Here is a 55,167-nt window from a genome sequence, read left to right as displayed (position 1 = left end):
GGATGGGGATCGTGACGCCGCCCGCGCGAGCGCGCTCGACGAAGCCGAGGTAGTCGTCGGCCCGCCAGAAGAGCTGAGTGATGGCGAGGTTCGCTCCGGCGATCTCCTTCGCGAGGAGCGTGTCGACGTCGTGTCCGAGGTTCCGCGACCGCGGATGCCCCGTCGGGAATGCGGCGACCGCGACGCGCTCGGGCCGGGGCCGCGCCGTGATGCGCGATGCACCGGGGTTGCCGGGGACTCCGACCTGCTCGAAGGGCTCGCGCTCCTCCTGCACCCGGTGGATGAGCTGTACGAGTTCGGCAGCGCTGCCCAGGTCGCCGATGCCCGCGTCGGGGTCGGCGTCGGCCGGCGGGTCCCCGCGCAGCGCGAGGAAGCTCGTGATGCCCGCGTCGAGGAACTCGCGCACGAGCCGGTTGGCCTCGGCGTGCGAGGATCCCACGCAGGTCAGGTGGGCCATCGGCTCGACGTGCGTGTGCTCGAGCATGTAGCGGAGCACCGTCAGCGAGCGGGCGCGCGAGCTGCCGCCGGCGCCGAACGTCACCGAGATGAACGAAGGGTCGACCTCGGCGAGCCGGTCGATCGTGCGGCCGAGGGCCAGCGCCGCGGCGTCGGTGCGCGGCGGGAAGAGTTCGAAGGAGAGCGGCAGCCTGGGCGGACAGTCGGCGCCCGATGCGTCGGTTGCGGTCGATGCCATGGTGCTCCTGCGTGGCGAGCGGCAACGGGAAGAACACGGCAGGCCGCGTTCCCCCGGCCGGAACGGCGGGTGGATGTCGCGGGCGGGTGCCGGGCTCGGCGGTCGCTCCAAGCGACCGGCTTCGGCCGGTCACTGATCGATCAGGAGCGACGATACGCGGCAGCGCGCAGCGCCGCCATGACTGTGACGCACAGTGACACGTCGGCGTCGCCGAGGCAGGCGTCGCCGAGGCAGGGGTCGCCGAAGCATCCGCAGGTCAGTCCTGCGAGCGGATGCCGCGGCTCAGCGACCCGCGGAGGCCGCCGCGAACTCCTCGAGCTGGCCGGCCAGCTCGGGCGATGCGAGCGCACGCACGCGCGTTCCCTCTTCGTCGTACTCGATCGAGAGCACTCGACCGGTCTCGTGCAGCGTCGAGACGACGTCGCCCCGGTCGTACGGCACGAGCAGGTCGATCTCGACGGCAGGATCGGGCATCATGCGCGCGATCGCCTCGAGCACCTCGGAGACGCCCTCGCCCGTTCGGGCGGAGGCGAAGATCGCACCAGGCTCGAGACCGCGCAGCACGAGGCGGTCTTCGGGAGTCACGAGGTCGGCCTTGTTGAAGACGATGAGCTCGGGGATGTCGCGCGCACCGACTTCGCCGATGACGTCGCGCACCGTGGCGATCTGCCCGGCCGGGTCGGGGTGGGCGGCGTCGACGACGTGCACGATGAGGTCGGAGTCGCCGACCTCCTCGAGCGTCGAGCGGAACGCCTCGACGAGCTGGTGCGGGAGGTTGCGCACGAAGCCGACGGTGTCGGCGATCGTGTAGATGCGCCCGTCGGCCGTCGTGTTGCGGCGCACGGTCGCGTCGAGCGTCGCGAACAGGGCGTTCTCGACGAGCACGCCTGCGCCGGTGATGCGGTTCAGGATGCTCGACTTTCCGGCGTTCGTGTAGCCCGCGATCGCGACCGACGGCACGGCGTTGCGCTTGCGATTGGCGCGCTTGGCCTCACGTGCCGGCTTCATACCCGCGATCTGCTTGCGGAGCTTCGCCATGCGCGAATGGATGCGGCGACGATCGAGCTCGATCTTCGTCTCACCGGGTCCGCGGGAGCCCATTCCGGCCCCGGCGCCGCCGACCTGGCCACCGGCCTGGCGGGACATCGACTCACCCCAGCCGCGCAGTCGCGGCAGGAGGTACTCGAGCTGCGCGAGTTCGACCTGGGCCTTGCCCTCGCGACTCTTCGCGTGCTGGCTGAAGATGTCGAGGATGACGGCGGTGCGGTCGATGACCTTGACCTTGATCGCGTCTTCGAGGGCACGCCGCTGGCTCGGCGCGAGTTCGGTGTCGGCGACGACGGTGTCGGCACCGAGCGAGGCGACGATGTGCCGCAGCTCGTCGACCTTGCCTCGACCGAGGTACGTGCTGGGATCGGGGTGCGGGCGACGCTGCAGCACGCCGTCGAGCACGCGGGCGCCCGCCGTCTCTGCGAGGGCGGCGAGCTCGCGCATGGAGTTCTCGGCCTCGTCTTGCGAGCCCTGCGAGTACACGCCGATGAGCACGACGTTCTCGAGCCGCAGCTGCCGGTACTCGACCTCGGTGACGTCTTCGAGCTCGGTGGAGAGTCCGCCGACCCGGCGGAGGCCGGCCCGCGCCTCGCGGTCGTACTGCTCGCCGTCGGTGTCGGAGGCGAACAGGTCGACCGAGTCGGGCGACATGAGCGCTTCGGCGGCGTCGGATCCGAATCGGGTCACGCCGGCCTTCGTCTCTGCACCCTTGAGGACCCGCTCGACGGCGTCGTCTGCGGCGTTCTGTTCGGCGTCATTCATCGCATTAACCCTAGTTCCCATCGCTGCGATAGGTTCCCCTGTATGGCCTCCGACCATTACTTCTCCTCTCGTCCGGGCGGCGAGGCCACTCTCCGCACCATTTCCGTGACCCTCGCCGGGCGCGAGCTGTCGCTCTCGACCTCGGGCGGCGTCTTCAGCCCCGAGCACCTCGACACCGGCACCCGCATCCTGCTCGACCGTGCCCCCGAGCCGCCGGCGAGCGGTGACCTGCTCGACCTCGGCTGCGGTTGGGGCCCGATCGCGATCTCACTGGCGCTCCGGGCTCCGGATGCCACGGTGTGGGCCGTCGACGTGAACGAACGCGCCCTCGACCTCGTGCGCCGCAACACGGCACGCCTCGGCATCACCAATGTCAACGCGGTGCTGCCGGGCGATGTTCCCGCCGACGTGCGCTTCGCCGGCATCTGGTCGAACCCGCCCATCCGCGTGGGCAAGGCCGAGCTGCACGCGCTCCTCGAGCACTGGCTCCCCCGCCTGGCCGATGATGCGAGCGCGTGGCTCGTCGTCGCGAAGCACCTCGGCGCCGAGTCGCTGCAGCGATGGATCGCCGACGAGCTCGACTTCGACGTCGACCGGGTCGCGCAGGACAAGGGCTTCCGGGTGCTCGAGGTGAGCGCCGCGGCATCCGCTCGCTGACCGTGCGGCATGCGCCCGCGAACGGCGGGTGCGGCTGCCGGCTCAGGCGAGGCTGAGGACGCCGTCGAAGACGAGCTCCGCCGGCCCCGAAAGGGCCGCGTGCTCTCCGTCGGCCGCCTGGAACAGGCGCACGCCGAGCACGCCGCCCGGCACCTGCACGCGCCAGCGGTCGGGGGCGGCTTCGCCCGCCCAGTAGCGCACCGCGAGCGCGGAGGCCACGGCCCCCGTGCCGCACGAGAGCGTCTCGCCCGAGCCGCGCTCGTGCACGCGCATGCGGATGCGGCCGACGCCGTCTTCGACGAGGGGCTCCGCAGGCACGACGAACTCGATGTTGGCGCCCGCCGCGGGTTCGGGCTCGATGACCGGCTGGTACGAGAGGTCGAGTCCGTCGAGCTCATCGTCATCGGCGAGGGCGACGACGATGTGCGGGTTGCCGACGTCGATGCCGAGACCCGGCCGGGCGACCGGCAGGCTCTTGCCGCGCACGAGCGGCTCGCCGCCGTCGAGGCGCCACGGGCCGAGGTCGGCCTCGAAGCCCGTCGCCGTGCGGCGCACGGTGCGAACGCCGGCGCGGGTGCCGATCGCGATCGAGTCGTTCACGCCGAGGTCGGCGAGCCCCTGGTCGATCAGGTAGCTCGTGAAGACGCGGATGCCGTTGCCGCACATCTCGGAGACGGTGCCGTCGGCGTTCCAGTAGTCCATGAACCAGAGGGCCTGCGGGTCTTCGGCCAGTGATGCGGCGCCCGCGTCGAGGTTCGCCGAGCGAACCGCGCGGATGACGCCGTCGGCACCCACGCCGAACCGGCGGTCGCACACCGCGGCGATCTGGGTCGGGGTGAGCTCGGACTCCCCCTCGGGGTCGCTGAAGAGCACGAAGTCGTTGCCCGTGCCCTGGCCCTTTGTGAACCGCAGATCGAATGCCATCCGATCAGTCTATGGCTGCGATCCGGCGCCCCTCGGCGAGCCGCAGATCGAATGCCATCGATCAGTTGACGGCTGCGATCCGGCGCCCTCGGCGAGCCGCAGGTCGAAAGCCATCGATCAGTCTGTCGCTGCGATCCGGGCGAGTTCGGTGCCGCGTGCGACGGCGTCATCCGCATCGATCGTGACCGCGTCGCGATAGCGCTTGAACCAGCTCACCTGCCGCCGCGCGTAGGTGCGGGTGAGCTGCTGCGTCTCGGCGATCGCCTCGGCCTGCGAGAGGCGGCCCGTGATCTCGCCGAGTGCCTGCGCGTAGCCGATGGCCTTGCGTGCGGTCACGCCCTGCTCGATGCCGGCCGGGATGAGCCCCCGCACCTCGTCGACGAGACCGTCGCGCCACATGCACTCGACCCGCTCGTCGAGGCGCTCGACGAGGGTCGCCCGATCGCTGCGGAGGTGCACGACGCCGTGAGGCCGCCACGACACGGGTTCGTCGGGCAGCCGAGCCGCCTTGGGCTCACCGGTCACCTCGATCACCTCGAGGGCGCGCACGAGCCGGCGCCCGTTCTGCGCGTCGACGCTCGCCGCCGTCTCGGGGTCGATCTCGCGGAGGCGCGCATGGAGCATGCCCGGACCCCGCTCGGCGAGTTCGGCCTCGAGTCGCGCGCGCACCGCGGCATCCGTGCCCGGAAAGCGGAAGTCGTGGATGACCGACGAGACGTACAGGCCCGAGCCGCCGACGAGCAGTGCGACGCCGTCGCGCGCGATCACGTCGTCGACCGCGGCTCGCGCTGCCGACTGGTACTCGGCGACGGATGCCTCGTCGACCACGTCGAGCACGTCGAGCAGGTGGTGCGGCACCCCGCGGCGCTCGGCGAGCGGGAGCTTCGCCGTGCCGACGTCCATGCCCCGGTAGAGCTGCATGGCGTCGGCGTTCACGACCTCGGCGACGCGGCCGACCCTGCCGAAGGCCTCGGCCAGATCGAGCGCGAACGCGGACTTGCCCGTGCCGGTCGCACCGACGATCGCGATGAGCGTCACGTCAGCGTTGGCCGTCGGACGGGTCGTAGATCGGCATCGTGCCGACGCCGGGCGCGATGAGCGGCTCGGTGCCGCGCGCACGCAGCGTGGGCAGGCCGAGCGACACCCGACCGGCAGCGGATGCCCCGGGGCCGGCGGGTACGCCGCAGCTCTCCGCCTGCGCGCGATCCCACGCGTCGCCCGCACGCGTGCGGCGGATGCGGAGCGGGGCATCGTCGAGCGAGTCGGCGATCAGGTGGAACGGCGCGGCCTGCGTGATGGTGACGGAGACGACGTCGCCCGGGCGAGGCAGTTCGGAGCCGGCCGGCACCTCGAAGTGCACGAGACGGCTGTCTTCGGCCCGGCCGCTCAAGCGGTGCGTCTCTGCATCCTTCTTGCCCTCTCCGGTGGCCACGAGCACCTCGACGGGGTGACCGATGAGGCGCTGGTTCTCCTCCCACGAGATGCGGTCCTGGAGTGCGAGGAGCCGTTCGTAGCGTTCCTGCACGACCTCCTTCGGGACCTGGTCCTCCATCGTCGCCGCCGGCGTGCCGGGGCGGATGGAGTACTGGAAGGTGAAGGCCGAGGCGAATCGGGCCGCCTCGACGACGCGGAGGGTCTCTTGGAAGTCCTCCTCGGTCTCGCCCGGGAAGCCCACGATGATGTCGGTCGAGATCGCCGCGTTCGGGATGCGCGCACGCACCCGGTCGAGGATGCCGAGGAACTTCTCGGAACGGTAGGAACGTCGCATCGCCTTGAGGATGCGGTCGGAACCCGACTGCAACGGCATGTGCAGCTGCGGCATGACGCTCGGCGTCTCGGCCATCGCGTCGATCACGTCGTCGGTGAATGCGGCAGGGTGCGGGCTCGTGAAGCGGATGCGCTCGAGGCCCTCGATCTGGCCGGCGGCTCGGAGCAGCTTGCCGAACGCCTGCCGGTCGCCGAACTCGACGCCGTAGGAGTTCACGTTCTGGCCGAGGAGGGTGATCTCCATCACGCCGTCGTCGACGAGGGCCTGCATCTCGGCGAGGATGTCGCCGGGCCGGCGGTCCTTCTCTTTACCGCGCAGCGCCGGCACGATGCAGAAGGTGCACGTGTTGTTGCAGCCGACCGAGATCGAGACCCAGCCGCTGTAGCTGGAGTCGCGCTTGGTCGGCAGCGTCGATGGGAAGACCTCGAGCGAGTCGAGGATCTCGAGCTGCGCCTCGTCGTTGTGACGCGCACGCTCGAGGAGGCTCGGGAGCGCGCCCATGTTGTGGGTGCCGAAGACGACGTCGACCCACGGCGCCTTCTCGAGGATGACGTTCTTGTCCTTCTGGGCGAGGCATCCGCCGACCGCGATCTGCATGCCCTCGTGGCGACGCTTGACCGACGCGAGGTGGCCGAGGTTGCCGTAGAGCTTGTTGTCGGCGTTCTCACGAACGGCGCACGTGTTGATGACCACGACGTCGGGCTCCGCGCCGTCCGCGGGCACATAGCCCGCGGCCTCGAGCGAGCCCGAGAGACGCTCGGAGTCGTGCACGTTCATCTGGCACCCGAAGGTGCGGACCTCGTAGGTGCGCGGCGTCGTTGCCGCTCCGGCGAGCTCGTCGCCGGTCATCTCATCGATGGAGACGTCGTGAATGGTGCTCATGATCGCACCAGTTTACGAGCCTTCGGCGGAGAGTGCCGCCGTCACCGCCTCGCGCACGACGTCGCCCGGGTAGCCCCGCCGCTGGAGGAACGCGGACAGTCGACGCTCGGCGGTCTGCCGGTCGAGGCCGCGCAGCTGACGCGCCCGCCGCTCGGCGACCGTGCGAGCATTCTCGAGCTCGGTCTCGGGATCGAGGTCTTCGACCGCTGCCCGTGCGAGTGCGTTGTCGACGCCGCGGCGCCCGAGCTCCTGCATGATCGCCCCGCTGCCCTTGCCCCGGCGCACGCCGTGACTGTGCACGAGCTGCTCGGCGAGCTTCGCGTCGTCGAGGTAGCCGAGCCGTTCGTACCGCTCGATCCACTCCTCGACCTCGATGTCGTCGAGCCCGTGCTCGACGAGCACCGCGCGCACCTCGGACACCGAGAGCGCCGAGCGCCGCAGCCGTGAGATGACGAGCCGGTCGATGCGCTCGTCGCGCTCCGCCCCGGACTCCTCGGGTTCCGACGACTCCGACTCCGCCCACGTCTCGTTGCGCGAGACGGAACGAAGGCGCCCACCACGACCGCCGTCGGCATTCGGCCGACTCCGCGATGCCGCGACGGCCGGCGCTTCGGATTCGACCTCCGGCTCGACCGTCGGCCGGCTCCGCGATGACCTGGCCGGCGGCGCCGGCGTCTCCGCCTTCGCCCACGGCAGGTACGTGACCGGGGCGAGTCGTTCTGATGATGCGTCGCTCATGTCTGACTCACCCCGGTCATGTCGTGGTTCGGAACTCAGGCGCCCTTGCGACCGAGCTTCGGTGCGATGGGCTCGACGTTCGCCGGCGCCGCAGTACCGGCCGGCTGGCCGACGTTCAGCTTGACGAGGATCTTCTGCTCGATGTCAGCAGCGATGTCGGGATTCTGCAGCAGGAAGTTGCGGGCGTTCTCTTTGCCCTGGCCGAGCTGGTCGCCGTCGTACGTGTACCACGCGCCCGACTTCTTGACGATGGCCTGGTCGACGCCGAAGTCGATGAGGCTGCCCTCACGCGAGATGCCGGTGCCGTACAGGATGTCGAACTCGGCCTGCTTGAAGGGCGGGGCCATCTTGTTCTTCACGACCTTGACGCGAGTGCGGTTGCCCACCGCCTCGGTGCCGTCTTTCATCGTCTCGATGCGACGGATATCGAGGCGCACCGAGGCGTAGAACTTCAGCGCCTTGCCGCCCGCAGTGGTCTCGGGGCTGCCGAAGAACACGCCGATCTTCTCGCGCAGCTGGTTGATGAAGATCATCGTGGTGTTGGTCTGGCTGAGACCACCCGTGAGCTTGCGGAGCGCCTGCGACATGAGTCGGGCCTGGAGGCCGACGTGGGAGTCGCCCATCTCGCCCTCGATCTCGGCACGGGGAACGAGCGCCGCGACCGAGTCGATGACGATGAGGTCGATGGAGCCGGAGCGCACGAGCATGTCGGCGATCTCGAGCGCCTGCTCACCCGTGTCGGGCTGGGAGACGAGCAGCGCGTCGATGTCGACGCCGAGCTTCTTCGCGTACTCGGGGTCGAGCGCGTGCTCGGCATCGATGAACGCGGCGATGCCGCCGTTGCGCTGCGCGTTGGCGATGGCGTGGAGGGTCAGCGTCGTCTTACCCGACGACTCGGGGCCGTAGATCTCGATGATGCGGCCGCGCGGGAGACCGCCGATGCCGAGCGCGATGTCGAGGGCGATCGAGCCGGTGGGGATGACCTCGACGGGAGCGCGCTCTTCGCTGCCGAGGCGCATGACCGAGCCCTTGCCGAACTGGCGGTCGATCTGCGCGAGGGCGGTCTCGAGTGACTTCTCGCGGTCTGCTGCTGATGCCATGGGTGGGGCTCCTTCTTGCTCGATTGCTGCTGCCTCTAGGCTGTCGTTCCACGTTGCGAGTGCTGACCGTTCGGTGCTGACCCGCGGCGTCGTGCGACAAGGCGATTGCGGTGTGTTCCGACGCATCGACCGTATGGTCGGCCACCGACATCCGTCGTCGATACGACGGGGATGTGGACAGCTGCGCTGAAGCTCCTGCTGTTGAGGAGCCTACCCCAGCTCCCGAACGCATGTTCGAAGAATCGCCCGCGTGTCGAACACGTCTTCGGACGCGACTGCGAGCCTCGATGGCGCGGCGAACCGCAGCACTACGGGTGTCTCGGCGTGCGCGTCTCGCCGGGCACCGGGCGGCCGGCGCCGTGTCGGCGCTCCTCCGGGACATCCGTCGCCTCGCAGAGCGCGAGCCAGACCTCGCGCGGGCGCACCCCGGCGGCAAGAGCCTCACGGGCGGTGCGGCCGCCGAGCGCGGTGAGCACGAGGTCGCCGACGATCGCGCCGCCGTAGCCGACGCCGAACTCCTCTGCGACCGCGGCCTGGAACTCGCTCTGCTTCACCGGATCACCTCTGGACAGACGATCGGCCGGTCCGAGGACCGGCCGATCTGCGTTGCGTGCGTGGAGTGGTCAGCGGACCATCAGGTCGGCGTCGAACTCCGCCACGAGCTCGTCGGGCAGGCTGTCGGGCACCACTGAGAGGCCCTCGAGCACTGCGATGCGGTCGCCGACCTCGTGCATGATCACCGAGATGGGCGTGTCGAGTGCGTCGGCGACGGAGGCGAGGATCTCGGAGGACGCCTCTTTCTGACCTCGCTCCACCTCGCTCAGGTAGCCGAGTGCGACGCTGGCCTTGGACGCGACCTGGCGAAGGGTACGACCCTTCTGCAGGCGGAAGTCCCTCAGCACATCGCCGATCTCCTGTCGAACCAGGACCATCGGGAACCTCCTTCTCTCTGCCTGCGGCTCCGCTGGAAGCCGGAAACGGGAGCGTCAGTCTAGCCGACTCTCCGTGCTTCCAATCTAGCGTTGCACACTGGGGCTTTCGTGTGAACCTGCCACATGTAACAGGGTGTTCACGAAGACTATTCCGCGTCCCGGCCGGAATCCCTTCGACTCCCGGATGTCTCGTGCTCCCGATCCCCCACGGCCGCGATCGCCGCCGTCGGCACGAGGGTCGGCGTCGCTTCGAGCTTCGCCTTGCGCCGCTTCAGCCAGATGCCGAGCACGATGATGACGGCGAGCGTGCTGTAGGCCACGATCGCGAACGGGCTGTGCACGAGGTAGGCGAGGTCGCCCTGGCTGATGGCCATCGACTTGCGCAGCTGCTCCTCGGCCATCGGACCGAGGATGCCGCCGACGACCATCGGCGCCACCGGGTACCCGTAGCGGCGCATGAAGAAGCCGACGAGGCCGACCGCGAGCAGCGTCACCGTGTCGAAGACGTTGAAGTGCAGCGCGTACGCGCCGAGCCCCGCGAATGCGAGGATGCCCGCATAGAGGTACGGCCGGGGAATGCGCAGCACCTTCACCCACATGCCGACGAGCGGCAGGTTCAGCACGAGCAGCATGACGTTGCCGATGTAGAGGCTCGCGATGAGCGCCCATACGAGGCCCGACTGGTTCTCGAAGAGCATCGGCCCCGGGCGGATCCCGTAGGACTGGAACGCCGAGATGATGATGGCGGCCGTCGCCGTGGTCGGGAGCCCGAGCGTGAGGAGCGGAACGAGCACGCCCGCCGCCGCCGCGTTGTTCGCGGCTTCGGGTCCTGCGACGCCCTCGATGGCGCCGCGACCGAACTCCGCCCGCGCATCGCCCTTCGCGAGCTTCCGCTCCGTCGCGTAGGAGAGGAAGGTCGCGACATCCGCCCCGCCCGCCGGGATCGTGCCGATCGGGAAGCCGATCGCGGTGCCGCGCAGCCACGGACGCCATGAGCGGGACCAGTCGCTGCGGGTCATCCAGTTGCGCCACCCCTTCGTGACCGGGATGACGCGGACGGCGCCGTGCCGGAGCCGCGACGCCACGTAGAGCGTCTCGCCGAGGGCGAAGAGGCCGACCGCGATGATCACGACGTCGATGCCGTCGGCGAGGCTCGGGATGCCGAAGGTGTAGCGCTGCTGGCCCGAGAGCACCTCGGTGCCGACGAGCCCGAGCAGGAGGCCGAGGCCGAGCGAGACGAGCCCGCGCGGCACGCTCGAGCCGAGCAGCGCGCCGACCGTCAGGAAGGCGACGACGATGAGGGCGAAGTAGTCGGCGGGCCCGAGCTGCACCGCGAGCTTCGAGATGCCGGGGGCGAGGAAGGTGAGCGCGAGGGTCGCCGCCGTTCCCGCGACGAACGATCCGATCGCCGCGGTCGCGAGGGCCGCCGCCCCTCGCCCGGCCTTCGCCATGCGGTTGCCCTCGAGCGCCGTCACGATCGACGCGGACTCCCCCGGCGTGTTCAGCAGGATCGAGGTCGTCGACCCGCCGTACATGCCGCCGTAGTAGATGCCGGCGAAGACGATGAGCGCGCCGGTGGGGTCGAGCGAGTACGTGAGCGGCAGCAGGAGCGCGACGGTCATCGCGGGGCCGATGCCCGGGAGGACGCCGACGGCGGTGCCGATGAACACGCCGAAGAGGGCGTAGAGCAGGTACTGGGGCTGCAGCGCGGTGGCGAACCCCTCGAGCAGTGCGGTGAGGCTATCCATGGAAGATCGGGATCCAGTCGAGGAGGGGGCCGGCGGGCAACGAGAGTCCGAGCCACGAGCCGAAGACGAGTTGGGTGACGATGCCGAGGCCGAACCCGATGACCACGGCCATCCACCAGCGCTTCGCGCCGAGCGACCAGGCAGCCCCGGCGAAGAGCACCGTCACCGCGAGCGGCCAGCCCGCGAACTCGATGAGCACGATCTGCGAGAGGAAGCAGACGACGAGCTTGACGACGGTGAGCCAGTCGGTCGGCGCGTCGGGGTCGACGTCCTCCCCCTCGTCGGGCACTCCACGGCGGCCGCGGGCGAGTTGCACCACGACCACGACGGATGCCGCGACGAGCAGTACCCCGACGGCGTACGGGAAGACCCGGGGCCCGAGCACGCTCGCCGAGCCCGGTGGCACGCGGATGAATCCGGCCCCGATGATCGCGTAGGCACCCAGCGCGGCGCACACCGCGGCGAAGACGTACTCGCCGATCGGCGCGCGAACGGGGGCGGCTCCCCCCGGCGCCGCAGCGCCGAGGGGAGCCTGAGCGGCGTCGGTCACGGGGCGACCAGGCCGATCGTGGTGAGCGTCTTCGTCACCTCGGTGATGTTGCCGTCGAGGAACGACTGGAACTCGGCGCCGACGAGGAACGCGTCGGCCCAACCCTTGTCGGCGAGCGTCGCGGTCCAGCCCTCCGAGTCGTGCAGTTCGGTGACGAGCGTCGTGAGCGCCTCGACCTCTGCGTCGGAGATGCCGCCGGGTGCGAGGAGGCCCCGCCAGTTCGTGAGCTGGACGTCGTAGCCCTCGTCGATGAGGGTCGGAGTGTCGGGCAGCAGTTCGACGGGCTCGGGCGAGGAGACGGCGAGCGCACGGAGTTCGCCGGCCTCGATCTGCTCGACGAACTCGCCGACGCCCGAGATGCCGGCCTGCACGGTGTTGCCGAGCAGCATCGTGACGGCCTCGCCGCCGCCCGAGTTCGGGATGTAGTTGAGGGTCGACGGGATGTCGGCGGGGTCCACTCCGGCCTCGGTCAGGAGCATGCCGGCGAGGATGTGGTCGGCGCCGCCGGCCGAACCGCCGGTGACCGAGATCGCCGCGCCCTCGTCGACGATCGCATCGACGAGGTCCTCGGTGGTCTTGTACGGCGACGAGGCCGGCACGACGAGCACGAGCGCCTCCTCGGTGAGCTTCGCGATCGGGGTCATGTCCTCGATGCGCACGTCGGAGGCGTTCGTCTCGACCGCGCCGACCATGACGAGCCCGGTGACCATGAGCGTCGCCGGGTCCTTCTCGTTGGCGAGCGACGCGAGGCCGACGGTGCCGCCGGCCCCGCCGATGTTCTGCACCGGCGCCTGCGTGACGAGGCCTTCATCGGTCAGGACCTGGGACATGGCACGGGCCGTCTGGTCCCAGCCGCCGCCGGGGTCGGCCGGGGCGATGAGGTTCACGGCGTCGAGGGATGCCGCTGCGGCATCCGTCTCGCCCGCGTCGCTGCCGGCCGGGGCCGCGCATGCGGCGAGGCCCAGCAGCGCGGCGACGCCGACGCCCGCGAACCCGACGCGGGTCGCCGTACGGGTGGTTCGAGTGAGTGCGGCCGACGTGCGCGGCCCGCTGTGAGATCGCAATGCTCCTCCTTGAGTGCCCGGGAGATCCGCGGGCGTGACGATCGATGTGCCGCCGACGCTAGGGCGGGCGCGACCGCGGCCGGAAGCCTGCGGTCGTAACGGTCGTACTGGTCGTTTCGGTCGATTCGGTCGTATTGGTCACGGTCCAGCGGCCAGGCACTGCGGCGTCGTGCGGCACACTTGACGGATGGGCCGGTCGATGACGCTTGGCATGCAGCTCCTGCTGCTGCAGATCGTCATCGTGCTCACGACCGTGGTCGGCACGGGCGTCGCCGCCGTCTGGATGCAGGAGCAGCAGCTGCGAGACGCCTACGAGGACCGCATGGTCGCCGTCGCTCAGTCGGTCGCCGGGCTCCCCGTCATCACCGAGGCCTTCGACGATCTCGACCCCGCGGCGACGATCCAGCCCGTCGCGGAGGTCGTGCGCCGCGCCTCCGATGTCACGTACATCGTCGTGGCGAACGACCTCGGCATCCGCTACTCGCACCCGAACCCCGATCGCATCGGCGAGAAGGTCTCGACCGACCCGGCGATCCCGCTCTCCGGCCAGGTCTACGTCGGCACCCAGACGGGCACGCTCGGCGAGTCGTGGCGCGTGAAGGTGCCGATCTTCGCGGCCGACGGCGAGGTCATGGGGCAGGTCTCGGTGGGCATCCTCGAGTCCGAGCTGCGCGCCGACTTCGCGGGCGGCCTCACGATGCTCCTCGTCGCGCTCGTCGCGGCCGCGGTGATCGGGGTGGTCGGTTCGGCATGGATCGGCCGCGTCATCCGTCGCCGCATCTACGGGCTCGAGCCCGACGAGATCCGGGCGCTCCTCGAGACCCGCGAGGCGATGCTGCACGGCATCCGCGAGGGGCTCGTCGCCGTCGACGACAACGGCCGGATCGTGCTGATGAACGATGCGGCCGCACGCCTCCTCGACATCGACGAACCGGCCGCGGTGCTCGGCGCGCAGGTCGACGCGGTGCTCGATCGCGAGCTCGCCGCGTTCATCGCGTCGGGCGAGGATCGCGAGACGCTCGTGCTCTCGGGTGAACGGGTGCTGCTCGTGCACGGCGACCGGGTCGGCGTCGACGGTCGCGAGATCGGCTCGATCGCGATCCTGCGCGACCGCACCGAGCTCGAGACGGTCCTCCGCGAGCTCGAGGGAGCCCAGGGTCTCGCTGAGGGCCTGCGGGCGCAGTCGCACGAGTTCGCCAACAAGCTGCACGTCGTGAGCGGACTGCTCGAGCTCGGACACGTCGAGGCCGCGATCGCGTTCATCGAGCGCGTCGGCAGCGGCGGCGCACTCTCGACGCTCGACGAGCACGACGGCATCGGCGACGTCGAGACGGCCGCGCTCGTGCTCGCCAAGCGCTCGCGGTCGCAGGAGCTCGGCATCGAACTCCGTCTCGACCCCGAATCGCACCTCGATGCGGCGGGCGACGACGCTCCGCGGACCGAGCTGCTGACCGTCGTCGGCAACCTGCTCGACAACGCGATCGAGGCGTGCGTGCTCGGGGGTCGGGTGACGCTCTCGATCCGCGACGACCTCGAGCCGGCGACCGTGGTCGTCCGCGTCGACGACGACGGCCCCGGCGTGCCCGAAGATCGCCGCGCGGCGATCTTCGAACCCGATGTGAGCGAGAAATCAGCCGCACCGGGCAAGGCACGGCGAGGCATCGGGCTCACGATCGTCACTCGCATCGCCGATCGGCTCGGCGGTTCCGCGGCCGTCACCGCCTCGCCGACGGGCGGGGCACGGTTCACGGTACGACTCCCGTGGCCCGGACCCGGCGACCGCGAGCGCGCTGCGACGATCGCGGCCGCCGACCTCGGAGCACGCGCATGAGCGATCTCCGCGTCGTCATCGTCGACGACGACTTCGCCGTGGCGCAGGTCAATCGCGCCTTCGTCGACGCACGGCCCGGCTTCACGGTCGTGGCGGAGGCCCACACGGGCGCCGAGGCGCTCGCGGCGATCGAGCTGCACCGGCCGCAGCTCGTACTGCTCGACGTCTACCTGCCCGACCTCGGCGGCATCGACGTGCTGCGGCGCCTTCGCGCCGACGACGACGACGTCGAGGTCATCGCCGTGACCGCGGCGCGCGACCTCGACACGGTCCGCCGGGCGCGGCAGCTCGGCGTGCGCCACTACCTCGTGAAGCCGTTCTCGGGTGCAGCGCTCGGCGAACGACTCGACGAGGTGCGCCGCGGCATCGTCGCCGACTCCGCGATGCCGGGTGCAGCACTCGATCAGCGTGCCGTCGACCAGATGCTCGGGGGCGCATCGACCCGACGAGCCGTGCTCCCCAAAGGCCTGTCACCGGTGAGCCTCGAGCGCGTCGCCGCGCAACTGGCCGCGTGCGAAGCGGATGCCTCGGCAGCCGAGATCGCCGAATCCCTCGGCATGTCTCGGGTCAGCGCGCGTCGCTACCTCGAGCACCTCGTGTCGCGCGGTGTCGCCGAGGTCTCGCCCCGCTACGGCAACGCTGGACGCCCCGAGCACCGGTACCGCGCGCCGCACACGCGCCCGCTCGCCTGACCGCGGGGCCGACGGAGTAGGCCGACGGACCGGGCCCGACGGCTCGGGTCGCTGCTCGACTCAGGCCCGAGGGAGCCGCGCGAGCGCCGCGTCGATCGCGGCTTGCACGGTCGCGACCCGGATCTCCGCGCGGCTGCCGCGGAGCGCGAGCTCGATCGTCTCGATCTCGGCACCGAACGCGATGCCGACGAACACCGTGCCCGGCGGCTTGCCGTCCTGATCGGTCGGCCCGGCGACCCCGGTCGTCGCGACGCCGAGTTCGGCCGCTCGTCCGTCGACCGCGAGCACGGTGCGCACGCGATCGGCCATCTGCCGGGCGACCTCGGGGTGCACGGCGCCCTCGGCGGCGAGCAGGCCGGCATCGACCCCGAGCACCGACCGCTTGACGGCGGTGTCGTACGCGACGACGCCGCCGCTGACCACGACGGATGCCCCGGGCACGCTCGTGAGCTCGGCGACCACGAGCCCGCCCGTCAGCGACTCCGCGACGGCGACCCGCAGGCCGCGCTCGGTGAGCTCGGCGATCAGCCGGGCTGCCGGGTCTTCGGTGGCAGGAGGCATCCGCTCGCTCGTCTCAGCCCGCGTCGCGCGGTGCGCGTGCGAGACGCACGGCGTCGCGCACGTAGAGCAGACCCGACCACACCGTGAGCACGACGGCCGCGGTCATGAGCACGCCGTTGACCCAGAAGATCCAGTCGCCGACGACGGTCCAGAGCGGCACGAGTGCGAACGAGATCGCGACCGCCTGCACGAGCGTCTTGAGCTTTCCGCCGGATGACGCGGGCACGACGTTGCCGCGGCGGAGCTCGACCAGGCGCCAGACGGTGATGCCGACCTCGCGCACGACGATGATCGCGGTGACCCACCAGGGCAGCTCGCCGAGGATCGAGAGGCAGACGAGCGCGCCACTCGTGAGGAGCTTGTCGGCGATCGGATCGAGGATCTTGCCGAGGTCGGTCACGAGTCCGCGCGAGCGCGCGATGTGACCGTCGATGCCGTCGGTCGCGATCGCGACGATGAACAGCGCCGCCGCCCACCACCGCAGCGCGCCGTCGGCACCCCCGTCGGCGAGCAGCATCCAGAAGAAGACGGGCGCAGCGAGGATGCGGACGACGGTGATCGCGTTCGGAAGGTTCCAGTTCGCCGATCGCGCGGGGGTGCCGGCGGAAGAGGTCATACGGTCAGACTACCGGCCGGGCGCTCGCGTGGAGCGGCCGACGTGCGCGCCGGACCGGTCGCGGCTCAGTCGCGGCCGGTGAGGCCCCAGGCGTCTTCGTCGGTGTCGCCCTCGACCTCGGGCAGGCCCTCGCTCATGCGGGCGACGGGATCGTCGTAGCGCGCGTCGGGAGCGTCGTACGCCTCGGTGGGGGCGATGCCGCCGCCGAGCGGGCCGGTCTGCGCGGGCGCCGCAGCCGGGCGCGCTGCCGGTGCCGCGGCGGGCTCCTCGCCGCGGAGTCGGGCGAGCACGCCGGGCAGCTGCTCGGCGGTCACGAGCACGTCGCGCGCCTTCGATCCCTCGGACGGGCCGACGATCTCGCGCGACTCGAGCAGGTCCATGAGGCGCCCGGCCTTCGCGAAGCCCACGCGGAGCTTGCGCTGCAGCATCGACGTCGAGCCGAACTGGGTCGACACCACGAGCTCGGCCGCCGCGAGCAGCAGCTCGAGGTCGTCGCCGATGTCGGAGTCGATCTCTTTTCGGGGGGCGGATTCCGCGACATCCTGCCGGTACTCCGGACGTGCCTGACGGGTGACGTGCTTGACGACCCGCTCGATCTCGTCTTCGCTCACCCAGGCGCCCTGCACGCGGAGCGGCTTCGACGCGCCCATGGGCAGGAAGAGCGCGTCGCCCTGGCCGATGAGCTTGTCGGCACCCGGCTGGTCGAGGATGACGCGCGAGTCGGTGACGCTCGTCACGGCGAACGCGAGCCGCGACGGCACGTTCGCCTTGATGAGGCCGGTGACGACGTCGACCGAGGGCCGCTGCGTCGCGAGCACGAGGTGGATGCCGGAGGCGCGGGCGAGCTGCGTGATGCGCACGATCGAGTCCTCGACGTCGCGCGGGGCGACCATCATGAGGTCGGCGAGCTCGTCGACGACGACGAGCAGGTACGGGTACGGCTTGAGCTTGCGCTCGGAGCCGGCCGGCAGCACGATCTCGCCGTTCACGACGGCCTTGTTGAAGTCGTCGATGTGGCGGAAGCCGAACGACGCGAGGTCGTCGTACCGCATGTCCATCTCCTTCACGACCCACGAGAGCGCCTCTGCGGCCTTCTTCGGGTTCGTGATGATCGGCGTGATGAGGTGGGGCACGCCCGCGTACGGGGCGAGCTCGACGCGCTTCGGGTCGATGAGGACCATGCGCACATCGGAGGGCTTCGCGCGCATCAGGAGCGACGTGATCATCGAGTTCACGAAGCTCGACTTGCCGGAGCCCGTCGAGCCGGCGACGAGGAGGTGCGGCATCTTCGCGAGGTTGGCGACGACGTAGCCGCCGCCGACGTCCTTGCCGACGCCGATCGTCATCGAGTGCGTCGCATTCGCGGCGTTGCCCGAGCGCAGCACGTCGCCGAGGGTCACGATCTCGCGGTCGGCGTTCGGGATCTCGATGCCGATCGCGCTCTTGCCGGGGATCGGCGAGAGGATGCGCACCTCGTTCGAGGCGACGGCGTAGGCGAGGTTCTTCGACAGCGCGGTGACGCGCTCGACCTTCACGCCGGGGCCGAGCTCGATCTCGTACTGCGTCACGGTCGGGCCGCGCGAGAAGCCGGTGACCTTCGCATCGACGCCGAACTGCTCGAGCACGCCGGTGATCTGCCGCACGACGTCGTCGTTGGCCTGCGAGCGCTTCTTGGCCGGAGCACCGGCGGCGAGCGTCGACGCCGCGGGGAGGTTGTAGGGGCGATCGGGTTCGGATGCCGCTTCCGCATCGAACTCCGACGCATCGGGTGCGTCGGTGCCCGGCAGACCCGCAGCATCTCCGGCGTCGCCCGCGACGTCGAACGCGGCGAGCACGTTCGTGGCGCCCGCGTCGTCGCCGCGGAGGCCGGTGCCGCCGCGCGGCACGTCGCCGGTGAACTGCTGCAGCGCCGACTCGGCGCGCTCGAGGTCGCCGAGCACCTCGGTGTTGTAGCTGTTCTGGCCGACGCCCTCGAGCGGCGTCTCGAAGCTGCCCGCGGCCGATCCTGCTCCGAACACCTCGGTGAGGCCTTCGACACCGGCGACCTCGAAGGCGGGGTCCTCTTCACGGTTGGAGTCGTTGCGCCGCCACCACGGCAGCATGCCGCCCTTCGGCTCCTCGTCGTCGCCGTCGCCGAGCGCGTCGATGCCGTCGAGTTCGGTCTGCACCGACTTCTTGCGCTCGCGCTTCGGCTTCGCCTCGGGCGGAGCCTCGGTCTCGTCGTGGGTCGCCCCGAAGAGCCATTCGTAGAGCTCGCGGAAGCGCGCTGGGATGCGATTCGGCGGGGTCTTCGTGATGATGAGCAGCGACAGGAGCAGCAGCACGATCACAACCGCAGCAGCACCGGCCTGGGTGATGAGCGCGATGAGGGGCGCTGCGACCAACCAGCCGAGGATGCCGCCGGCACGTGCGAGCACGGCCATGCCCTCGCGCGGCTCGGGCTGGCCGCCGAAGATGTCGCAGAGTGCCGAAACGGTCAGGAGCAGGAGGCCCAGCCCGATGCCGATGCGGGTGTTGTCGTGCACCGAGCTCGGGTGCCGGAACAGCCAGACCGCGAACAGCAGCATGACGACGGGCAGCGCGAAGGCCACGCGGCCGAACAGTCCGCCGAAGGTCCATGAGTCGAGGGTCTGGGCGACCGGCTCGTTGATGAGGAACCACTCGACGACGGCGCCGATGATCGCGAGCACCACGATGAAGAACGGCAGGCCGTCGCGGCGCTCCTCCTTCGAGAGCGTCTCGGGGCCGAGCGCGCGGGCCGCCCCGCCGGTCAGGTGCGCGAGACCCATCCAAGCCCGCACGATGAGGTTCGGGCCCTCGGGTGCGGCGGGCGCCTTCTTCGTCGCGGCGGCGCGGGTGCTCGCGGCCGGCAGCTTCTTCGTGGGCGCGGTTCGGGAACTCGAAGCACGCGAGGACGCGCCCGAGGCACGCCCGTTCGACCTGGTGCTCGTAGCCATGTCCACAAGGCTACGGCCGCGCGCCCGCACTGGGCGACAGCCGGGTGCGAGTGTTCGCGATCCGCCGTGCCATTCGCCCCCGGATTCCAGCGGAAGCGAGCCCCGGAGGTCAGCCCAGCGAACGCACCATCGTGTCGCGCCCGCCATGTGAGGCGACGACGGCGAAGCCCTCTGAGCGGTAGAGCGAGGCGGCGAAGTTGCCGTGCTCGACGCTCAGCGCGAGTCGGGCGAATCCGGCTCCGCGGGCGGTCTCGGCGAGCGCCTGCACCAGACCGCGTCCGACACCCTGCGCGCGCCAGAGCGGCCGCACGCCGATGATGAGTTCGGGCACCCCGACCGCGACGAATCCGTGGGCGGCCGCGTCGGCGGCGAACAGTCGGTACCAGGCGGCGCCGACCGGCCTGCCCTCGCCGTCGAGCGCGACGACGCCGCGGTCGGCCGGTCGCTGCCACCCCGAGATGTAGCCGCGGGATGCGGGATCGGCGAGCACCGTCGGTCGCGGTCGGGTGCCTCCCGATCGCCAGTTCGCGGCCTCGACCACCATGTCGGCGAGGAACGAACCGTCGTCGGGGGCAGCCGGCCGCATGGTGAATGCCGCCATGGCCGGATGCTACGCGCGGAGTGTTTCGGCGGTGTTTCGCGCCGCCGGCGCCCGTCGCCTCAGAACCGGATCGCGTCGATCACCTTCACCCGAACCGCACCGAGCGCCGGCAGGAGTCCGGCGAGTGCGCCGACCGCGACGGCGGCCCCGATGCCGATCAGCGCCGCCTCGATCGGGAACCCCGGCATGTCCTGCACCTCGGCCCCGCCGAGCGCCATGCCCATGAGCGGGCTGCGCACGAGGGCGATCGCGACCCCGACGCCGACGACGCCCGCGACGAAGGTGCCGACCACCGTCTCCATCAGCACCGAGAAGAACACGCGGCCCGCGGAGGCGCCGAACGACCGCCGGATGCCGATCTCGCGGATGCGTCCGCGCACTGTGACGAGTGCGATCGTGAGCAGGCCGAGCGCACCGAGCAGCAGGATGACGACCGCGACACCGACCACCATGAGCTTGATCGGCAGGAACGGGTCGCCCTCCTGGGCGGCGTAGTCGCTGCGCCATCCGTCGACGGTCGCACCCTCGCCGAGCTCGGACTGGAGTGCGCGCTTCACCGATTCCGTGAGCTGGTCGGCCGACCCGTCGGGAACCCACATCTCGTACGACGGCATGTAGGCGCCCATCATCGGATCGGCCGTCTCGGGCTGCAACGGGATGAACGAGTCGGTGAGCATGAACGCGGTCGGCTCGGTCTCCCACTCGCTCTGCGCGGGCGTCACGCCCGTGATGACGGCGATGACGCGCCCGTTGCCGACCAGCTCGACCGTGGGGTGCGTCGAGAGGGCGGGGCTTCCGAGCCGCTTCCAGAAGGCCTCGTTCACGATGACGGCCGGAGCCATGCGGTCGGCGTCGCGGTCGGTGAACCACGCGCCCTCCGCGAGTTTGATGCGGTGCATCAGCCCGTAGTCGGGATCGACAACCTGCATCGCCACCGGCACCGCGCCGTCGACGAACTGCACCGTGAGGGTCCCGTAGCCCGATCGGCTCGCGTAGTCGATCCCGTGCCGGTCGAGCGTGGTCTGCCACGCGGCGGCCACCGTCTCGGTGTCGGGCGTACTGCCCCCTGTGCTGACGTTCATCGACACGGTGGCGGGGCGACCGCCGAACCGCTCCGACATCTCCCGGCCCGCCTGTTCGGCGATGGCTCCGGCGCCGACCACGGTCGTGAGCGCGCAGACGGCGACCGCGACGCCGATGAGCGAGAGCAGCACTCGTCCGCGGTGGATGCGCAGTTCTTCGAGCGCCTCGACGATGGTGCTCACGATGCCCGTCGCGGTTCGGATCAGCCAGCCCCTCATGCGACGGCCCCGATCTCGGCAGCTGCATCGGTCTCCGCCGCAGACTCCGCCCCTGCCTCGACCACGGAACGCGCGACCCCGTCGTTCGAGTCGTCGCCCGCGGCATCCGCGGACTCGAGCCTGCCGCCCCGCAGCAGGAAGTGGCGATTCGATCGCGCCGCGATCGTCGGATCGTGCGTGATCGTCACGAGCGCCGCACCGGTCTCGGCGGCCACGGCCTCGATGAGCGCCATGACCTCGGCGCCCGTCTCGAGATCGAGGGCGCCGGTCGGTTCGTCGGCGAGGATGAGTCGGGGCTTGCGCACCAGGGCCCGGGCGATCGCCACCCGCTGCTGCTCGCCGCCCGACAACCGCTCGGGCTTCGTGGTGAGCCGTTCGCCGAGTCCGACGCGTTCGAGCATGTCGCGCGCGATGCGCTCGCGCCGCCAGAACTCACGGCCACCGGAGTACAGGAGCGGCGTCTGCACGTTCTCGAGCGCGGTGCGGCCCGGCAGCAGGTTGAACTGCTGGAAGACGAAGCCGACCTCGCTGCCCCGCAAGCGGTCGCGAGCACCGCTGCCGATGCGGCGCACGTCGTGGCCGAGGAAGGCGAGCTCGCCCTCGGTCGGCGCATCGAGCAGTCCGAGCAGGTTCAGGAGCGTCGACTTGCCCGATCCCGAGCGGCCGACGATCGAGACGCGGTCGCCCTCGGAGACCGAGAGGTCGACGCCCGACAGGATCGTGAGCGGCCGCCCGTCGGGCAGCTCGACGGTGCGGCCGACGCCGCGTGCCTCGACGAGCGTCATTGGGTGAGGGTTCCGCACATCATCATGCCGTCGGGCGACTGCACGCAGCCCTCTTGGCTCGCCTCACCCGGCGCGCCGGGCACGAACTCGAGCACCTGGTCGCCCTCGGCGACGCCCTCGACGACCTCGACCTGGGTTCCGTCGCTGAGCCCGAGTTTCACGGGTTGCGGGGCGCGTTCGCCCTCTGGCGTCACGAGCCAGACGACGCCCGTCTCCGCGCCGCCTTCGACCGCCGTGATCGGCACCACGAGCACGTCGTCGGCGCTGCCGGCCGAGATCTTCACCTGAGCCGAGAGCCCCGGGAACACGCGCACGTCGCCCGGCACCGCGCACCGAACGGTCGTGCCACCGGATGCCTCGCCGCCCGTGCCGCCCGCACCGCCCGCCGCTCCCGCGCCGGCTCCGCCCGCGCCGGCGCCCGCGCCCGCGCCCGACAGGGGCGTGGAGATCACGAGACCGCCGCAGGTGAAGGGTGCGGGCCCGCCCGCGATCGTCACGAGCGCCTCGGTCGGCGCACTTGTCAGCCGGTACTGCTGCTCGGGGCTGAGGGTCGCAGTGACGTTGAAGCTCGGCGGCGCCACCTGCCCGGTGACGTCACCGGTGGCCACCGGCTGGCCCGTGATCACGTCGAGGGAGGAGAGCACGCCTGCCGTGGGGGCGAGCACCTTCTCGAAGTGGAACGAGGGCTTCGGCGTCGTCATCGTCGGCATGCCGTCGGGCCCGACCGTCTCGGTCGGCTCCACTTCGTCTTGCACCTTGATGTCGTAGAGCTTCTGTCCGGCGGCGACCTGCTGCCCGGCCGCGGCGAAGACCTCGTCGACGGCGCCGGTACCGGTCGCCTTGACGGGCGCCGAGGCATCCGCATTGACCGTGCCCGTCAGCACCACGTCGTTCGCGATCGATCCGCGCGCGACCACGACCTGCGGCTCGGAGACGCTGCCCGTCGGCGAGAGCGTCTCGGTATCGGCCTCGGCACGATCGGGGAAGAACGCGAGCTTCGCCAGTGCGATCGCGATCACCGCCACGAGCACGATTCGAACGGTCGGGAAGATCCACTTGCGCCAGACGGCCACGGCACTCCTTGTCGGGTCGCCCGGGCGGGATGGGTCGCCGGGCATCTCCCCCACCCTAGGGAGTCGGCGACGACAGCGGAATCCTACTCAGGGAGGATTCCGGGTCATCCCCGAGACCCGCCTCCGACGCTGCGAGAAACGAGGAACGGCCCGTCCGAGGACGGGCCGTTCCACAGCGTGTGCCGAGCGCGGGCTACGCCTCGATGACGAGCGGCACCAGCATCGGCCGACGGCGCAGGCGACGGTTGACCCAGCCGCCGAGCACCCGCCGCACGATCTGCGACAGCGCGTGCGAGTCGCGCACGCCGTTGCGAGCGGCCTCGGCGAGGGCGTCGATGATCTTCGGCTTGACGTCGTCGAAGACCGAGTCGTCTTCAGCGAAACCGCGCGCGTGGATCTCGGGTCCGGTGATGACACGCCCCGTCGAGGCGTCGACCACGACGATGACCGAGATGAAGCCCTCCTCCGCGAGGATGCGGCGGTCCTTCAGATCGGCGTCGGTGATCTCGCCGACGGTCGAGCCGTCGACGTAGACGAACCCGAGGTCGAGCTGGCCGACCACGCTGAGCGCGCCGCCGCGCAGGTCGTAGACCGTGCCGTTCTCGCCGATGAAGGTGTTCTTCTCGGGGATACCGGTGTCTTGCGCGAGCTTCGCGTTCGCGAAGAGGTGCCGGTACTCGCCGTGGATCGGCAGCACGTTCTTCGGCTTCAGGATGTTGTAGCAGTAGAGCAGTTCGCCGGCGGCCGCGTGGCCCGAAACGTGCACCTTCGCGTTCGCCTTGTGCACGACGTTCGCCCCGAGCTTCGTGAGGCCGTCGATGACGCGGTAGACCGCGTTCTCGTTGCCCGGGATCAGGCTCGACGCCAGGATCACCGTGTCGCCCTCGCCGATCTCGATCTGGTGGTCGCGGTTGGCCATGCGCGAGAGCACCGCCATCGGCTCGCCCTGCGACCCCGTCGACATGTAGACGATCTCGTCGTCGGGGATGTTGCCGGCCTTCTTGTAGTCGATCAGCACGCCCTCGGGCACCTTCAGGTAGCCGAGTTCAGCGGCGATCGTCATGTTGCGCACCATGCTGCGACCGAGGAGCGCGACGCGTCGGTGATTCGCCCAGGCGGCGTCGAGCACCTGCTGCACGCGGTGCACGTGGCTCGAGAAGCTCGCGACGATGACCCGGCGCGGCGCGCGGTTGATGACCTCGTCGAGCACGGGCCCGATCGAGCGCTCGAGGGGCGTGAAGCCCGGGACATCCGCGTTCGTGGAGTCGACCATGAAGACGTCGACGCCCTCTTCGCCGAGGCGTGCGAACTCGCGCAGGTCGGTGAGGCGGCCGTCGAGCGGCAGCTGGTCCATCTTGAAGTCGCCGGTCGCCAGCACGGTGCCCGCGTCGGTCTTGATCGCCACGGCGAGTGCGTCGGGGATCGAGTGGTTGACGGCGATGAACTCGAGCCGGAACGGGCCGATCTGCTCGTGCCCGCCCTCTTTCACCGTGAGGGTGTACGGCTTGATGCGGTGCTCCTTGAGCTTCGCCTCGATGAGCGCGAGCGTGAGCTGCGAGCCGATCAGGGGGATGTCGCCCCGGAGCTTCAGCAGGTAGGGAACCGCGCCGATGTGGTCCTCGTGGCCGTGCGTGAGCACGACGCCGACGATGTCGTCGATGCGCGACTTCAGGAAGCCGAAGTCGGGCAGGATCAGGTCGACGCCGGGCTGGTGCTCTTCGGGGAAGAGCACGCCGCAGTCGACGATGAGGATCTTGCCGTCGATCTCGTAGCTGGTCATGTTGCGGCCGACCTCCCCCAGGCCGCCGATGGGGATGATGCGGAGCGTTCCGGCCTCGAGCGGGGCGGGATCGATGACGACGTCGGGCATGTGCCCTCCTTCTGTTGCGGTGTTCAGTTCGGTGCCGGCCCTGTGACCGGCGGATGTCTCGGGGCGGATGTCGGAGCGGGCGGGTGCGCGCCGCGGCATCCGCTGGTTCAGCGGGTGGTTCCGGCGACCTTCGGCAGCGCGCCGCCGGCTGCGGCGTTGCGGTCGGGGCGGAAGTTGTGGAAGTCGACGCCCGGGATGCCCTGCACGTGGTCGATCTCGTCCTCGATGAGGGCGGCCTCCCACTCTTCGGGGCCGACGAGGGGCAGGCGCACGCGCGGGCTCGAGATGCGGCCGAGGCCGTGCAGGATGTACTTCGCGGCGACGGTGCCCGGCACGTGGGTCATGGTGGCGCGCACGAGCGGCTCGAGCTGCTGGTGGGCGGCCGTCGCGGTGGCGAGGTCGCCGCGGTTCACGGCGTCGACGATCGTGCGGTACGGCGCGGGTGCGATGTTCGCGGTGACGCCGATAAGGCCCGTCGCGCCGATCGCGAGGTGCGGCAGCACGTTGGCGTCGTCGCCCGAGAAGTACATGAGGTCGGTCTGGTTCAGCACCCGGCTCACCTCGGAGAAGTCGCCCTTGGCGTCTTTCATGGCGAGGATGTTGGGGTGCTTGGCCAGACGCAGGATCGTCTCGTACTTGATGGGCACGCCCGTGCGGCCCGGGATGTCGTAGAGGATGACGGGCAGGTCGGTGGCGTCGGCCACGAGCCGGAAGTGCGTCAGGATGCCGGCCTGGGTCGGCTTGTTGTAGTACGGCGTGACGATCATGATGCCGTCGGCGCCGACGCGCTCGGAGTGCTTGTAGAGCTCGATCGCGTGGGCGGTCTCGTTCGACCCGCCGCCCGTGATGATCTTGGCGCGGCCAGCGGCGACATCCTTGCCGACCTCGACGAGGCGGATCTTCTCGGGGTCGGTGAGCGTCGAGGTCTCGCCCGTGGTGCCCGTGACGACGATGCCGTCGGCGCCGGCCGAGATGACATCGTCGATGTGCTTCTCGACCCCGGCCCAATCGACTTCGCCGTCCGCCGTCATCGGCGTGACGAGCGCGACGAGCACTTGTCCGAAGGGGTTCTCTGAGGTCACGCTCTCCAGCGTATCGGGTCGACCCCGCGCGGCGGGCCCACCCACTTCGCTGCGAGTCAGCGGATGCATCGTGCGACACGCCGACGACGGCCCGCGTGTCATCGCGCTCGTCCGCCGACTCGCCGGTCGAGGTGTCGGCCGCGCTCGACGGTGCCGAGGATCGCGGCTTCCACCAGCGGCCACTCGTGCACGACCATTGCGTAATCGAAGCGCAGTGTCTGGAAACCATGGGCCGCCGCGACGGCATCTCGCACGAGGTCCTTGTGACGCAGGGACCGACCGTCGTAGTTCAGTCGTCCGTCGACCTCGAGGATGAGTCGCTCGCCGAGCACGAAGTCGACCCTGCCGACGCCGGGAATCGCCACTTGGGACGTCAGCGAGATGCCGAGCGGCCGCAACCTCAGGCGGAGCAGCGACTCGAGCCCGCTGTCCGCATCCCATCGCGCGAAGTCGACGAGCCACTGCCGCTTCCGCGGCATACGGCTGCGCAATCGCACGAGATCGCCGGTGGTGAGGAGTCGTTTGCGCATCGCCGATTCGAGCGCGACGAAGAACGACTCCTCGCCTCGGCAGTCGATGAGCGCTCGAAGGGCATCGAGCAATGACGTGCGGTCGCCGAGCGAGCGCGCGTCGTTCCAGTGCATGACGCAGTCGCACTCGGCGTGCGGGCGGCGGCGATGCCCGTGGCGAGGAAGCACGACGTGGATGGAATGCTCGTCGTCATCGAGCAGCCAGATCCCGGCGAGCCGCAGTCGACTGATGCAGCCGAGCACGCCACCGTGTGCGGCCGCAGCGCGGACCTCGGGGAGGGCATCCGCCGGCACGAAGACCCCTTCCCGCACCCGGACGACGACGCCCGCTCTCACCGCGATCGCGAGCGCATGACGCGAGACCCCTGCGGCGGCGAAGTCCGCCGTACGAGCGATCTTGAGGTCAGCGCACAGGTGCTGGATCCGGGCGAGTTCGACGGGCATGCTCCGACCCTGTCCGTCGTCGATGGCCCGATCACGACTGAGCGGGCGTGTGAGGAGAGCTCGGAGCCGCCGCAGAGTGTCGAGGCGAAGTCACAGTGCACCGCCAGTCGGCGGATGACTCGAATGACTCGCCGGGCTTCGGCGGCGAGTCGGACGATTCATCCGCTGACTCGCAGACGCAGGTCCGGAGTCAGAGCCGACGAGTCAGGGGCGGGCGTAGCGGCGGAAGCGGTAGCCGATGCCCGTGCGAGAGACATGGGTCGCGGTGTCGTCGGTCTCGACGAGCCGCCAGCTCAGGTCGATCGAGGGAGCGTAGGCGTCGCCGGGGATGTCGAGGTCGAGCTCGGTGACCTCGAGTCGATCGGCCCGGTCGATGAGCCGGGCGAAGAGCTCGCCTCCGCCGATCGCCCAGATCCATTCGGGGTCGGATGCCGCGGCCACCGCCAGCCCGTCGTCGATCGAGCCCGCCCGGATCGCACCGTCGGCCGCCCATTCCTCGTTGCGGGTGACGACGATGTTCGCGCGCCCCGGCAGCGGTCGGAAGCGCTCGGGCAGCGAGTCCCAGGTCTTGCGTCCCATCACGACGGGGCTGCCGAGCGTGACCACCTTGAAGTGGGCGAGGTCTTCGGGCACGTGCCACGGCATCACGCCGCCGGCTCCGATCACGCCGCCGTGCGCCTCGGCCCAGATGAGGCCGAGCCTCGGCGCGGGTGCAGCCGAGGCAGGGCCGGCCGAAGCAGCGCCGGCCGAGGCATCCGCTTCGCTCATACCGCAACGGCCGCGCGGATCGGCGGGTGGTGCTGGTAGCCCTCGACGATGAAGTCCTCGTACTCGTAGTCGAAGACCGAGTCGGGCGTGCGCGCGAGGCGCAGGGTCGGCGGCGCGAACGGCTCGCGAGTGAGCTGCTCGGTGACCTGCTCGACGTGGTTGTCGTAGATGTGGCAGTCGCCGCCCGTCCAGACGAAGTCGCCGACCTCGAGCCCGGTCTGCGCCGCGATCATGTGGGTCAGCAGCGCGTAGGAGGCGATGTTGAACGGCACGCCGAGGAAGAGGTCGGCGCTGCGCTGGTAGAGCTGGCACGAGAGCTTGCCGTCGGCCACGTAGAACTGGAAGAGCGCGTGGCACGGCGCCAATGCCATCGAGGGGATGTCGGCGGGGTTCCACGCCGAGACGATGAGGCGGCGCGAGTCGGGATTCGTGCGGATCTGCTCGATGACCTCGGAGATCTGGTCGATCGTCTCGCCCGAGGGCGTCGGCCACGACCGCCACTGCACGCCGTAGACGGGACCGAGCTCGCCGGCCGAATCGGCCCATTCGTCCCAGATGGTGACGCCGTGCTCGCGCAGCCAGCCGACGTTCGACGAGCCCCGCAGGAACCACAGCAGCTCGTAGGCGATCGACTTGAAGTGCACGCGCTTCGTCGTGACGAGCGGGAAGCCCTCGGAGAGGTCGAATCGCAGCTGGCGGCCGAACACGCTTCGCGTGCCCGTGCCCGTGCGATCGGTCTTGACGGCGCCGTGTTCGAGCACGTCGCGCAGCAGGTCTTCGTACGGGGTTGAGATCGTCTCGGCCATCCCCACAAGGCTAACCCGCACCGGCGACAGTTCGGCGAAGGCGAGCGGATGCCGCGGCGGACCGTCATCCTCGGTCACACTCCGCACGGGGCGACCCGCGCTGCGTACGCTCGACCGCATGGACTGGCTCCCCGCTCTCGCGACCGGCGCAGCGCTCGTCGCCGCGGCGACCGCGTTCGGCCTCGTCTGGCGTTCGCGGCAGGGCATCGCCCGCAGCGGCTCGGGCGAGCTGGTGCAGCCGTCCGACCTCGGCGTCGCCGCGTTCGGCGAGCGGGCCACGCTCGTGCAGTTCTCGACCGAGTTCTGCGCCCGCTGCCCGGCGACGGGGCGGCTGCTCACGCAGCTCGCCGGCGAGCACGACGGCGCGGCGCACGTCGAGGTCGATCTCACGCATCGCCCCGACCTGGCCGGCCGATTCCGCGTCACCGAGACGCCGACGACCCTGCTGCTCGACGCCGACGGTGCGGTGTTCGCCCGCATCGCAGGCCTCCCCCGCGCCGCCGCTGTGCGCGAACGACTCGACGACCTCCTGAGGAGCCCCCATGTCATCTCCGGCTGAATCGGCACCGGCGGCAGCACCGACAGCCGACCGCACGACCGACCGCGCGTCGGCGGGCAGCGACCCGCGCGGCCCGCGCTTCGGTGCCGCCATCACGGCGACCCTGCTGCTCATCACGGTCGTGCTCGCGGTCGCGGGGGCCGATGCCGCGGCGTTCTGGCTGCTCGTCGCGATCACGCTGCTCTTCGCGTGGGGCGCGTTCGCCGGCATCCGGCGGCATCCGTACGGCCTGATCTTCGCGAAGCTCGTGCGCCCGCGGCTCGCGCCGCCCGTCGAGCTCGAGGACCTGCGCCCGCCGACCTTCGCGCAGGGCGTCGGCTTCGCCGTCGCGCTCGCGGGCGTCGTGCTCTCGCTCCTCGGCCTCGAGTACGCGGTGCCGATCGCCGCGGCGATCGCCTTCTTCGCGGCATTCCTGAACGCCGCGTTCGACTTCTGCCTCGGCTGCCAGATCTACCTGCTGCTCGCTCGGGCCCGGATCGTCCCGGGGGTCTGACCGGCGGCACCGCTCGCCGATAGGCTGGTGTCCCGGCTCGACGAGGAGGATCACATGGCAGTCACGAGTGAAGCGACCACCGTCTGGAAGGGCACGCTCTTCGAAGGATCGGGCGATGTCGCCCTCGACTCCTCGGGCCTCGCCTCCTTCCCCGTCAACTGGAAGGCGCGCGCCGAGGGCTCCGAGGGCACGACCAACCCCGAAGAGCTGCTCGCAGCGGCGCACTCCTCGTGCTTCTCGATGGCCCTCTCGCTGGGCCTCGCCCAGGCGGGCACCCCGGCCGAGAGCATCCAGACCACCGCGGCCGTCACGTTCGAGGCGGGCAAGGGCGTGCTCGGCAGCCACCTGCTCGTGAGCGCCCGCGTTCCCGGTCTCAGCGAGGAGCAGTTCGAGGCCCTCGCCGAAGACGCGAAGAAGAACTGCCCGATCTCCCAGGCGCTCGCCGGCATTCCGATCACGATCGAAGCCGAACTCGCCTGATCCATGCGGGTACTCGTCGCCGGTGCATCCGGATTCATCGGCACCGCGCTGGTCACCGCACTGACCGACGAGGGGCACGACGTCGTGCGCCTCGTGCGCCGACGCGCCCAGGGCGCCGATGAGGCCGCCTGGTCGCCCGCGGCGGGCATCATCGACTTCACGGTCATGGACCGCGTCGACGCCGTCGTGAACCTCTCGGGCGCCTCGCTCGCCCGCCTGCCGTGGTCGAAGTCGTACCGCGGCGAGATCCTCGAGTCGCGCATCACGGCGACCCGCACCCTCGCCGACGCGATGCGAAAGGCGCGGCAGCCGCCGACGGTCTTCCTGAACGCCTCGGCGGTCGGGTACTACGGCGATCGTCCCGGCGAGCTGCTCACGGAGTACTCGAGCGCGGGCACCGGCTTCCTCGCCGGGGTCGTCGGCCGTTGGGAGGCCGCGGCGGGGCTCGCGCCCGAAGAGACGCGCACCGTCGTCTTCCGCAGCGGCATGGTGGTCGGGCACGGCGGCGCCATGAAGCGCGTCGGCACCCTCACCCGCTTCGGCGTCTCGGCGCGGCTCGGCACCGGCGGCCAGCACTGGCCCTGGGTCGCGCTCGACGACGAGGTCGGCGCCATCGTGCACCTGCTCGGATCGTCGCTCTCGGGGCCGGTGAACATCGCCGGCCCGACACCGGCCACCGCCGATCGCGTGATGACCGCGATGGCCGAGCGGATGCATCGGCCGCATGCCCTCGGCGTGCCCGAGCGCATGCTCGAGGTCGCCCTCGGCCGTGCCGCCGACGAGCTCCTGCTCTCGAGCCAGAAGGTGCGTCCGCAGCGACTCATCGACGACGGCTACCGGTTCGCGCACGCGACGGTCGAATCGGCGATCGACGCGATGCTCGCCGTACCGCGCGGCTCGGCGCGCTAGGCGGTTCCGACCGCCCGCCGCTCGCGTGCCTGCGAGCTCACTGCCGCGTCAACGAGGTGCGCGCGACAGCTCGATCGCCCGCCGCACGGCCTGCCGCGCGTTGCGCCGGTCCCCCGCCGCGTCGTACGCGAGCCCGAGGCGGAGCGCCGCCTGCCACGACTCGGGAGCCGCATCGGCCGTTGCGCGGAACCCGTCGATGGCCGCCCGCGCAGCCGCCCGCTCCGGGCGTCCGCTCGGCAGCACCGGCAATTCGAGGTCGAGCCCGCCCTCGGCGTCGAGCCGCTTCACGAGCTCGTGCGAGCGGATGCCGAAGCTGAGCTCCCGCCAGAGCGCCCAGAGCGCGATGAGCGGCAGCACGAGCAGGGCGACGCCCATGGCGATCGCGATCGGCTCCCCCGTGGCCATGAACTGCACGGCGCGCCATCCGGCGAGCGCGAGGTAGAGCACGAGGAGCGCGGCCATGATGAGCGCGCCGAGCTTCGTGGTCATCGGGAGGTGCCGGGCAGTCCGAGGTCGAGCAGCGTGTCGAGGCCGACCGTGACGCCGGATGCCTCGGGGGCGCTGCGGAGCGCGAGCAGGATGCCGGCCTCGTACGAGCTCGGCGAGAGCGTGGAGTGCGTGATCGTGAGGGTCTCGCCGTCGCCGCCGAAGACGACGCGCTGCTCGGCCGAGACGCCGGCGAGGCGCAGGCTGTGCACGGGCACCCCGCTCACGAGCTGCCCGCGGGCGCGCTGGTCGGCGTGCGGCGCAGCGACGGGGCCGCGCGCGGCGCGCGCCTCGCCGATGAGCTCCGCCGTGCGCACAGCCGTGCCCGAGGGCGAGTCGACCTTGCCCGCGTGGTGCGCCTCGACGATCTCGATCGAGTCGAAGAACGGCGCTGCGAGCTTCGCGAAGGCGGTGCCGAGCACGCTGCCGATCGAGAAGTTCGGCACGAAGAGCACGGCTCCGGCGTCGGCGTGGCCGCGCACGAACGCGGAGATCTCGGCGATGCGATCGCTCGACCAGCCCGACGTGCCGACGACGATCGGGATGCCGGCCCCGGCGGCGAACTCGACGATCTCGCCGCTCGCACCGGGATGTGTGACGTCGAACGCCACGTCGGCGCCGAGCATGAGGTCGAGGCTCGACTTGGAATCGAGCGCGGCGTGCAGTTCGAGGTCGTCGGCCTCCTCGATCAGTCGCAGCGCCAGTTGCCCCATCTTGCCGGTGGCTCCCGCCACGGCGACCCGTATCGTCACGGATTCACCCTAGCAAGCGGGAGCCGGGCGACGGCCGGGTCGGGGTGACGCCGCGCACGGGGCATCCGCCGGCCTTCGCGAATAGTGTGGTGGCATGCTGCGCTACCGAGACGCCTCAGTGACCGACGCCGACGCGCACGCGCTGCTCGCCGACTACTTCGCCGAGCGTGCCGTGGGGTTTCCGTCGGCGCAGGGCGAGTACCGTCCGACGTGGCCGACCGCGGAGCAGTTCACGCCGCCGGCGGGTGTCTTCCTGGTCGTCGACGACGAGTCGGGCACGGCGGTCGGATGCGGCGGGGTGCGGCGCATCGGGCCACGCCCCGAGACCCTCGAGGTGCGCTTCGAGATCAAACACCTGTGGCTCGCGCCCGCGGCCCGCGGCGGCGGCGAAGGGCGCCGGCTGCTCGCCGAACTCGAACGCCGGGCGATCGAGTACGGGGCGCAGGAACTGGTGCTCGACACGAACGCGAGCCTCGAGGCGGCCGGCGGCCTCTACCGCTCGAGCGGCTACGTCGACATCGAGCCCTACAACGCCAACCCCAACGCGACGAACTGGTACGGCAAGCCCGTCGGCTGACGCACAGCGCACCGGCTGACCCGGTGGCGCCTCAGATCGCGTACGGCTCGGCCAGTCCGGTGCGGAGCTCGGGGGGCAGGTGCGCGATGTCGTTGTGGGAGACGAGGCTCCACGGCCGACCGGGTCGCTGCGTGAGCACCGTGAGGCCGCAGTTCGCCTGATTGATCGAGACCCATCGCCAATCGGGGGCGCCGAGCACCTCGCGCACGAACCAGCCGATGACGAAGTTGTGGGTGATGAGGAGCTCGTGCCGGTCCTCGCGGTGCGAGCGGAGGAACTCGGCAGCGGCGTCCTCCATCTGCGCGCTGCCGGCCTCGATCTCGGCCTCGGTCACCGAGCCGAAGAAGGCGTCGTACGCCTTCGGCGTCTCGGGCGCAGGCCCCGTGGGCACGCAGTCGAAGAGCAGGGGCGACGGCTCGACGCTCAGCGCCGGCATCTTCGCCGCGATGATCTGCGCCGTCTCGGTCGCCCGCTGCAGCGGCGAGTGCCAGGCGTTGTCGAACGGCACGCCACCGAGGCGTTCGGCGAGGAGCTCGGCCTGACGGCGCCCCCTGGGCGAGAGCGGGCCGTCGGGAAGGCCGTGCTCGGCGTCGAGCTGCTCGCCGTGACGGACGAGGTAGAGGTGGTGGGCCACGGGTATCGGTTCCTCTGAATGCAGGGCGGGTGTCGCGGTCAGGCGACGTCGGAACTCGGAGCGACCGCAGCGGCCGCTCCGGTGAACGCGGACTCGTCGATCGCGCCGACGGCGACGAGCGAGAACGGGCGTGCGACGAGGTCGCCCGCCAGCGCCTGCACGTCGTCGGCGGTGACGAGCGAGATGCGACGGAGGGCTTCATCGAGGTCGACGAATTCGCCGAGGGTCAGTTCGGATCTCCCGAGCCGCGACATCCGGGTGTCGGAATCTTCGAGGGCGAGCGCCGAGGCGCCCGCGAGCTGTCCGGACGCGCGACGGAGCTCCTCAGCGGTGACGCCGTGCTCTGCGAGCCGCTCGAGCTCGTCGCGCATGAGCGTGGCGACGGTGCCGGCCTTCGCCGGGGCGCAACCGGCGTACATGCCGAAGAGGCCGGCATCGGAGTAGCCCGGCGCGAAGGAGTACACCGAGTACGCGAGGCCGCGGCGCTCGCGCACCTGCTGGAAGAGGCGCGACGACATGCCCGAGCCGAAGATCGCGTTCAGCATGCTCATCGTCGGGCGCCGTTCGTCGGTCGCGACGAGGCCCGGAACGCCGAGCAGCAGGTTCACCTGCTCGTTCGGTCGCGCGACGACGGAGACCTCGGCACCGGCGTCGAGCGCTGCCGGCACGACGGAGCGCCGTTCGACGGGTCGCCCCTCGGCGGTCGGGTCCCACCCGGCGGCGGCGAGCGCCCGCTCGAGCTCGGCCAGCAGCAGGTCGTGGTCGACGGCACCGGCGACGGTGACGACGAGGTCCTGCGGGCGATAGTTCGCCCGGTAGTGCTCCCACACGGCGTCGCGCGCGGCAGCGCGGATCGTCTCGGGGTTGCCGCCGATCGGCCGGCCCAGCGGGTGCGCGCCGAGCACCGCCTCGAAGAAGCGCTCGTTCGCGACATCGCCCGGGTCGTCACCCGCCATCGAGAGCTCTTCGAGGATGACCCCGCGCTCGCTCTCGAACTCGACCGGATCGAGGAGCGACGAAGTGAACATGTCGGCGAGCACCTCGACCGCCATCGGCAGATCGCGATCTTGCACCTTGGCGTAGTAGCAGGTGTACTCCTTCGCCGTGAGCGCGTTGTGCTCGCCGCCGACGGCATCGAAGGAGATCGCGATGTCGAGGGCCGAGCGCGTCGCGGTGCCCTTGAAGAGGAGGTGCTCGAGGAAGTGCGTCGATCCGTACGTCGCGGGGTGCGCGGCATCCGCCCTCTGCTCGTCGCGGGAACCGACCGCGACCCAGAAGCCGATCGTCGCGCTGCGGCTGCCCGGCACCTGTTCGCTGAGCACTCGCACCCCCGATGGGAGCACGCTGCGCCGAACTCGCGCGTCGCCTGCTGCGGTGAAGGAGAGCTCGGCCTGGCCGAGTGGGAGGTCGACAGCGCCGTTCATCCCGATCAGCCTATGCCACCCGCGTCGAGCGCGCTCAGGCGGAGAACACCCGGGCGCGCCGAGGGCGCGCTCAGTCGGAGGCGCGGTCGAGTTCGACGATCTCCGAGCGCTGCAGTTCGACGGATGCCGCCGCCATGAGCGCATCGACCTGGTCGGGCCTGCTCGCACTCACGACCGGAGCCACGATCGTCGGCTTCGCGAGCAGCCAGGCGAGCGAGATCGTCGCGGGCTGCACGCCGTGCGCGAAGGCGATCTCGTCGACCGCCGCGAGCACGCGGTACCCGCGTCGCCCGAGGTATCGAGCCTGACGCTCGCCCCTGGCGTCGTGGCGCACGTCGGCGCGGCGCCGCACCTGCCCGCCGAGGAACCCGCTGGCGAGGCCGAAGTACGGCAGCACCGCGAGCCCCTGCGCGTGGGCGACGAGTTCGGGTGCACCCTCGAAGGGCCTGCGCTCCATGAGGTTGTACTTGGTCGTGAGCGCCTGGAACCGCGGCAGGCCGTTGGCGGCGAGCACGCGCGCCTCGATGAGCCGGTCGGGCGTGAAGTCCGCTGCACCGATCGCACCGACCTTGCCGGCCGCGATGAGGGCGTCGACCGCGCCGAGGCTCTCTTCGAGCGGCACCTCGGTGTCGTCGCCGTGGAAGTAGAGCAGGTCGATGCGCTCCACGCCGAGACGCAGCAGCGAGTCGTCGACCGCCGCCGAGATCTCTGCGGGCGACAGCCCGCGGTGATCGGGGTGGTGGCCGATCTTCGTCGCGATGGCCATGCGATCGCGTGTGCCGCGCGAGTCCATCCACTTGCCGATGATCGATTCGCTGCGCCCTGCGGCGTAGCTGTCGGCGGTGTCGACGAGTGCGCCGCCCAGACCGGCGAAGCGATCGAGCACGTCGAAGGCCTGCTCGGTGCTGAGGGTCCAGCCGAACGTGCTGGCGCCGAGCGCGAGCGGATGCACCTCGATGCCGGAGTCGCCGATGGGCACCCGTCGGGGAACGATGATGGGACCGGAGAGCGGATTCGACGCGATCACGTCGACGTGCAGTCCGTCGAAGGCATCGGCGCGGGCGTCGTGCTCATCGCGCGAGATCGACTCGGCGAGCGCGAGCGCTGCCCCTGCACCGCTCGCTTCGTTCGCCCGATAGACGTGTCGTCGTGCCACGTTCCCCTCCTCCCCAGGATTGACTCCGAGGATACGATGCGTTCGACGCTCGGAGGGCGCGATTCGACGAACGGCAGGTGAACCGTTATCGAATCGTTTTGCTCAGCCGCCCGCTCGGCGGATGAGCGCGACGGCCTGTCGGAGCACCGGTGCATCGACCATTCCGCCCCGGAATGCGAAGACGCCGCCCTGCTCCTCTGCGGCCTCGAGCACGGCGCGCGCCCACTCCAGCTGATCGGCGTCGGGCAGGTACGCCTCGCGGACGACCTCGACCTGGCCGGGGTGGATGCACGCCGTCGCCGCGAATCCGACGGCCACCGCGTCTTCGGCCTCGGCTCGGAGTCCGTCGAGATCGCCGATCTCGAGGTGCACGGTGTCGATCGCGGCCACGTCGTGCGCCGCCGCCGCGAGGCACACCTGGGACCTGGCGTGCCTCGCGACGTCGCGGTATCGACCGTCGGGGAAGCGACTCGACGAGCCGCCGAGCGAGGCGACGAGGTCTTCGGCGCCCCACATGAGCGCTGAGACGTTCGGGAGCCCCGCGATCTCGTTCGCCGCGATCACTCCGCGCGCGGTCTCGCAGAGCGCGATGACCTCGAACTCGGCGAGGTCGACGAGGTCGGCGGTGCCCTCGCACTTGGCGAGCATGACCGTGCGGTAGCCGGTGCCGGCGAGGGCGGCGAGGTCTTCTCCGAACTCGGGGCTCGACGCCGGGTTCACGCGCACGATCACCCGCTCGGGATCGAGCGGGGTGCGGAGGAGCGCGAGGCGAGCCGCGTGCTTCGCGTCGGCGGCGACGGCGTCTTCGAGGTCGAGGATCACGGCGTCGGCGCGATCGAGGGCTTTCGCGAACCGGTCGGGCCGGTCGGCCGGACAGAACAGCAGGGCCGGGCCGAAACGGAAGGTCGGATGCGTCATCCGTTCGCCTCGCTCTCGTCGACCCCGGTCGCCCGCCCGGCCGCCTGCTGCCGCTCGCCCGGTTCGCGGAGCCACACGAGCATCGAACGCGATGCCGTCGCGACGACCTCTCCGCGCTGGTTGCGAGCGGTGTGCGCGACCACGACGACGCCCTGCCCCGGGCGCGAGGCCGACTCGCGCTTGGACTCGACGACGCTCTCTCCGTAGAGGGTGTCGCCGACGAACACCGGATGCGGGAACGCCACGGCGCCGAAGCCCAGGTTCGCGACGAGCGTGCCCTGCGTGAGCTGGCCGACCGACTGGCCGACGAGCGTCGACAGCGTGAACATCGAGTTCACGAGCCGCTCGCCGAACGGCTGCTCGGCCGACCACGCCGCGTCGAGGTGCAACGGCTGCGGATTCATGGTGAGGGTCGTGAAGAGCACGTTGTCGGCCTCGGTGACCGTGCGACCTGGACGGTGCAGGTAGCGCACGCCCTCCTCGAACTCCTCGAACCAGAGTCCGCGCTGCACGACGTCGCGGAGCGGCGCCTGCCCTGCCGAAGCATCCGTCATGGTTCCCCCTAGCCGATGCCCAGCTCGCGCGCGATGACCATGAGCTGCACCTCGTTCGTGCCCTCGCCGATCTCGAGGATCTTCGAGTCACGGTAGTGCCTCGCGACGAGCGACTCGTTCATGAACCCCATGCCGCCGAAGATCTGCGTCGCGTCGCGGGAGTTCAGCATCGCGGCGTCGCTCGAGACGAGCTTGGCCATCGCGGCCTCCTTCTTGAACGGCAGCCCCGCGTCGACCCGACGCGCCGCGTCGTGCCAGGCGAGCCGTGCGGTGTAGACCCGTGCCTGCATCTGGGCGATCGTGAAGGCAATGTACTGATGCGACGCGATCGGCACGCCGAAGACGTTGCGGGTCATCGCGTAGGCGAGCGCCTCATCGAGGCAGCCCTGTGCGACGCCGGTCGCGAGCGCGGCGATCGCGATGCGGCCTTCGTCGAGCGTGCGCAGGAAGTTCGCGAAGCCGCGCCCGCGCTCGCCCAGCAGGTTCGCTGCGGGCACGCGCACGTCGTCGAAGGTGAGCGGATGCGTGTCGGACGCGCGCCATCCGGACTTGTCGTAGCCGGGGTCCACCGTGAACCCGGGCGTGCCGTTCGGGACGATGATCGTCGAGAGCTCCTTGGAGACCGAGCCGTCGGGGCGCGTGCGCTCTCCGGTCACGGCCGTGACCGTGACGAACCTCGTGATGGGCGTGCCCGAGTTCGTGATGAACTGCTTCGAGCCGTTGACGACCCACTCGTCGCCGTCGAGCACCGCGGTGGTGCGCGTGGCGCCGGCGTCGGAGCCGGCCTCGGACTCGGTGAGGCCGAACCCGGCCAGCGCGCGCCCCGCGACGAGGTCGGGCAGGAGTTCGGCCTTCTGCTCGTCGGTGCCGTGGCGGAACACGGGCATGGCACCGAGACCCACGGCGGCTTCGAGGGTGATCGCGATCGACTGGTCGACGCGGGCGAGCGCCTCGATGGCGAGGCCCAGCGCCATGTAGTCGCCGCCCTGACCGCCGACGTCCTCGGGGAACGGCAGACCGAAGAGGCCGAGGTCGCCCATCTGCGCGACGACGTCCATCGAGAGCGTGTGGGTGCGGTCGGCCTCGTAGGACTGCGGGGCGACGACGGTGTCGGCGAACTCGCAGACCATGTCGTACAACTGCTGTTCCTCGGCGCTCAGCTCGGTGCTCACGATGGTGCTCCTCATTCCTGGTGGGATGCGATCGGGTGCGCGCCCTCGTGGGGTGCGTTCGACAGTGCGGTGACTTCGGTATCGGATGCCTCGTGGTGCGACTCCACTCGGGCGACGGGCTGGTCGCGGGAGACCTGCTCCCCCACCGCGACCGCGAGTCGCACGGTGCCCGCGACCGAGGCCGTGACGCGGTGCTCCATCTTCATCGCCTCGATGGCGACGACGGCGTCGCCGGCCGCTACGGCGTCGCCGTCGGCGACGAGCACGGCGGTGACGGTGCCGGGCATGGGTGCACGGAGTTCGGGGTCGGCGAGGCCGCCGCGTTCGATCATGGCGAGGCGCGCGTCGAGCGCTGCACGGCGATCCGGGGCGGGCATCCGCCAGATGCCGGCGGGGGTGTGCAGCCAGACCGCGCCGTCGGCGGCGGTCGCGATGACGTCGGGTTCCGCGGAAGTGCCGTCGATCGCGTCTGCCGCCGGCCTGCCGAGGCGCCAGCCTCGGGCCGTCTGCCAGGCACGGCCGCCGGAGGCGAGCGCGTCGTCGATCGCCGCGTCAGCGCGGAACGCCGCGGTCGCGGCGAGCACCTCGGGCGGGGCGGCATCCGACTCGGGGGCGGGCATGCGGTCGATGAGGCCGGTGTCGAGGTCGCCGCGCTGCACGGCGGGGTCGGCGAGGAGCCGTCGCAGGAACCCGAGGTTCGTCTCGACGCCGAGCACGACGGTGTCGGCGAGGGCGGCGTCGAGGCGGGCGAGCGCCTCGGTGCGATCGGCGCCGTACGCGATGACCTTGGCGAGCATGGGGTCGTAGTCGGCGGTGATCTGCTGACCCGAGCGGATGCCGCCGTCGATGCGCACGCCATCGCCGCTCGGCTCGCGCCAGACGAGCAGTTCGCCGATCGACGGCAGGAATCCGCGCTCGGGGCTCTCGGCGTAGACGCGCGCCTCGATCGCATGGCCTGTGAGCTCGATGTCGGCCTGCGTCAGCGCGAGGGGCTGCCCCGCTGCGACGCGCAGCTGCTGTTCGACCAGGTCGACGCCGGTGACGAGTTCGGTGACGGGGTGCTCGACCTGGAGCCGGGTGTTCATCTCGATGAAGAAGAACTCGTCGGGCGCAGCATCCGACACCAGGAACTCGACGGTGCCGGCCCCGCGGTAGTCGACGCTGCGGGCGGCGTCGCACGCAGCGCGCCCGATGCGGGCGCGGGTCTCGGTGTCGAGCAGCGGCGAGGGCGCCTCCTCGATGACCTTCTGGTGGCGGCGCTGCAGCGAGCACTCGCGCTCGCCGAGGTGGATGACATTGCCGAAGTCGTCGGCGAGCACCTGCACCTCGATGTGCCGCGGCCGTTCGATGAGCCGTTCCAGCAGCAGCGTGTCGTCGCCGAACGCCGCGAGCGCGACGCGCCTTGCCGCTGGGATGGCCGCTGCGAGCTCCCGGGCATCGCGGGTGATCTGCATGCCCTTGCCGCCGCCGCCGGCGCTCGGCTTGACGAGCAGCGGGAAGCCCACGGCCTCGCCGGCGGCGGCGAGCTCGCCGTCGTCGAGCGAGGGATCGGAGACACCGGGAACCGTCGGCACACCGGATGCCTCGACGTGGCGCTTCGCACGGATCTTGTCGCCCATGACCTCGAGCGCGTCGACCCCGGGCCCGACGAAGACGATGCCGGCGTCGCGGCACGCCTCGGCGAATCCCGCGTGCTCGGAGAGGAACCCGTACCCCGGGTGGATCGCCTCGGCCCCCGTCTCGCGCGCCGCCGCGATGATGCGTGCGGGGTCGAGGTAGCTCTCGGCTGCAGCGGCGGGTCCGATGCGCACGGACTCGTCGGCGAGGCACACGTGCGGCGCGTCGGCGTCGGCGTCGGAGAAGACGGCGATCGAGCGGATGCCGAGCCGACGGAGTGTGCGGATCACCCGCACCGCGATCTCGCCGCGGTTGGCGACGAGCACCCGGTCGAACGGACGAGTCGACCGTGCATCATCGACGGCGTCGACCGTGCCCATCCGCGCCTCCCTGCGCTCGAGGTGCGCGAACTTAGTTAACGCGCACTAACTGGATTCGATGTTAGTGGGCGTTAACTGAAATCACAAGGGGGAACTCCCCGTTCACCCCGATCGCGGGGCGAGCGCGGCGGCGACGCGCTCGACGCCGAACTCGAACGCCCGGTCGACGTCGCCGCCCAGGCGGAAGGCACCCGAGAGCTCCATGCTCACGAAGCCCGTGACCCACGCCGTGAGCGTGCGGGCGGCATCGAGCGCGTCATCGGGGCCGGCGAGTGCGGCGGCGACGGCGAGCAATGGCGCACTGGCCTCCCGGAGCGTCGCGACATCGAGCCCCGACTCGTCGCCCGACGCGAAGACGAGGCGATAGGCCGCCGGCTGCTCGTGAGCGAACGCTCGCACGACGCGGGCGAGTCGGGCGACCTCGGCGATGGCTGCATCCGCCCCCTCCGCTCCGCCGGCGCCGCCTGAGCCGCCCGCGACGGGGGGACGCTCGGCATCGAGGCGCTCCCCGAGCTCCGCGACCGACGACGCGGCGATCAGCCGCACGAGATCGCTGCGGTTGCGCACGCGCTTGTAGAGCGACGGGGCGCGCACGCCGACGCGCTCAGCGACGGCCTGCATCGTGAGCCCGCCGAACCCGTCGGACTCGAGGATGGCGCGCCCTGCGCCGACGATGGCGTCGAGCGAGGTTCGTTCGGGTGTCGGCATCGGCGGGATCCTTTCGACCATTCGACTCTAGGCTATTGCGCTTAGCCATGATGGCTATGTAGCATAGCCATCAATATCCCACCTGATCAAGCGAGGCATCTGATGAAGCTCGGCCCCTCCCTCCACCGCATCGGCTCCGACATCGTCGCGGTCTATCTCGTCGACACCCCCGAGGGCGTCACCGTCATCGACGCGGGGCTCGCCGGTCAGTGGAAGGAGCTGACGGCAGAGCTCGCCGCGATGGGCCGATCGATCGGCGACATCCGCGGCGTCGTGCTGACGCACGGCGACTCCGACCACATCGGCTTCGCCGAGCGACTGCGCCGCGAGCACGGCGTGCCGGTCTTCGTGCACACGGCCGACGCCGCCCGGGCCCGGGGCGAGGCGTCGACGAAGCCCGAGTGGGGCGGCATGAAGCTCGGGGCGACCGCGAAGTTCCTCTGGTACGCGCTCACCCGCAACGGCCTGCGCACGACCCCGCTCACCGAAGTCGTCACCGTCGACGACGGCGACGTGCTCGACCTGCCGGGCGCTCCGCGCGTGATCAGCATGCCGGGCCACTCCCCCGGCAGCATCGCGATCCACGTGCCGGTCGCCGACGCCGTCTTCGTCGGCGACGCGCTCACCACCCGCCACGTGCTGACCGGCGCGACCGGCCCGCAGCCCGCACCCTTCACCGATGATCCGGCCGAGGCGCTCGCCTCGCTCCATCGCATCGCGGGACTCGGGGCGACGTGGGTGCTGCCCGGCCACGGCACGCCGTGGAATCGCGGCGTCGACGAGGCGATCCGCGAGGTCGAGGCGGCTGCCGCGGCATCCGGCGCCTGACTCGCGGCATCCGGTGCCTGGTCCGGTTCCGGCAGCGCCCCAACCGCCGACGTGAGGAGATCTGCGATTCCGAGGGCCGATCGGGCGTGAATCGTCCTCGGAATCGCAGATCTCCTCTGCATCGCGCCGTGACCGCCGGTCGAGTCCGAGCGGGTCGCCGTCGTCTGACGAGCCGGGCACCTCAGTGCACGAGATGCAGCCCTTGGGCCACCGCCCGCGCGATCACGTCTTGCACGGTGTGCCAGCGCTCGATGATCTGCCGGTAGCCGACCCGCACCACGTGATACCCGAGCAGCATCAACGTCGCATCGTGCTCGATGTCGGCCTCGCGTTGCGCGCCGACGTGGTGCGCCCCGTCGATCTGCAGCACCAGGCGATCGCCGATCAAGAAGTCGACACGGTGCCCCGCGATCCAGGCCTGCGGCGTGATCCGGACGTTCAACCAGCCGAGCCGCGGCACCACGAACGACTCGAGGCCGGAGTCCGAGTACGGCACCGCGGAGTCGAGGATCCTCCGCGCGGTCGTCGACAGCGCCAACCGCCCGAGCGCGTGCCGATCGACGAGTCCCTTCCGCAGCGCGGACTCCCACACGGCGAGGGCAGCCTCGTACGGCTGGCATGCCGCCACGATGGCGAGCACGTTCTCGATCGGGTCGACGAGTGCATCGGGATGCCGCGGCACGAGCGGCTTCGCCCAGTGCGCCCGCACCCCTCGGTGCGAGACCGCCCCGGAATGCGCCGGCGCGGCAACGTGCGGACGGTCGTGCGAGAGCACCCACAACCCGAGTCGCTCGGCCTGCGTGATGCACGAGACCACGACTCCCGCGTGGGCGGCGGCGATCAGGTATCGGTCGGCCGACGGCACCGCGACCCATCCCTTGCGCACTCGGATGAGGCTTCCGGCGACGAGACTCTGCTCGATGCGGTGGCGACTGAAGCCCGCCCGCAGCAGGAACCGGGTGCGAACGACGCCTCCAGCACCCCGTGTCGTCGCGGCGACGGGGTCGGTCGGGATGGCCCGGACCGCGGGCCCGACCCTCGGCGTGGGTTCGAAGGCGGGCGTGTCGGGGCGGGCCGTGGTCACTCATCGAGCATGGCCGCTCGGACGCAGGCCGCCCGCGGCGAGGCGGCAGCAGTGGATGACTCACCCGCCGGGAGCCCTGTGGAGGGCGGGTACGCCGACGCGATTCCGAGGAGAGCTGCGATTCCGAGGAGAGCTGCGATTCCGAGGAGCGAACCAGGGGCATGGCTCCTCGGAATCGCCGATCTCCTCGGCACTGCCGCGCATCGGTGCGACTTGGGGCTGCACGGGGACGACGAAGACCCGGGACACCGGGCCCAGGGCCCAGGGCTCAGACCTCAGGCCTCAGGGCTCAGGGCCCAGGGCCCAGGGCCCAGGGCCCAGGACACCGGGCCCCCACTACATGCGGAAGAGACCGAACGCCGGCTCGGGCAGCGGCGTGCGGCTCGCGAGCTCGAGCGCGAGGGCGAGCACCGTGCGCGTGTCCTCCGGCGCGATGATGCCGTCGTCCCACAGGCGAGCGGTCGAATGGTACGGGCTGCCCTGGTCGTCGTACTGGGCGCGGATCGGATCCTTGAACGCCTGCTCCGCGGCATCCGACCAGGTCTCGCCCTTCACCGCGAGCTGGTCGCGCTTGACGGTCGAGAGCACGGATGCCGCCTGCTCGCCGCCCATCACCGAGATGCGGGCGTTCGGCCACATCCAGAGGAACCGGGGCGAGTACGCCCGGCCGCACATCGAGTAGTTGCCGGCGCCGAACGAGCCGCCGATGACGACCGTGAACTTCGGCACCCGGGTCGTGGCGACGGCGGTGACCATCTTCGCGCCGTGCTTGGCGATGCCGCCCGCCTCGGCGTCGCGGCCGACCATGAAGCCCGAGATGTTCTGCAGGAACAGCAGCGGGATGCCCCGCTGGTCGCAGAGCTCGATGAAGTGGGCGCCCTTCATGGCCGACTCGCTGAAGAGCACGCCGTTGTTCGCGACGATGCCGACGGGGTGACCGTCGATGTGCGCGAAGCCCGTCACGAGCGTGTCGCCGTACTCGCGCTTGAACTCGGAGAACTCGCTGCCGTCGACGAGGCGCGCGATGACCTCGCGCACGTCGTAGGGCTGCTGCACGTCGACCGGCACGGCGGCGACGAGCGTCGACGGGTCGACGGCCGGCGGTCGCGGCTCGCGCACCGCCCACGCCCTCGGCGCGGGTTCGGGCAGGGTCGCGACCATGTCGCGCACGAGCTCGAGCGCGTGCTCGTCGTCTTCGGCGAGGTGGTCGGTCACGCCCGAGACCCGGGAGTGCAGTTCGCCGCCGCCGAGCTCTTCGGGGGTCACGACCTCGCCGATCGCCGCCTTCACGAGCGGTGGGCCGCCGAGGAAGATGGTGCCCTGGTCGCGCACGATGACGGTCTCGTCGCTCATCGCGGGCACGTAGGCGCCGCCGGCCGTGCAGGAGCCGAGCACGGCCGCGAGCTGCGGGATGCGCATCGACGAGAGCTGGGCCTGGTTGAAGAAGATGCGCCCGAAGTGGTCGCGGTCGGGGAACACCTCGTCCTGCAGCGGCAGGAACGCCCCGCCCGAGTCGACGAGGTAGATGCACGGCAGTCGGTGCTCCTTCGCGACCTCCTGCGCGCGCAAGTGCTTCTTCACCGTCATCGGGTAGTAGGTGCCGCCCTTGACGGTCGCGTCGTTGCAGACGACGAGCACCGGGCGCCCGTGCACGAGGCCGATTCCGGTGATGATGCCCGCGCCCGGCGAATCGCCGCCGTAGAGCCCCTCGGCCGCGAGCGGCGAGAGTTCGAGGAACGGGCTGCCCTCGTCGAGCAGGCGGTCGACCCGGTCGCGCGGCAGCAGCTTCCCGCGCGCCACATGACGGTCGCGGGATGCCGCGGGGCCGCCGAGCGCCGCCGCCGCGAGCCGCTCGCGCAGCTCGCCGACGAGCGCCGCGTGCGCTTCGGTGTTGGAACGCGCGGCATCGCCGCTCGGGTCGATGCTCGTCTGCAGGATCGGCATTCGTGCCACCAGTCTTCGTCGACGGCGCGCCCACTTGTGGCCGGCGCAGGATTTCGGTTAGTGTGCACTAACTCGATTCCCGATGTTAGCGAGCATTAACCGAGATGGCAACCACACCGAACGCGGCTGAGATCGTCGGCGACGCATTCGCCGATGCGCCGGCAGCCGCTGCCGTCGCGACCGCGACCGAGCGCAGCCGGTTGAAGGCCGATCGCCGTCAGGCCATCCTCGCTGCGGCCGCGACGCTCTTCGCACAGCGGGGCTACGCCGGGGTGACGATCGAGGATCTCGGCGCAGCGGTCGGCGTGAGCGGCCCCGCGGTCTACCGCCACTTCCCGGGCAAGGCCGCCGTGCTCGCCGCGATCCTCCAGGGCGCGAGCCGCACGCTGCTCGACGGCGCCGAGCGGGTGCTCGGCGAGACATCCGACCCGACCGCGACGCTTCGCGAGCTCATCGCGTTCCACGTCGACTTCGCCCTGGGCGACGCCGACGTGATCCTCGTCCAGGACCGGGAGCTCGAGCAACTCGACCTCGGGGCACGGCACGAGGTGCGCCTCCTCCAGCGCCAGTACGTCGAGCACTGGGTCGACACCCTCGAAAGACTTCGGCCCGATCGGGCCGAGACGGAGCTCAGGATCCGGGCACACGCCGCCTTCGGCCTCCTGAACTCCACTCCGCACAGCGCCCGCATCCCTGGGCGCAGACCCGCCGACGGCACCATCCGCGGCATCCTGGAGGAAATGACATGGGCGAGCCTCATGTCGTGACCCTGCGCGCCACCCGCGCGGGCGATCTCGACGCTCTGTTCGGATTCGAGCAGGATCCCACCGCCGTTCGCATGGCCGCGTTCACGCCGCCCGATCCGAGCGATCGCGCGATGTTCGACGCCCATTGGCGGCGACTCCTCGCAGACCCGACCGTCGACGCCCGAACGGTGCGCGCCGACGGCGAGATCGCGGGCAGCGTCGCCCGGTGGTTCGAAGACGGGGTGGCCGAGGTGACGTGCTGGATCGACCCGGCCCGCTGGGGCGAGGGCATCGCGACCCGGGCCATGCGGTTGTTCCTCGACGAGGTGCACGAACGCCCGGTGCGCGCCCGCCTGGCCACCGACAACGCTGCGTCGATCGCGCTGCTCGAGAAGCTCGGCTTCCGGCACACGACCACGCAGACGAGCTTCGCGAACGCGCGCGACACCGAGGTCGAGGAGCGCGTCTACACGCTCGACTGAGACGCCCGGTCGCGGTCGCGGCGCGTTCGGGGATGTCGCCGCTGCGCCGCGTCTGGGGCCTCAGCCTCCCGCGCGAGCTCCCTGCTCGGCCGCGATGCCCGAGATGCGCGCTGCGAGCTCGAGGTCGCGCGAGGTGACCCCGCCGACGTCGTGCGAGCTCAGCTCGAACCCGACCCGGCCCCAGCCGAGCTGCACGTCGGGGTGGTGGTTCAGTTCGTCGGCGACGAGGGCGACCGCGTCGACGAAGCGGACCGCACTCGCGAAGTCCGCGGTCGAGTAGGCCGCCACGAGCCGATCGCCGTCGTGGCTGAAGGCCGTGCCGGCCAGCTCGTCGGCGGTGTCGCCAGGCGAGAGGATGCTGCGTGCGTTCATGCGCACCATCCTCCCGCCGGAGCGCCGATGCCGCCACCGGCGATCGCGCCGGGCCGTGCGCGGCACGGCGTCACATCATCGTCAGCGCCCGCCCGGGCTCCCGCAGGATCGCACCGACGTCGGCGAGGAAGCGCGACCCCTGCGCACCGTCGACGAGCCGGTGGTCGAACGAGAGGCTCAGCGTCATCATCTCGCGGAGTGCGATCTCGCCGCGGTGCTCCCACGGTTGGCGGCGCACCGCACCCATCGCGAGGATCGCCGCCTCGCCGGGGTTCAGGATCGGCGTGCCCGCATCGATGCCGAAGACCCCGATGTTCGTGATCGAGATCGTGCCGCCCGAGAGGTCGGCCGGGCTCGTGCGCCCGGCACGCGCGGTCTCGGCGAGCGCGGCGATCGCGTCGGCGAGTTCGCCGAGCGACATGCGCTCGGCGGCCTTCACGTTCGGCACCACGAGGCCGCGCTCGGTCGCGGCGGCGATGCCGAGGTTGACCCCGCCGAACCGCACGATCTCCTGCGCCTCCTCGTCCCAGCGCGAGTTGACCTCTGGGGTGCGCCGGGCGGCGAGGCACACGGCCTTCGCGACGACCGTGAGCGGCGTCACCTTGCGCCCCGTGAACTCGCGATCGTCTCGGAGCCCGCGGAGCAGCTCCATCGTGGCCGTCACGTCGACGGTCAGGAACTCGGTGACATGGGGCGCGGTGAAGGCGCTCCGGACCATCGCCGCCGCCGTGTGCTTGCGAACCCCCTTGATCGGGATCCGCGTCTCGGCGGGCGTCTCGATGCGCCCGGGCGCGGTGAGCGATGACACGTCGTCGGGGACGGGCATCGAGAGAGCGGATGCCGCGCGCTCGACGTCGTCGCGGGTGATGAGGCCGCGCTCGCCGCTGCCGTCGATCGCCTCGAGGTCGAGGCCGAGGTCGCGGGCGAGCTTGCGCACGGGCGGGGTCGACCGCGGACGCTCGGTGCGCGCCGATGCGGCGGCGGGCGCGGGAGCGGCCTCGACGGCGGACACGTCGGCGGACGACTCGGGCACCGCCGGCACGAGGTCGGCGACGAGGGCCGACCGGCGTGCACGCCGCTTCGGGCCGGTCTCGGCCGCGGCGCCGTACCCGACGAGGTTCGGTCCGGGTGCCGCGTCGGACGAGGCCTCCTGCCCGGCGCTCGATGCCGAAGTTGCCGAAGCCGCAGGCGCGGCCGGCTCCGCGGGCGACCCGGATGCCACCGTCGGCGCAGTGCCCGAGGCATCCCCTTCGCCCGTGTCGCAGGAGAAGAGGGGGGCGCCGACGTCGATCGTCTCCCCCTCGGCCGCATGCAGCGCCGTGATGACCCCTGCGTACGGCGAGGGCAGCTCGACGACGGCCTTCGCGGTCTCGACGTCGGCGATGATCTGGTTGAGCTCGACGCGGTCGCCCACGGCGACGCGCCAGGCGACGAGCTCGGACTCGGTGAGCCCCTCGCCGAGGTCGGGCAGCGGGAAGTCGCGGATCATGCTCACGCCTCCACCCCGCTCAGCGAGTTCGGTCGGCCGAGCACCCGATCGACCCCGTCGAGGATGCGATCGAGGTCGGGCAGGTGGTGCCGCTCGAGCTTCGCGGGCGGGTACGGGATGTCGTGCCCCGTGACGCGCACGGGGGCGGCCTCGAGGAACTCGAAGCAGCGCTCGGTGATCGACGCGGCGAGCTCCGCGCCGACGCCGCCCTGTTGACCCGCCTCGTGGGTGATCACGAGCCGGCCGGTGCGGCGCACGGAGGCCTCGATCGTCGCGTAGTCGACCGGTGCGAGCGAACGCAGGTCGATCACCTCGATCGACACCCCGTCTTCTGCGGCCGCGGTCGCCACGTCACGCGCCGTCTGCACGAGCGCGCCGTAGGTCACGAGGGTCACGTCGCCGCCCGTCGTGACGGTCGTCGCGACGCCCATCGGCCGGGCGTCGGCGAGGCTGGCCGTCTCGTCGACCTCGCCCTTCACGTGGTAGCGCCGCTTCGGTTCGAAGAACAGCACGGGGTCGTCGCTCGCGATCGCCTGGCGCACCATCATGTACGCGTCGGCGGGGTTCGAGCACGCCACGACGCGCAGCCCCGCCGTGTGGGCGAAGTACGCCTCGGGCGACTCCGAGTGGTGCTCGGCCGCGCCGATGCCGCCGCCGAACGGAACGCGGATCGTGATCGGCATGCGGACGTTCCCGCGCGAGCGGTAGTGCAGCTTCGCGACCTGCGCGACGATCTGGTCGAAGCCGGGATAGATGAACCCGTCGAACTGGATCTCGATCACGGGCCGGAACCCGCGGTACGCGAGCCCGACGGCGGTGCCGACGATGCCCGCCTCGGAGAGCGGCGCGTCGACGACGCGCTTCGCCCCGAACTCGGCCTTCAGCCCGTCGGTGACGCGGAAGACGCCGCCGAGCGTGCCGATGTCCTCGCCCATGAGCACGACCTTGTCGTCGTCGGCGAGTGCACGGCGGAGTCCGGCGTTGAGCGCCTTCGCAAGGGTGAGCGTGGTCATCGTGCGCCTCCTTCGGCGGTCTCGGATGCCGCGGCATCCGTGCTCTGCGCCGGCGAGGCGTCGTCGAACATCGCGAGGTAGCGCGCGTACTGGTCGCGCTGGCGCTCGAGGTGGCTGTTGGGCTCGGCGTAGACGTGGTCGAAGACCGTCAGCGCCTCGGGGTCGGCGATGGTCGTGATCGCGGCGCGCAGTTCGGCGGCGGCACGGTCGGCGTCGGCCGCGACGTCGCGCTCGAGGCCGGCGACGTCGACTCCGGATGCCTCGAGCAGCGCGAGCACCCGTGCGAGCGGGTCGCGCTCGCGCCACTCGGCGAGCTCGTCGTCGGTGCGGTACCGCTTGGGATCGTCGGCCGTCGTGTGCGGTCCCATGCGATACGTGACCGCTTCGATGAACGTGGGCCCGCCACCGCGGCGAGCGCGTTCGAGCGCGATGCGCGTGGCGGCGAGCACGGCGAGCACGTCGTTGCCGTCGACGCGCACGCCCGGCATGCCGAAACCGTCGGCGCGGCGCGCGAGGTGCTGCTTCGACTGCAGGCCCACGGGTTCGGAGATCGCCCACTGGTTGTTCTGGCAGAAGAAGACGACCGGGGCGTCGAAGCTCGCTGCGAAGACGAGGGCCTCGTTGACGTCGCCCTCGCTCGTCGCGCCGTCGCCGAAGAAGGTGATCGCCGCGGCATCCGACCCCTCCCATGCCGCACCCATGGCGTAGCCGGTGGCGTGCAGGGTCTGGGCGCCGATGATGATCTGCGGCACGGCCATGCCGTGCTCGAACGGGTTCCAGCCCGATGCCGCGGTGCCGCGCCAGACCGAGAGGAGCTCGGCCGGCTCGACCCCGCGCACCCACGCGAGGGCGTGCTCGCGGTAGCTGGAGAAGATGAAGTCGTCGTCGCGGAGCGCGCGGCCGGCACCGATCTGCGCGGCCTCCTGACCGGCGAGCGGCGGCCAGAGTCCGAGTTCGCCCTGGCGCTGCAGTGCCGTGGCCTCCGAGTCGATGCGCCGCACGATCGCCATGTCGCGGTAGAGGCGGCCGAGGGCGCCGAGGTCGATGTCGGCGATCCACGGATCGAACTCCGCGTTCGCGTGGCGTTCACCCGTCGGGGTCACGAGTTGCACGAAGTCGTCGGGCAGCGCGAGCTCGCGCTGCGTCAGGAGCCCGGTGGCGTCTCGGCCGGATGGGGTCATCGTCGATCCTCGCTGTCGGCGGGCCCGCTTCGTGGGCTGCCCGCGCCCGGCGGCACTGCCGGATACCCAGAGCGTACGTCGATCTCGCACACAGCTCAACCAACGAGAGCAGCGTTGAGCATGTTGCACGGTTCGATCACCCGCTCGACTGCTATCGTGTGGCGTTATGACCGGTTACGACGCTGTCGACAAGGCGCTGCTGACGGCGCTCGCACCCGACCCGAGAGCGACCGTGGTGGCGCTCGCCGACCGCCTCGGCCTCTCCCGCAACACGGTGCAGGCGCGCATGGCGCGCCTCGAGGCATCCGGCGCCTTCCTCTCCTTCGAGCGCAGCATGGACCCGGCGCCGCTCGGGTACCCGATCGAGGCGTTCATCTCGGTGCACGTCCGCCAGAAGCTCCTCGGCGATGTGGTCGACGAGATCGGGCGCATCCCCGAGGTGATCCAGGCGCACGGGCTCTCGGGATCGATCGACCTGCTCGTGCGGGTCGTCTGCCGCGACGCGCACGATCTCTTCCGCATCGACGGCGAGATCCTCGCGATCGACGGCGTCGAACGCACCGAGACCTCGCTCGCGATGGGCGAGCTCATCCCCTACCGGCTCGCCCCGCTGCTCGAGCGCTGAGGCGCGGCGACCGGGCCGGTCCGGCGCCCGGCCGATCCGGCGACCAAGCCGATCGGCCGTTCCGACCGCCCGGCCGTTCGCTCAATCGAACGACTCGATGTACTCCTCTTCCGGCCCGAGCTCGGGGACGTCCCGCAATTCGAGGGCGTCGCCGGCCCGCTCGAGTTCGAGCACCGTGACGGTGTTGGCACCGGGGCGCAGCAGCGGCGCCGGCACGTAGAGCGTGATCTGCGGCCCGATCTCCCAGTGCCGGCCGAGCAGGAATCCGTTGACCCACACGAAGCCCTTCGCGAAGCCCGGCAGCGCGAGGAAGGTGTCGGCGACGGCCTCGATCTCGAACGTCGAGATGCGGAACCCCGCAGCGCCCGGCTCGACGACTTCGCCCGCGACCCCAGGGGCGCCCGCCATCGCGGCGGCTTCGAGCTCGGATGCGCTCCAGTCGGCGAGCGCGATCGGCCGGCTCCGCCAGCCCTGCACGATCCGCCGGTCGATCTGCACCGCTCCGAGGATGCCCTTGCCCTGACCGAGCAACGGTCCGTAGTTGATGCGGCCCTGGTTCTCGACGAGGATCTCGAGGCGCACGCGCTCGCCGTGACCGATGAGCTCGACGCCCGCGGCGGCGCTCGAGGTGTCGACGACGCCGATGAACCGGCCGTCGACCCAGACCTGGGCGCGGTCGTGCAGGCCTCGCATCGAGAGCGTGCTCGTGCCGTTCGGCAGGATCGGCGCCGCCTCGTAGAGCACGAGACCGGCGTCGAGACCGAGTTGCTCGAAGCTCGCCGGCGCCACGGTGACGGATGCCTCGCTGCCGCCGGCAGCCCGAAGCGCCGGCAGCAGCGCCGCGCCGGGCGCCGTCGGCAGGCGCCGGGCGGTGAGCACGGGTCGCTCCTCGGGCACCTCGGGCGCAACGACGCCCGTGAACGCCTCGAGTCGCTGCCGGAGCATCCGGCCCTTCTCGGTGATCGCGCCGTGCTCGCTCACCGGGGCGTCGGAGTCGTAGCTCGTGACCGTCGGCTGCAGCACGCGGCCGTCGTGGTTGGCGCCCGACCAGAGTCCGAAGTTCGTGCCGCCGTGCGCCATGTAGATGCTCACGGAACCGCCGACCTCGAGGATCTCGTCGATCACGCCGACCGAGCCGCGCGGCTCCCGAACATGGTGGTGCTCGCCCCAGTGGTCGAACCAGCCGTTCCAGTACTCGGCGCAGAGGAACGGCTCGCCGTCGCGGCGCGACCGCAGCAGCTCGGCCGCCTCGCGGGCGCGCGAGCCGAAGGTCGCGGTCGCCAGCACGCCGGGCAGCGTGCCGCCGTCGAGCATGAGCTCGGTCGGGCCGTCTGCGGTGTAGAGCAGCTCGGTCACGCTACGGGCGACGAGCCCGTCGCGGAGACGGCGGAGGTAGCCGGCGTCGTCGCCGTAGCTGCCGAACTCGTTCTCGAGCTGCACCGCCACGATCGGGCCGCCGCGATCCGCCTGCAACGCGGCCAGTCGCGGGATGAGCTCGTCGAACCATTCCTCGACGGCCGCCATGTAGCGCTCATCGCTCGATCGGGGCCGGAGACCGGGCACGCCGGTCAGCCAGGACGGCAGACCGCCGTTGTCCCACTCCGCGCAGATGTAGGGACCGGGCCGCACGATCACGTCGAAGCCGAGCTCGCCGGCCAGCGCGATGAAGCGTTCGACGTCGCGCCATCCGCTGAAGTCGGCCGGGCCGACGCCCCGCTGGTGGAAGTTCCATGCGATGTAGGTGTCGATCGTGTTGAGGCCGAGCGCGGCGAGGCGTTCGAGGCGATCGCGCCAGAGCTCGGGGTGCACTCGGAAGTAGTGGATCGAGCCGCTCAGCACCCGGTGCGGGACCCCGTCGCGGAACAGTTCGCCGTCGCGGAACGTGAGGATCGGGGCGGATCGAGCGCCTGCCGCGGCGGCCGCGGTCGCGTCGGCGGTCTCGATCGGGCTGATGGTCTCGGAGGGAGCGGGGCGGGTCACTTGATGGCTCCGGCGGTGAGGCCCGCGCGCCAGAAGCGCTGCAGGGAGAGGAAGGCGATGACGAGCGGGATGATCGAGAGGAAGGCTCCGACGACGACGGTGCCCGCGGGCACGTTGCCGTTCGAGGCCGACCAGCCGACGAGCCCGACGACGACGGGCTGCAGTGAGCTGTCGTTCAGCACCATCGCCGGCAGGAGGTAGTTGTTCCAGACCTCGACGAACTGGAACAGGAAGATCGTGACGAGCGCCGGAGTCATGATGCGCATCGAGACCGAGCGGAAGATGCGGAACTCGCCCGCCCCGTCGAGGCGACCGGCCTCGATGAGCTCGTCGGGCACCGACTGCGCCGCGAACACGCTCGCGAGGTAGACGCCGAACGGGCTGACGATCGAGGGCAGCAGCATCGCGAGGGGGGTGTTCAGCAGCCCGATCTGGTTGAACATGAGGAAGAGGGGCAGCGTGAACATGACCTTCGGGATCAGCACCGCGGCGAGGATGACCCCGAACACGAGGCCGCGCCCCCGGAAGGCGTACTTCGCGATCGCGTACCCGGCCATGGCCGAGATGACGGTGCCGACGAGGGCGGCGGTGCCCGAGTAGAAGATGCTGTTCAGCATCCACTTGCCGAAGATGCCGTCGTTCACGTCGAAGACGAGGGCGATGTTCTCGAAGAGGCCGAATCCGTCGAACCAGAGGCCGCTGCCGCTGAACTGGTGGCCGGCGGGCTTCGTGGCGGCGACGATGAGCCACCAGATCGGCATGAGGAAATAGAACGCCGCGAGGAGCAGCACGGCCATGACGCCGGTGCGGCTGGCGGGCGAGGTGTCGCGCTGGCCGCGGGGGCGGGTCGCTGAGGCGAGGGTCGGGGTCAACGATCTCCCCTTCCGGTGATCTTGAAGAAGACGAAGGACGTCACGCCGACGAGCACGGCGAGCACGACGGACTCCGCGGCGGCATAGGGGTAGTTCTGCGCCGCGACCTGGGCCTGCGCCGCCATCAACGGCGTGTACGTCGAGGTGATCGCGCCGCCCGAGATGGACTTCAGCACGGTGGGCTCGTTGAAGAGTTGCGCGGAGCCGATGATCGAGAAGACCGTCGTGAGGATGAGGGCGGGCCGCACCATCGGGATCTTGATGCTCCAGGCGGTGCGCCACGACGAGGCGCCGTCGATCTTCGCCGCTTCGAGGGTCTCGGCGGGGATGGTCTGCAGGGCCGAGTAGATGATGAGCATGTTGTAGCCGGTCCAGCACCAGGTGACGACGTTCGCGACCGACCAGAGGGCGAGCGCGTCGCTGAAGAACGGGATGCTGAACCCGAACGTCGCCTCGAGGAACCCGTTGATCGGGCTCGTGACGGGCGAGTAGAGGAACGACCACATCACCGCGGCCACGACACCGGGCACCGCGAACGGCAGGAAGCTGCCGAGGCGGAAGAAGCCGCGACCGCGAGCCGACTTCGAGTCGATGAGCAGGGCGATGAAGAGTGCAAGGCCCAGCATGACGGGAACCTGCACGACGCCGAAGAGCAGCACCCGGCCGAGGGAGGCGATGAACTCGTCGTCGGTGAAGACCCGCGCGTAGTTCGCGAACGGATCGAAGGTGAGCGTCGGCGCGGTCAGGCCGAGCCCGTCGCGCTGCAGGGTGAAGAGGCTCTGGATGAACGCGAACGCGATCGGAGCCAGGTACATCGCGACGAAGAGCACGAGGAACGGGGTGAGGAAGAGCCATGGCGTGCGCCACCGGCGCACGCGTGCGCTCGCTCCGTTCGCGGTGGTCGTGGTCATGTCGCTCCTTGTCGTGCGTGCGTCGTGGGCCGGAT

At 71.0% G+C, this 55,167-nt stretch carries 55 protein-coding genes (1 of these 55 only partly in view); 12 read left to right on the top strand and 43 right to left on the bottom strand.

The genetic code is table 11. The annotated features are described in order from the left end of the window. Both ACFTQE_RS06435 and hflX read right to left on the bottom strand, forming a co-directional pair. Nucleotides 1-694: the 5' portion of a methylenetetrahydrofolate reductase gene (locus ACFTQE_RS06435; protein ID WP_376924279.1), read on the bottom strand. The gene continues 293 nt to the left of window position 1, outside the view; the window shows 694 of its 987 coding nt (coding positions 1-694); the start codon lies at nt 692-694; its stop codon lies beyond the left edge, outside the window. Between the two features lie 282 nt (nt 695-976). Beyond that, nucleotides 977-2,506: a GTPase HflX gene (gene hflX, locus ACFTQE_RS06430; RefSeq protein WP_376924278.1), complete on the bottom strand. Its 1,530-nt coding sequence runs from the start codon at nt 2,504-2,506 to the stop codon at nt 977-979. A 42-nt stretch (nt 2,507-2,548) separates the two neighbouring features. Here hflX and ACFTQE_RS06425 point away from each other — a divergent pair, with 42 nt between their 5' ends. Then, nucleotides 2,549-3,163, top strand: a complete 615-nt coding sequence (locus ACFTQE_RS06425; protein ID WP_376924277.1) for a class I SAM-dependent methyltransferase — start codon at nt 2,549-2,551, stop codon at nt 3,161-3,163. 42 nt (nt 3,164-3,205) lie between these two features. Here the strand turns inward: ACFTQE_RS06425 and dapF are convergent, their stop codons facing one another. From dapF to ACFTQE_RS06375, 10 genes are all read right to left on the bottom strand, one after another. Continuing rightward, the gene (dapF, locus tag ACFTQE_RS06420) at nt 3,206-4,087 is read right to left on the bottom strand and encodes a diaminopimelate epimerase (RefSeq protein WP_376924276.1); all 882 of its coding nucleotides are present in this window, start codon (nt 4,085-4,087) and stop codon (nt 3,206-3,208) included. 117 nt (nt 4,088-4,204) lie between these two features. Next, a complete protein-coding gene (gene miaA, locus ACFTQE_RS06415) occupies nt 4,205-5,125 on the bottom strand; it encodes a tRNA (adenosine(37)-N6)-dimethylallyltransferase MiaA (RefSeq protein ID WP_376924275.1) in 921 nt (306 codons plus the stop codon). 1 nt (nt 5,126) lies between these two features. Beyond that, entirely contained in the window at nt 5,127-6,704 is a 1,578-nt protein-coding gene (gene miaB, locus ACFTQE_RS06410; RefSeq protein WP_376924287.1) for a tRNA (N6-isopentenyl adenosine(37)-C2)-methylthiotransferase MiaB, read from the bottom strand. A gap of 45 nt (nt 6,705-6,749) precedes the next feature. Further along, nucleotides 6,750-7,475 (bottom strand): regulatory protein RecX, encoded by a 726-nt coding sequence (locus tag ACFTQE_RS06405; protein WP_376924274.1) that lies wholly within the window; start codon nt 7,473-7,475, stop codon nt 6,750-6,752. 35 nt (nt 7,476-7,510) lie between these two features. After that, nucleotides 7,511-8,575 carry a recombinase RecA gene (gene recA, locus ACFTQE_RS06400; RefSeq protein WP_376924273.1) on the bottom strand — a complete coding sequence of 355 codons (1,065 nt, stop codon included), beginning with the start codon at nt 8,573-8,575 and terminating at the stop codon, nt 7,511-7,513. A 308-nt stretch (nt 8,576-8,883) separates the two neighbouring features. Further along, nucleotides 8,884-9,129 carry a DUF3046 domain-containing protein gene (locus ACFTQE_RS06395; protein ID WP_332063447.1) on the bottom strand — a complete coding sequence of 82 codons (246 nt, stop codon included), beginning with the start codon at nt 9,127-9,129 and terminating at the stop codon, nt 8,884-8,886. A 69-nt stretch (nt 9,130-9,198) separates the two neighbouring features. Continuing rightward, a complete protein-coding gene (locus ACFTQE_RS06390; RefSeq protein ID WP_056013571.1) occupies nt 9,199-9,507 on the bottom strand; it encodes a helix-turn-helix domain-containing protein in 309 nt (102 codons plus the stop codon). A 146-nt stretch (nt 9,508-9,653) separates the two neighbouring features. Next, nucleotides 9,654-11,255, bottom strand: coding sequence for a tripartite tricarboxylate transporter permease (locus tag ACFTQE_RS06385; RefSeq protein ID WP_376924272.1), 1,602 nt, complete (start codon nt 11,253-11,255; stop codon nt 9,654-9,656). Next, nucleotides 11,248-11,805, bottom strand: coding sequence for a tripartite tricarboxylate transporter TctB family protein (locus tag ACFTQE_RS06380; protein ID WP_376924271.1), 558 nt, complete (start codon nt 11,803-11,805; stop codon nt 11,248-11,250). The genes ACFTQE_RS06385 and ACFTQE_RS06380 overlap by 8 nt, the downstream gene beginning before the upstream one ends. Beyond that, complete coding sequence (locus ACFTQE_RS06375; protein WP_376924270.1) at nt 11,802-12,869, bottom strand: Bug family tripartite tricarboxylate transporter substrate binding protein; 1,068 nt, start codon at nt 12,867-12,869, stop codon at nt 11,802-11,804. The genes ACFTQE_RS06380 and ACFTQE_RS06375 overlap by 4 nt, the downstream gene beginning before the upstream one ends. A 199-nt stretch (nt 12,870-13,068) precedes the next feature. On the opposite strand from ACFTQE_RS06375, the gene ACFTQE_RS06370 reads away from it, so the two are divergent. Both ACFTQE_RS06370 and ACFTQE_RS06365 read left to right on the top strand, forming a co-directional pair. Next, nucleotides 13,069-14,700 carry an ATP-binding protein gene (locus ACFTQE_RS06370; RefSeq protein ID WP_376924269.1) on the top strand — a complete coding sequence of 544 codons (1,632 nt, stop codon included), beginning with the start codon at nt 13,069-13,071 and terminating at the stop codon, nt 14,698-14,700. After that, on the top strand, nt 14,697-15,392 hold the full coding sequence (locus ACFTQE_RS06365) for a response regulator (protein ID WP_376924268.1): 696 nt from the start codon (nt 14,697-14,699) through the stop codon (nt 15,390-15,392). Before ACFTQE_RS06370 ends, ACFTQE_RS06365 begins: the two co-directional genes overlap by 4 nt. A gap of 60 nt (nt 15,393-15,452) precedes the next feature. Here the strand turns inward: ACFTQE_RS06365 and ACFTQE_RS06360 are convergent, their stop codons facing one another. From ACFTQE_RS06360 to ACFTQE_RS06305, 12 genes are all read right to left on the bottom strand, one after another. Next, nucleotides 15,453-15,953, bottom strand: a complete 501-nt coding sequence (locus ACFTQE_RS06360) for a CinA family protein (RefSeq protein ID WP_376924267.1) — start codon at nt 15,951-15,953, stop codon at nt 15,453-15,455. A 13-nt stretch (nt 15,954-15,966) separates the two neighbouring features. Continuing rightward, nucleotides 15,967-16,569, bottom strand: coding sequence for a CDP-diacylglycerol--glycerol-3-phosphate 3-phosphatidyltransferase (gene pgsA, locus ACFTQE_RS06355; RefSeq protein ID WP_376924266.1), 603 nt, complete (start codon nt 16,567-16,569; stop codon nt 15,967-15,969). Between the two features lie 65 nt (nt 16,570-16,634). After that, entirely contained in the window at nt 16,635-19,526 is a 2,892-nt protein-coding gene (locus ACFTQE_RS06350; RefSeq protein ID WP_376924265.1) for a DNA translocase FtsK, read from the bottom strand. A gap of 109 nt (nt 19,527-19,635) precedes the next feature. Further along, nucleotides 19,636-20,127, bottom strand: coding sequence for a GNAT family N-acetyltransferase (locus ACFTQE_RS06345; RefSeq protein WP_376924264.1), 492 nt, complete (start codon nt 20,125-20,127; stop codon nt 19,636-19,638). A 59-nt stretch (nt 20,128-20,186) separates the two neighbouring features. Then, nucleotides 20,187-21,428 (bottom strand): ABC transporter permease, encoded by a 1,242-nt coding sequence (locus tag ACFTQE_RS06340; RefSeq protein ID WP_376924263.1) that lies wholly within the window; start codon nt 21,426-21,428, stop codon nt 20,187-20,189. After that, nucleotides 21,425-22,213, bottom strand: a complete 789-nt coding sequence (locus tag ACFTQE_RS06335; RefSeq protein ID WP_376924262.1) for an ABC transporter ATP-binding protein — start codon at nt 22,211-22,213, stop codon at nt 21,425-21,427. The genes ACFTQE_RS06340 and ACFTQE_RS06335 overlap by 4 nt, the downstream gene beginning before the upstream one ends. Continuing rightward, nucleotides 22,210-23,286, bottom strand: coding sequence for a hypothetical protein (locus ACFTQE_RS06330; RefSeq protein ID WP_376924261.1), 1,077 nt, complete (start codon nt 23,284-23,286; stop codon nt 22,210-22,212). The genes ACFTQE_RS06335 and ACFTQE_RS06330 overlap by 4 nt, the downstream gene beginning before the upstream one ends. Nucleotides 23,287-23,479: 193 nt before the next feature. After that, complete coding sequence (locus ACFTQE_RS06325; protein WP_375836826.1) at nt 23,480-25,156, bottom strand: ribonuclease J; 1,677 nt, start codon at nt 25,154-25,156, stop codon at nt 23,480-23,482. A gap of 107 nt (nt 25,157-25,263) precedes the next feature. Next, nucleotides 25,264-26,238: a 4-hydroxy-tetrahydrodipicolinate synthase gene (gene dapA / locus ACFTQE_RS06320; RefSeq protein ID WP_376924260.1), complete on the bottom strand. Its 975-nt coding sequence runs from the start codon at nt 26,236-26,238 to the stop codon at nt 25,264-25,266. A 98-nt stretch (nt 26,239-26,336) separates the two neighbouring features. Beyond that, nucleotides 26,337-27,212 (bottom strand): type IV toxin-antitoxin system AbiEi family antitoxin domain-containing protein, encoded by an 876-nt coding sequence (locus ACFTQE_RS06315; protein WP_376924259.1) that lies wholly within the window; start codon nt 27,210-27,212, stop codon nt 26,337-26,339. Nucleotides 27,213-27,416: 204 nt separating this feature from the next. Continuing rightward, nucleotides 27,417-27,857: a dihydrofolate reductase gene (locus ACFTQE_RS06310; RefSeq protein WP_376924286.1), complete on the bottom strand. Its 441-nt coding sequence runs from the start codon at nt 27,855-27,857 to the stop codon at nt 27,417-27,419. Nucleotides 27,858-27,976: 119 nt separating this feature from the next. After that, nucleotides 27,977-28,786: a thymidylate synthase gene (locus ACFTQE_RS06305; RefSeq protein ID WP_376924258.1), complete on the bottom strand. Its 810-nt coding sequence runs from the start codon at nt 28,784-28,786 to the stop codon at nt 27,977-27,979. A gap of 118 nt (nt 28,787-28,904) precedes the next feature. Between ACFTQE_RS06305 and ACFTQE_RS06300 the strand changes: the two genes are divergently transcribed. The 4 genes from ACFTQE_RS06300 to ACFTQE_RS06285 are packed head-to-tail and all read left to right on the top strand — an operon-like array spanning nt 28,905 to nt 31,227. Next, entirely contained in the window at nt 28,905-29,345 is a 441-nt protein-coding gene (locus ACFTQE_RS06300) for a thioredoxin family protein (RefSeq protein ID WP_376924257.1), read from the top strand. Then, nucleotides 29,329-29,838 (top strand): DUF4395 domain-containing protein, encoded by a 510-nt coding sequence (locus tag ACFTQE_RS06295; protein ID WP_376924256.1) that lies wholly within the window; start codon nt 29,329-29,331, stop codon nt 29,836-29,838. Before ACFTQE_RS06300 ends, ACFTQE_RS06295 begins: the two co-directional genes overlap by 17 nt. Before the next feature lie 54 nt (nt 29,839-29,892). Continuing rightward, a complete protein-coding gene (locus ACFTQE_RS06290; protein WP_376924255.1) occupies nt 29,893-30,318 on the top strand; it encodes an OsmC family peroxiredoxin in 426 nt (141 codons plus the stop codon). A 3-nt stretch (nt 30,319-30,321) separates the two neighbouring features. Next, on the top strand, nt 30,322-31,227 hold the full coding sequence (locus ACFTQE_RS06285) for a TIGR01777 family oxidoreductase (RefSeq protein WP_376924254.1): 906 nt from the start codon (nt 30,322-30,324) through the stop codon (nt 31,225-31,227). Nucleotides 31,228-31,275: 48 nt separating this feature from the next. Here ACFTQE_RS06285 and ACFTQE_RS06280 read toward each other — a convergent pair whose 3' ends face one another. Together ACFTQE_RS06280 and dapB are read right to left on the bottom strand one after the other, a co-directional pair. Further along, a complete protein-coding gene (locus ACFTQE_RS06280; protein WP_376924253.1) occupies nt 31,276-31,716 on the bottom strand; it encodes a hypothetical protein in 441 nt (146 codons plus the stop codon). Beyond that, entirely contained in the window at nt 31,713-32,465 is a 753-nt protein-coding gene (gene dapB, locus ACFTQE_RS06275; RefSeq protein WP_376924252.1) for a 4-hydroxy-tetrahydrodipicolinate reductase, read from the bottom strand. The genes ACFTQE_RS06280 and dapB overlap by 4 nt, the downstream gene beginning before the upstream one ends. A 94-nt stretch (nt 32,466-32,559) precedes the next feature. On the opposite strand from dapB, the gene ACFTQE_RS06270 reads away from it, so the two are divergent. Then, a complete protein-coding gene (locus ACFTQE_RS06270) occupies nt 32,560-33,042 on the top strand; it encodes a GNAT family N-acetyltransferase (protein ID WP_376924251.1) in 483 nt (160 codons plus the stop codon). Nucleotides 33,043-33,073: 31 nt separating this feature from the next. Here the strand turns inward: ACFTQE_RS06270 and ACFTQE_RS06265 are convergent, their stop codons facing one another. The 8 genes from ACFTQE_RS06265 to ACFTQE_RS06230 form a co-directional block, all read right to left on the bottom strand. Further along, on the bottom strand, nt 33,074-33,676 hold the full coding sequence (locus ACFTQE_RS06265) for a histidine phosphatase family protein (RefSeq protein ID WP_375836848.1): 603 nt from the start codon (nt 33,674-33,676) through the stop codon (nt 33,074-33,076). A 38-nt stretch (nt 33,677-33,714) separates the two neighbouring features. Then, the gene (locus tag ACFTQE_RS06260; protein ID WP_376924250.1) at nt 33,715-35,100 is read right to left on the bottom strand and encodes a M16 family metallopeptidase; all 1,386 of its coding nucleotides are present in this window, start codon (nt 35,098-35,100) and stop codon (nt 33,715-33,717) included. 70 nt (nt 35,101-35,170) lie between these two features. Further along, entirely contained in the window at nt 35,171-36,256 is a 1,086-nt protein-coding gene (locus tag ACFTQE_RS06255) for an aldo/keto reductase (protein WP_376924249.1), read from the bottom strand. Between the two features lie 102 nt (nt 36,257-36,358). Next, a complete protein-coding gene (locus tag ACFTQE_RS06250; protein WP_376924248.1) occupies nt 36,359-37,174 on the bottom strand; it encodes an HpcH/HpaI aldolase/citrate lyase family protein in 816 nt (271 codons plus the stop codon). Continuing rightward, nucleotides 37,171-37,728, bottom strand: a complete 558-nt coding sequence (locus ACFTQE_RS06245) for a MaoC family dehydratase (RefSeq protein ID WP_376924247.1) — start codon at nt 37,726-37,728, stop codon at nt 37,171-37,173. The genes ACFTQE_RS06250 and ACFTQE_RS06245 overlap by 4 nt, the downstream gene beginning before the upstream one ends. Nucleotides 37,729-37,736: 8 nt before the next feature. Next, the gene (locus ACFTQE_RS06240; RefSeq protein WP_376924246.1) at nt 37,737-38,915 is read right to left on the bottom strand and encodes an acyl-CoA dehydrogenase family protein; all 1,179 of its coding nucleotides are present in this window, start codon (nt 38,913-38,915) and stop codon (nt 37,737-37,739) included. Continuing rightward, nucleotides 38,912-40,897 carry an acetyl/propionyl/methylcrotonyl-CoA carboxylase subunit alpha gene (locus ACFTQE_RS06235; RefSeq protein ID WP_376924245.1) on the bottom strand — a complete coding sequence of 662 codons (1,986 nt, stop codon included), beginning with the start codon at nt 40,895-40,897 and terminating at the stop codon, nt 38,912-38,914. The genes ACFTQE_RS06240 and ACFTQE_RS06235 overlap by 4 nt, the downstream gene beginning before the upstream one ends. A 102-nt stretch (nt 40,898-40,999) precedes the next feature. Next, nucleotides 41,000-41,605 (bottom strand): TetR/AcrR family transcriptional regulator, encoded by a 606-nt coding sequence (locus ACFTQE_RS06230; RefSeq protein ID WP_376924244.1) that lies wholly within the window; start codon nt 41,603-41,605, stop codon nt 41,000-41,002. A gap of 102 nt (nt 41,606-41,707) precedes the next feature. Here ACFTQE_RS06230 and ACFTQE_RS06225 point away from each other — a divergent pair, with 102 nt between their 5' ends. Continuing rightward, complete coding sequence (locus ACFTQE_RS06225; protein ID WP_376924243.1) at nt 41,708-42,433, top strand: MBL fold metallo-hydrolase; 726 nt, start codon at nt 41,708-41,710, stop codon at nt 42,431-42,433. A gap of 181 nt (nt 42,434-42,614) precedes the next feature. Here the strand turns inward: ACFTQE_RS06225 and ACFTQE_RS06220 are convergent, their stop codons facing one another. Both ACFTQE_RS06220 and ACFTQE_RS06215 read right to left on the bottom strand, forming a co-directional pair. Next, a complete protein-coding gene (locus ACFTQE_RS06220) occupies nt 42,615-43,517 on the bottom strand; it encodes an endonuclease domain-containing protein (RefSeq protein ID WP_376924242.1) in 903 nt (300 codons plus the stop codon). 336 nt (nt 43,518-43,853) lie between these two features. Further along, nucleotides 43,854-45,461, bottom strand: a complete 1,608-nt coding sequence (locus tag ACFTQE_RS06215; RefSeq protein ID WP_376924285.1) for a carboxyl transferase domain-containing protein — start codon at nt 45,459-45,461, stop codon at nt 43,854-43,856. A gap of 104 nt (nt 45,462-45,565) precedes the next feature. Between ACFTQE_RS06215 and ACFTQE_RS06210 the strand changes: the two genes are divergently transcribed. Both ACFTQE_RS06210 and ACFTQE_RS06205 read left to right on the top strand, forming a co-directional pair. Then, on the top strand, nt 45,566-46,228 hold the full coding sequence (locus ACFTQE_RS06210; protein ID WP_376924241.1) for a TetR/AcrR family transcriptional regulator: 663 nt from the start codon (nt 45,566-45,568) through the stop codon (nt 46,226-46,228). Beyond that, nucleotides 46,207-46,689, top strand: a complete 483-nt coding sequence (locus ACFTQE_RS06205; protein ID WP_376924240.1) for a GNAT family N-acetyltransferase — start codon at nt 46,207-46,209, stop codon at nt 46,687-46,689. Before ACFTQE_RS06210 ends, ACFTQE_RS06205 begins: the two co-directional genes overlap by 22 nt. Before the next feature lie 60 nt (nt 46,690-46,749). Here the strand turns inward: ACFTQE_RS06205 and ACFTQE_RS06200 are convergent, their stop codons facing one another. The 4 genes from ACFTQE_RS06200 to pdhA form a co-directional block, all read right to left on the bottom strand. Beyond that, nucleotides 46,750-47,061 (bottom strand): 4a-hydroxytetrahydrobiopterin dehydratase, encoded by a 312-nt coding sequence (locus tag ACFTQE_RS06200; RefSeq protein WP_376924239.1) that lies wholly within the window; start codon nt 47,059-47,061, stop codon nt 46,750-46,752. Nucleotides 47,062-47,131: 70 nt separating this feature from the next. Next, entirely contained in the window at nt 47,132-48,550 is a 1,419-nt protein-coding gene (locus ACFTQE_RS06195; protein WP_376924238.1) for a dihydrolipoamide acetyltransferase family protein, read from the bottom strand. A gap of 2 nt (nt 48,551-48,552) precedes the next feature. Then, a complete protein-coding gene (locus ACFTQE_RS06190) occupies nt 48,553-49,563 on the bottom strand; it encodes an alpha-ketoacid dehydrogenase subunit beta (RefSeq protein WP_376924237.1) in 1,011 nt (336 codons plus the stop codon). Further along, complete coding sequence (pdhA, locus tag ACFTQE_RS06185) at nt 49,560-50,744, bottom strand: pyruvate dehydrogenase (acetyl-transferring) E1 component subunit alpha (protein WP_376924236.1); 1,185 nt, start codon at nt 50,742-50,744, stop codon at nt 49,560-49,562. The genes ACFTQE_RS06190 and pdhA overlap by 4 nt, the downstream gene beginning before the upstream one ends. A 166-nt stretch (nt 50,745-50,910) precedes the next feature. On the opposite strand from pdhA, the gene ACFTQE_RS06180 reads away from it, so the two are divergent. Then, nucleotides 50,911-51,369 carry an Lrp/AsnC family transcriptional regulator gene (locus tag ACFTQE_RS06180; RefSeq protein WP_074261157.1) on the top strand — a complete coding sequence of 153 codons (459 nt, stop codon included), beginning with the start codon at nt 50,911-50,913 and terminating at the stop codon, nt 51,367-51,369. Nucleotides 51,370-51,450: 81 nt separating this feature from the next. Here the strand turns inward: ACFTQE_RS06180 and ACFTQE_RS06175 are convergent, their stop codons facing one another. From ACFTQE_RS06175 to ACFTQE_RS06165, 3 genes are read right to left on the bottom strand one after another with little or no spacing between them, the layout of a single operon-like run. After that, entirely contained in the window at nt 51,451-53,349 is a 1,899-nt protein-coding gene (locus ACFTQE_RS06175) for a glycoside hydrolase family 35 protein (RefSeq protein ID WP_376924235.1), read from the bottom strand. Further along, a complete protein-coding gene (locus ACFTQE_RS06170; protein ID WP_376924234.1) occupies nt 53,346-54,221 on the bottom strand; it encodes a carbohydrate ABC transporter permease in 876 nt (291 codons plus the stop codon). The genes ACFTQE_RS06175 and ACFTQE_RS06170 overlap by 4 nt, the downstream gene beginning before the upstream one ends. Further along, a complete protein-coding gene (locus tag ACFTQE_RS06165) occupies nt 54,218-55,132 on the bottom strand; it encodes a carbohydrate ABC transporter permease (protein WP_375836885.1) in 915 nt (304 codons plus the stop codon). Before ACFTQE_RS06165 ends, ACFTQE_RS06170 begins: the two co-directional genes overlap by 4 nt. Nucleotides 55,133-55,167 lie beyond the last annotated feature (35 nt).

This window comes from Agromyces sp. NPDC056965, from assembly GCF_042673425.1.
Lineage (GTDB): Bacteria > Actinomycetota > Actinomycetes > Actinomycetales > Microbacteriaceae > Agromyces.
This window is presented reverse-complemented; position numbering and strand designations above follow the sequence as displayed.

Bases quoted from the DNA above. Each gene is read 5' to 3' on its own strand.
- recA (WP_376924273.1), bottom strand. From the start codon at position 8,575: ATGGCATCAGCAGCAGACCGCGAGAAGTCACTCGAGACCGCCCTCGCG.
- pgsA (WP_376924266.1), bottom strand. From the start codon at position 16,569: ATGACCTCTTCCGCCGGCACCCCCGCGCGATCGGCGAACTGGAACCTT.
- ACFTQE_RS06405 (WP_376924274.1), bottom strand. From the start codon at position 7,475: ATGAGCGACGCATCATCAGAACGACTCGCCCCGGTCACGTACCTGCCG.
- ACFTQE_RS06385 (WP_376924272.1), bottom strand. From the start codon at position 11,255: ATGGATAGCCTCACCGCACTGCTCGAGGGGTTCGCCACCGCGCTGCAG.
- ACFTQE_RS06390 (WP_056013571.1), bottom strand. From the start codon at position 9,507: ATGGTCCTGGTTCGACAGGAGATCGGCGATGTGCTGAGGGACTTCCGC.
- ACFTQE_RS06335 (WP_376924262.1), bottom strand. From the start codon at position 22,213: ATGACGCTCGTCGAGGCACGCGGCGTCGGCCGCACCGTCGAGCTGCCC.
- ACFTQE_RS06205 (WP_376924240.1), top strand. From the start codon at position 46,207: ATGGGCGAGCCTCATGTCGTGACCCTGCGCGCCACCCGCGCGGGCGAT.
- ACFTQE_RS06250 (WP_376924248.1), bottom strand. From the start codon at position 37,174: ATGACGCATCCGACCTTCCGTTTCGGCCCGGCCCTGCTGTTCTGTCCG.
- ACFTQE_RS06305 (WP_376924258.1), bottom strand. From the start codon at position 28,786: ATGGCCGAGACGATCTCAACCCCGTACGAAGACCTGCTGCGCGACGTG.
- ACFTQE_RS06340 (WP_376924263.1), bottom strand. From the start codon at position 21,428: ATGAGGGGCTGGCTGATCCGAACCGCGACGGGCATCGTGAGCACCATC.
- ACFTQE_RS06280 (WP_376924253.1), bottom strand. From the start codon at position 31,716: ATGACCACGAAGCTCGGCGCGCTCATCATGGCCGCGCTCCTCGTGCTC.
- ACFTQE_RS06325 (WP_375836826.1), bottom strand. From the start codon at position 25,156: ATGCCCGACGTCGTCATCGATCCCGCCCCGCTCGAGGCCGGAACGCTC.
- ACFTQE_RS06190 (WP_376924237.1), bottom strand. From the start codon at position 49,563: ATGACCACGCTCACCCTTGCGAAGGCGCTCAACGCCGGACTCCGCCGT.
- ACFTQE_RS06285 (WP_376924254.1), top strand. From the start codon at position 30,322: ATGCGGGTACTCGTCGCCGGTGCATCCGGATTCATCGGCACCGCGCTG.
- ACFTQE_RS06300 (WP_376924257.1), top strand. From the start codon at position 28,905: ATGGACTGGCTCCCCGCTCTCGCGACCGGCGCAGCGCTCGTCGCCGCG.
- hflX (WP_376924278.1), bottom strand. From the start codon at position 2,506: ATGAATGACGCCGAACAGAACGCCGCAGACGACGCCGTCGAGCGGGTC.
- ACFTQE_RS06240 (WP_376924246.1), bottom strand. From the start codon at position 38,915: ATGAGGAGCACCATCGTGAGCACCGAGCTGAGCGCCGAGGAACAGCAG.
- ACFTQE_RS06200 (WP_376924239.1), bottom strand. From the start codon at position 47,061: ATGAACGCACGCAGCATCCTCTCGCCTGGCGACACCGCCGACGAGCTG.
- ACFTQE_RS06425 (WP_376924277.1), top strand. From the start codon at position 2,549: ATGGCCTCCGACCATTACTTCTCCTCTCGTCCGGGCGGCGAGGCCACT.
- ACFTQE_RS06225 (WP_376924243.1), top strand. From the start codon at position 41,708: ATGAAGCTCGGCCCCTCCCTCCACCGCATCGGCTCCGACATCGTCGCG.
- ACFTQE_RS06290 (WP_376924255.1), top strand. From the start codon at position 29,893: ATGGCAGTCACGAGTGAAGCGACCACCGTCTGGAAGGGCACGCTCTTC.
- ACFTQE_RS06315 (WP_376924259.1), bottom strand. From the start codon at position 27,212: ATGCCCGTCGAACTCGCCCGGATCCAGCACCTGTGCGCTGACCTCAAG.
- ACFTQE_RS06210 (WP_376924241.1), top strand. From the start codon at position 45,566: ATGGCAACCACACCGAACGCGGCTGAGATCGTCGGCGACGCATTCGCC.
- dapF (WP_376924276.1), bottom strand. From the start codon at position 4,087: ATGGCATTCGATCTGCGGTTCACAAAGGGCCAGGGCACGGGCAACGAC.
- ACFTQE_RS06180 (WP_074261157.1), top strand. From the start codon at position 50,911: ATGACCGGTTACGACGCTGTCGACAAGGCGCTGCTGACGGCGCTCGCA.
- ACFTQE_RS06215 (WP_376924285.1), bottom strand. From the start codon at position 45,461: ATGCCGATCCTGCAGACGAGCATCGACCCGAGCGGCGATGCCGCGCGT.
- ACFTQE_RS06295 (WP_376924256.1), top strand. From the start codon at position 29,329: ATGTCATCTCCGGCTGAATCGGCACCGGCGGCAGCACCGACAGCCGAC.
- ACFTQE_RS06270 (WP_376924251.1), top strand. From the start codon at position 32,560: ATGCTGCGCTACCGAGACGCCTCAGTGACCGACGCCGACGCGCACGCG.
- ACFTQE_RS06310 (WP_376924286.1), bottom strand. From the start codon at position 27,857: ATGCCGTGGCACGTGCCCGAAGACCTCGCCCACTTCAAGGTGGTCACG.
- ACFTQE_RS06370 (WP_376924269.1), top strand. From the start codon at position 13,069: ATGACGCTTGGCATGCAGCTCCTGCTGCTGCAGATCGTCATCGTGCTC.
- ACFTQE_RS06360 (WP_376924267.1), bottom strand. From the start codon at position 15,953: ATGCCTCCTGCCACCGAAGACCCGGCAGCCCGGCTGATCGCCGAGCTC.
- ACFTQE_RS06195 (WP_376924238.1), bottom strand. From the start codon at position 48,550: ATGATCCGCGACTTCCCGCTGCCCGACCTCGGCGAGGGGCTCACCGAG.
- miaB (WP_376924287.1), bottom strand. From the start codon at position 6,704: ATGACCGGCGACGAGCTCGCCGGAGCGGCAACGACGCCGCGCACCTAC.
- ACFTQE_RS06165 (WP_375836885.1), bottom strand. From the start codon at position 55,132: ATGACCACGACCACCGCGAACGGAGCGAGCGCACGCGTGCGCCGGTGG.
- pdhA (WP_376924236.1), bottom strand. From the start codon at position 50,744: ATGACCCCATCCGGCCGAGACGCCACCGGGCTCCTGACGCAGCGCGAG.
- ACFTQE_RS06230 (WP_376924244.1), bottom strand. From the start codon at position 41,605: ATGCCGACACCCGAACGAACCTCGCTCGACGCCATCGTCGGCGCAGGG.
- ACFTQE_RS06245 (WP_376924247.1), bottom strand. From the start codon at position 37,728: ATGACGGATGCTTCGGCAGGGCAGGCGCCGCTCCGCGACGTCGTGCAG.
- ACFTQE_RS06235 (WP_376924245.1), bottom strand. From the start codon at position 40,897: ATGGGCACGGTCGACGCCGTCGATGATGCACGGTCGACTCGTCCGTTC.
- ACFTQE_RS06260 (WP_376924250.1), bottom strand. From the start codon at position 35,100: ATGAACGGCGCTGTCGACCTCCCACTCGGCCAGGCCGAGCTCTCCTTC.
- ACFTQE_RS06345 (WP_376924264.1), bottom strand. From the start codon at position 20,127: ATGGCGGCATTCACCATGCGGCCGGCTGCCCCCGACGACGGTTCGTTC.
- ACFTQE_RS06365 (WP_376924268.1), top strand. From the start codon at position 14,697: ATGAGCGATCTCCGCGTCGTCATCGTCGACGACGACTTCGCCGTGGCG.
- ACFTQE_RS06350 (WP_376924265.1), bottom strand. From the start codon at position 19,526: ATGGCTACGAGCACCAGGTCGAACGGGCGTGCCTCGGGCGCGTCCTCG.